The organism is Amycolatopsis sp. NPDC028719, from assembly GCF_055565395.1.
Genome location: NZ_JBVHUL010000002.1, coordinates 771,687 through 826,459, shown reverse-complemented (window position 1 = coordinate 826,459; position 54,773 = coordinate 771,687). Strand labels below are relative to the sequence as shown.

54 protein-coding genes (2 of these 54 cut by a window edge) are annotated in these 54,773 nt (G+C 71.8%); 29 read left to right on the top strand and 25 right to left on the bottom strand.

Translation table 11 applies throughout. The annotated features are described in order from the left end of the window. Window positions 1–238 carry the beginning of an AurF N-oxygenase family protein gene (locus ACZ4TR_RS11845; RefSeq protein ID WP_364525595.1) on the bottom strand. 653 nt of this gene lie to the left of the window's left edge, so the window shows 238 of its 891 coding nt (coding positions 1–238); the start codon lies at window positions 236–238; its stop codon lies off the left edge, out of view. Window positions 239–323: 85 nt separating this feature from the next. Here ACZ4TR_RS11845 and ACZ4TR_RS11840 point away from each other — a divergent pair, with 85 nt between their 5' ends. Next, on the top strand, window positions 324–983 hold the full coding sequence (locus ACZ4TR_RS11840) for a TetR/AcrR family transcriptional regulator (RefSeq protein ID WP_364525572.1): 660 nt from the start codon (window positions 324–326) through the stop codon (window positions 981–983). On the opposite strand, the gene ACZ4TR_RS11835 is transcribed toward ACZ4TR_RS11840, so the two are convergent. Then, on the bottom strand, window positions 980–2,005 hold the full coding sequence (locus tag ACZ4TR_RS11835) for a DNA polymerase IV (RefSeq protein ID WP_465287008.1): 1,026 nt from the start codon (window positions 2,003–2,005) through the stop codon (window positions 980–982). The two genes, ACZ4TR_RS11840 and ACZ4TR_RS11835, sit on opposite strands and share 4 nt — an antisense overlap. Before the next feature lie 22 nt (window positions 2,006–2,027). Next, on the bottom strand, window positions 2,028–2,291 hold the full coding sequence (locus ACZ4TR_RS11830) for a DUF3040 domain-containing protein (protein ID WP_465287007.1): 264 nt from the start codon (window positions 2,289–2,291) through the stop codon (window positions 2,028–2,030). Window positions 2,292–2,521: 230 nt separating this feature from the next. On the opposite strand from ACZ4TR_RS11830, the gene ACZ4TR_RS11825 reads away from it, so the two are divergent. Next, complete coding sequence (locus ACZ4TR_RS11825) at window positions 2,522–3,580, top strand: cobalamin-independent methionine synthase II family protein (RefSeq protein WP_465287006.1); 1,059 nt, start codon at window positions 2,522–2,524, stop codon at window positions 3,578–3,580. Between the two features lie 30 nt (window positions 3,581–3,610). Here ACZ4TR_RS11825 and ACZ4TR_RS11820 read toward each other — a convergent pair whose 3' ends face one another. After that, window positions 3,611–4,243, bottom strand: a complete 633-nt coding sequence (locus ACZ4TR_RS11820; RefSeq protein ID WP_465287005.1) for a LysE family translocator — start codon at window positions 4,241–4,243, stop codon at window positions 3,611–3,613. A gap of 169 nt (window positions 4,244–4,412) precedes the next feature. On the opposite strand from ACZ4TR_RS11820, the gene ACZ4TR_RS11815 reads away from it, so the two are divergent. Continuing rightward, on the top strand, window positions 4,413–5,018 hold the full coding sequence (locus ACZ4TR_RS11815; protein ID WP_364525562.1) for a GTP cyclohydrolase II: 606 nt from the start codon (window positions 4,413–4,415) through the stop codon (window positions 5,016–5,018). Here ACZ4TR_RS11815 and ACZ4TR_RS11810 read toward each other — a convergent pair. After that, window positions 5,015–5,548, bottom strand: a complete 534-nt coding sequence (locus ACZ4TR_RS11810) for a MarR family winged helix-turn-helix transcriptional regulator (RefSeq protein WP_364525560.1) — start codon at window positions 5,546–5,548, stop codon at window positions 5,015–5,017. The genes ACZ4TR_RS11815 and ACZ4TR_RS11810 overlap by 4 nt on opposite strands. Window positions 5,549–5,646: 98 nt before the next feature. Between ACZ4TR_RS11810 and ACZ4TR_RS11805 the strand changes: the two genes are divergently transcribed. Both ACZ4TR_RS11805 and ACZ4TR_RS11800 read left to right on the top strand, forming a co-directional pair. Then, on the top strand, window positions 5,647–6,609 hold the full coding sequence (locus ACZ4TR_RS11805) for an MBL fold metallo-hydrolase (RefSeq protein ID WP_364525558.1): 963 nt from the start codon (window positions 5,647–5,649) through the stop codon (window positions 6,607–6,609). Then, window positions 6,606–8,111 (top strand): FAD-dependent monooxygenase, encoded by a 1,506-nt coding sequence (locus ACZ4TR_RS11800; RefSeq protein WP_465287004.1) that lies wholly within the window; start codon window positions 6,606–6,608, stop codon window positions 8,109–8,111. Before ACZ4TR_RS11805 ends, ACZ4TR_RS11800 begins: the two co-directional genes overlap by 4 nt. Here the strand turns inward: ACZ4TR_RS11800 and ACZ4TR_RS11795 are convergent. Beyond that, window positions 8,102–10,315, bottom strand: coding sequence for a discoidin domain-containing protein (locus tag ACZ4TR_RS11795; RefSeq protein WP_465287003.1), 2,214 nt, complete (start codon window positions 10,313–10,315; stop codon window positions 8,102–8,104). The genes ACZ4TR_RS11800 and ACZ4TR_RS11795 overlap by 10 nt on opposite strands. 501 nt (window positions 10,316–10,816) lie before the next feature. Here ACZ4TR_RS11795 and ACZ4TR_RS11790 point away from each other — a divergent pair. Continuing rightward, complete coding sequence (locus ACZ4TR_RS11790) at window positions 10,817–12,523, top strand: discoidin domain-containing protein (RefSeq protein WP_465287002.1); 1,707 nt, start codon at window positions 10,817–10,819, stop codon at window positions 12,521–12,523. Window positions 12,524–12,720: 197 nt separating this feature from the next. Here the strand turns inward: ACZ4TR_RS11790 and ACZ4TR_RS11785 are convergent, their stop codons facing one another. Both ACZ4TR_RS11785 and ACZ4TR_RS11780 read right to left on the bottom strand, forming a co-directional pair. Continuing rightward, window positions 12,721–13,767 (bottom strand): LacI family DNA-binding transcriptional regulator, encoded by a 1,047-nt coding sequence (locus tag ACZ4TR_RS11785; protein WP_465287001.1) that lies wholly within the window; start codon window positions 13,765–13,767, stop codon window positions 12,721–12,723. Window positions 13,768–13,843: 76 nt separating this feature from the next. Continuing rightward, complete coding sequence (locus ACZ4TR_RS11780; protein WP_465287000.1) at window positions 13,844–16,900, bottom strand: discoidin domain-containing protein; 3,057 nt, start codon at window positions 16,898–16,900, stop codon at window positions 13,844–13,846. 281 nt (window positions 16,901–17,181) lie between these two features. Here ACZ4TR_RS11780 and ACZ4TR_RS11775 point away from each other — a divergent pair, with 281 nt between their 5' ends. The 5 genes from ACZ4TR_RS11775 to ACZ4TR_RS11755 all read left to right on the top strand — a co-directional run bounded on the left by ACZ4TR_RS11775 (window position 17,182) and on the right by ACZ4TR_RS11755 (window position 22,294). After that, window positions 17,182–17,934, top strand: a complete 753-nt coding sequence (locus ACZ4TR_RS11775) for a sulfite exporter TauE/SafE family protein (protein ID WP_465286999.1) — start codon at window positions 17,182–17,184, stop codon at window positions 17,932–17,934. Between the two features lie 43 nt (window positions 17,935–17,977). Next, on the top strand, window positions 17,978–20,239 hold the full coding sequence (locus ACZ4TR_RS11770) for a xanthine dehydrogenase family protein molybdopterin-binding subunit (RefSeq protein WP_465286998.1): 2,262 nt from the start codon (window positions 17,978–17,980) through the stop codon (window positions 20,237–20,239). Further along, a complete protein-coding gene (locus tag ACZ4TR_RS11765) occupies window positions 20,236–20,706 on the top strand; it encodes a (2Fe-2S)-binding protein (protein ID WP_364525542.1) in 471 nt (156 codons plus the stop codon). Before ACZ4TR_RS11770 ends, ACZ4TR_RS11765 begins: the two co-directional genes overlap by 4 nt. Beyond that, on the top strand, window positions 20,703–21,506 hold the full coding sequence (locus ACZ4TR_RS11760; protein ID WP_465286997.1) for an FAD binding domain-containing protein: 804 nt from the start codon (window positions 20,703–20,705) through the stop codon (window positions 21,504–21,506). The genes ACZ4TR_RS11765 and ACZ4TR_RS11760 overlap by 4 nt, the downstream gene beginning before the upstream one ends. A gap of 95 nt (window positions 21,507–21,601) precedes the next feature. Beyond that, a complete protein-coding gene (locus tag ACZ4TR_RS11755; protein ID WP_465286996.1) occupies window positions 21,602–22,294 on the top strand; it encodes a flavin reductase family protein in 693 nt (230 codons plus the stop codon). Window positions 22,295–22,849: 555 nt separating this feature from the next. On the opposite strand, the gene ACZ4TR_RS11750 is transcribed toward ACZ4TR_RS11755, so the two are convergent. Then, window positions 22,850–23,761, bottom strand: coding sequence for a serine hydrolase (locus ACZ4TR_RS11750; protein WP_465286995.1), 912 nt, complete (start codon window positions 23,759–23,761; stop codon window positions 22,850–22,852). A 126-nt stretch (window positions 23,762–23,887) separates the two neighbouring features. Between ACZ4TR_RS11750 and ACZ4TR_RS11745 the strand changes: the two genes are divergently transcribed. The 8 genes from ACZ4TR_RS11745 to ACZ4TR_RS11710 all read left to right on the top strand — a co-directional run bounded on the left by ACZ4TR_RS11745 (window position 23,888) and on the right by ACZ4TR_RS11710 (window position 31,100). Beyond that, on the top strand, window positions 23,888–24,811 hold the full coding sequence (locus ACZ4TR_RS11745) for a 2-dehydropantoate 2-reductase (protein WP_465286994.1): 924 nt from the start codon (window positions 23,888–23,890) through the stop codon (window positions 24,809–24,811). Between the two features lie 151 nt (window positions 24,812–24,962). Then, window positions 24,963–25,805, top strand: a complete 843-nt coding sequence (locus ACZ4TR_RS11740) for an ESX secretion-associated protein EspG (protein WP_364528704.1) — start codon at window positions 24,963–24,965, stop codon at window positions 25,803–25,805. A 20-nt stretch (window positions 25,806–25,825) separates the two neighbouring features. Continuing rightward, window positions 25,826–26,293, top strand: a complete 468-nt coding sequence (locus tag ACZ4TR_RS11735; RefSeq protein ID WP_465286993.1) for a hypothetical protein — start codon at window positions 25,826–25,828, stop codon at window positions 26,291–26,293. Between the two features lie 8 nt (window positions 26,294–26,301). Then, window positions 26,302–28,302 (top strand): hypothetical protein, encoded by a 2,001-nt coding sequence (locus ACZ4TR_RS11730; RefSeq protein ID WP_465286992.1) that lies wholly within the window; start codon window positions 26,302–26,304, stop codon window positions 28,300–28,302. 4 nt (window positions 28,303–28,306) lie between these two features. After that, window positions 28,307–28,651 (top strand): type VII secretion target, encoded by a 345-nt coding sequence (locus tag ACZ4TR_RS11725; protein WP_364528695.1) that lies wholly within the window; start codon window positions 28,307–28,309, stop codon window positions 28,649–28,651. Beyond that, entirely contained in the window at window positions 28,648–29,199 is a 552-nt protein-coding gene (locus ACZ4TR_RS11720; protein WP_465286991.1) for a YbaB/EbfC family nucleoid-associated protein, read from the top strand. Before ACZ4TR_RS11725 ends, ACZ4TR_RS11720 begins: the two co-directional genes overlap by 4 nt. An 84-nt stretch (window positions 29,200–29,283) precedes the next feature. Next, window positions 29,284–29,820 carry a GNAT family N-acetyltransferase gene (locus tag ACZ4TR_RS11715; RefSeq protein WP_364528690.1) on the top strand — a complete coding sequence of 179 codons (537 nt, stop codon included), beginning with the start codon at window positions 29,284–29,286 and terminating at the stop codon, window positions 29,818–29,820. After that, window positions 29,817–31,100 (top strand): MFS transporter, encoded by a 1,284-nt coding sequence (locus tag ACZ4TR_RS11710; protein WP_364528687.1) that lies wholly within the window; start codon window positions 29,817–29,819, stop codon window positions 31,098–31,100. The genes ACZ4TR_RS11715 and ACZ4TR_RS11710 overlap by 4 nt, the downstream gene beginning before the upstream one ends. Here the strand turns inward: ACZ4TR_RS11710 and ACZ4TR_RS11705 are convergent. Both ACZ4TR_RS11705 and ACZ4TR_RS11700 read right to left on the bottom strand, forming a co-directional pair. Continuing rightward, on the bottom strand, window positions 31,086–32,306 hold the full coding sequence (locus tag ACZ4TR_RS11705; protein WP_465286990.1) for an SGNH/GDSL hydrolase family protein: 1,221 nt from the start codon (window positions 32,304–32,306) through the stop codon (window positions 31,086–31,088). The two genes, ACZ4TR_RS11710 and ACZ4TR_RS11705, sit on opposite strands and share 15 nt — an antisense overlap. 414 nt (window positions 32,307–32,720) lie before the next feature. Then, on the bottom strand, window positions 32,721–32,990 hold the full coding sequence (locus ACZ4TR_RS11700; protein ID WP_465286989.1) for a hypothetical protein: 270 nt from the start codon (window positions 32,988–32,990) through the stop codon (window positions 32,721–32,723). A gap of 230 nt (window positions 32,991–33,220) precedes the next feature. On the opposite strand from ACZ4TR_RS11700, the gene ACZ4TR_RS11695 reads away from it, so the two are divergent. Next, entirely contained in the window at window positions 33,221–35,593 is a 2,373-nt protein-coding gene (locus tag ACZ4TR_RS11695; protein WP_465286988.1) for an alpha-L-fucosidase, read from the top strand. 9 nt (window positions 35,594–35,602) lie between these two features. Here the strand turns inward: ACZ4TR_RS11695 and ACZ4TR_RS11690 are convergent, their stop codons facing one another. Genes ACZ4TR_RS11690 through ACZ4TR_RS11680 form a run of 3 tightly spaced genes read right to left on the bottom strand, consistent with a single transcriptional unit; the run spans window position 35,603 to window position 39,695 of the window. Then, complete coding sequence (locus ACZ4TR_RS11690) at window positions 35,603–36,787, bottom strand: 4-hydroxybenzoate 3-monooxygenase (RefSeq protein WP_465286987.1); 1,185 nt, start codon at window positions 36,785–36,787, stop codon at window positions 35,603–35,605. 33 nt (window positions 36,788–36,820) lie between these two features. Continuing rightward, window positions 36,821–38,356, bottom strand: coding sequence for an ArnT family glycosyltransferase (locus ACZ4TR_RS11685; protein WP_465286986.1), 1,536 nt, complete (start codon window positions 38,354–38,356; stop codon window positions 36,821–36,823). Window positions 38,357–38,396: 40 nt separating this feature from the next. Next, entirely contained in the window at window positions 38,397–39,695 is a 1,299-nt protein-coding gene (locus ACZ4TR_RS11680; RefSeq protein ID WP_465286985.1) for a type III PLP-dependent enzyme domain-containing protein, read from the bottom strand. Window positions 39,696–39,776: 81 nt separating this feature from the next. On the opposite strand from ACZ4TR_RS11680, the gene ACZ4TR_RS11675 reads away from it, so the two are divergent. Further along, window positions 39,777–40,664: a LysR family transcriptional regulator gene (locus ACZ4TR_RS11675; RefSeq protein ID WP_465286984.1), complete on the top strand. Its 888-nt coding sequence runs from the start codon at window positions 39,777–39,779 to the stop codon at window positions 40,662–40,664. A gap of 184 nt (window positions 40,665–40,848) precedes the next feature. Then, window positions 40,849–41,043, top strand: a complete 195-nt coding sequence (locus ACZ4TR_RS11670; protein ID WP_364521724.1) for a DUF2630 family protein — start codon at window positions 40,849–40,851, stop codon at window positions 41,041–41,043. Between the two features lie 55 nt (window positions 41,044–41,098). Here ACZ4TR_RS11670 and ACZ4TR_RS11665 read toward each other — a convergent pair whose 3' ends face one another. The 3 genes from ACZ4TR_RS11665 to ACZ4TR_RS11655 form a co-directional block, all read right to left on the bottom strand. Next, complete coding sequence (locus tag ACZ4TR_RS11665) at window positions 41,099–42,190, bottom strand: Rv2629 family ribosome hibernation factor (protein WP_465286983.1); 1,092 nt, start codon at window positions 42,188–42,190, stop codon at window positions 41,099–41,101. 62 nt (window positions 42,191–42,252) lie between these two features. Then, window positions 42,253–42,807 carry a hypothetical protein gene (locus ACZ4TR_RS11660; protein WP_465286982.1) on the bottom strand — a complete coding sequence of 185 codons (555 nt, stop codon included), beginning with the start codon at window positions 42,805–42,807 and terminating at the stop codon, window positions 42,253–42,255. Between the two features lie 12 nt (window positions 42,808–42,819). Next, window positions 42,820–44,109 (bottom strand): NAD(P)/FAD-dependent oxidoreductase, encoded by a 1,290-nt coding sequence (locus tag ACZ4TR_RS11655; protein WP_465286981.1) that lies wholly within the window; start codon window positions 44,107–44,109, stop codon window positions 42,820–42,822. A 169-nt stretch (window positions 44,110–44,278) separates the two neighbouring features. Between ACZ4TR_RS11655 and ACZ4TR_RS11650 the strand changes: the two genes are divergently transcribed. Next, the gene (locus ACZ4TR_RS11650) at window positions 44,279–44,650 is read left to right on the top strand and encodes an STAS domain-containing protein (protein ID WP_364521732.1); all 372 of its coding nucleotides are present in this window, start codon (window positions 44,279–44,281) and stop codon (window positions 44,648–44,650) included. Window positions 44,651–44,706: 56 nt separating this feature from the next. Here ACZ4TR_RS11650 and ACZ4TR_RS11645 read toward each other — a convergent pair whose 3' ends face one another. From ACZ4TR_RS11645 to ACZ4TR_RS11635, 3 genes are read right to left on the bottom strand one after another with little or no spacing between them, the layout of a single operon-like run. After that, window positions 44,707–44,970, bottom strand: a complete 264-nt coding sequence (locus ACZ4TR_RS11645; protein ID WP_465286980.1) for a DUF4235 domain-containing protein — start codon at window positions 44,968–44,970, stop codon at window positions 44,707–44,709. Further along, complete coding sequence (locus tag ACZ4TR_RS11640) at window positions 44,967–45,275, bottom strand: DUF3618 domain-containing protein (protein ID WP_465286979.1); 309 nt, start codon at window positions 45,273–45,275, stop codon at window positions 44,967–44,969. Before ACZ4TR_RS11640 ends, ACZ4TR_RS11645 begins: the two co-directional genes overlap by 4 nt. Continuing rightward, entirely contained in the window at window positions 45,272–45,685 is a 414-nt protein-coding gene (locus tag ACZ4TR_RS11635) for a phage holin family protein (protein ID WP_465286978.1), read from the bottom strand. The genes ACZ4TR_RS11640 and ACZ4TR_RS11635 overlap by 4 nt, the downstream gene beginning before the upstream one ends. 117 nt (window positions 45,686–45,802) lie before the next feature. On the opposite strand from ACZ4TR_RS11635, the gene ACZ4TR_RS11630 reads away from it, so the two are divergent. From ACZ4TR_RS11630 to ACZ4TR_RS11620, 3 genes are all read left to right on the top strand, one after another. Beyond that, the gene (locus tag ACZ4TR_RS11630; protein ID WP_364521740.1) at window positions 45,803–46,264 is read left to right on the top strand and encodes an SRPBCC family protein; all 462 of its coding nucleotides are present in this window, start codon (window positions 45,803–45,805) and stop codon (window positions 46,262–46,264) included. A 92-nt stretch (window positions 46,265–46,356) separates the two neighbouring features. Beyond that, on the top strand, window positions 46,357–47,190 hold the full coding sequence (locus ACZ4TR_RS11625; RefSeq protein ID WP_465286977.1) for an aldo/keto reductase: 834 nt from the start codon (window positions 46,357–46,359) through the stop codon (window positions 47,188–47,190). Window positions 47,191–47,264: 74 nt separating this feature from the next. Further along, on the top strand, window positions 47,265–47,732 hold the full coding sequence (locus ACZ4TR_RS11620) for a hypothetical protein (protein ID WP_465286976.1): 468 nt from the start codon (window positions 47,265–47,267) through the stop codon (window positions 47,730–47,732). Between the two features lie 64 nt (window positions 47,733–47,796). Here ACZ4TR_RS11620 and ACZ4TR_RS11615 read toward each other — a convergent pair whose 3' ends face one another. Both ACZ4TR_RS11615 and ACZ4TR_RS11610 read right to left on the bottom strand, forming a co-directional pair. Beyond that, entirely contained in the window at window positions 47,797–48,594 is a 798-nt protein-coding gene (locus ACZ4TR_RS11615; RefSeq protein ID WP_465286975.1) for a GAF and ANTAR domain-containing protein, read from the bottom strand. A 32-nt stretch (window positions 48,595–48,626) separates the two neighbouring features. After that, the gene (locus ACZ4TR_RS11610; RefSeq protein ID WP_364521748.1) at window positions 48,627–49,172 is read right to left on the bottom strand and encodes a hemerythrin domain-containing protein; all 546 of its coding nucleotides are present in this window, start codon (window positions 49,170–49,172) and stop codon (window positions 48,627–48,629) included. Between the two features lie 125 nt (window positions 49,173–49,297). Here ACZ4TR_RS11610 and ACZ4TR_RS11605 point away from each other — a divergent pair, with 125 nt between their 5' ends. Beyond that, the gene (locus ACZ4TR_RS11605; protein ID WP_465286974.1) at window positions 49,298–50,815 is read left to right on the top strand and encodes a CYTH and CHAD domain-containing protein; all 1,518 of its coding nucleotides are present in this window, start codon (window positions 49,298–49,300) and stop codon (window positions 50,813–50,815) included. A gap of 109 nt (window positions 50,816–50,924) precedes the next feature. Here the strand turns inward: ACZ4TR_RS11605 and ACZ4TR_RS11600 are convergent, their stop codons facing one another. The 3 genes from ACZ4TR_RS11600 to ACZ4TR_RS11590 all read right to left on the bottom strand — a co-directional run bounded on the left by ACZ4TR_RS11600 (window position 50,925) and on the right by ACZ4TR_RS11590 (window position 52,554). After that, the gene (locus ACZ4TR_RS11600) at window positions 50,925–51,716 is read right to left on the bottom strand and encodes a SigB/SigF/SigG family RNA polymerase sigma factor (protein ID WP_465286973.1); all 792 of its coding nucleotides are present in this window, start codon (window positions 51,714–51,716) and stop codon (window positions 50,925–50,927) included. Continuing rightward, complete coding sequence (locus tag ACZ4TR_RS11595; RefSeq protein ID WP_465286972.1) at window positions 51,713–52,162, bottom strand: ATP-binding protein; 450 nt, start codon at window positions 52,160–52,162, stop codon at window positions 51,713–51,715. Before ACZ4TR_RS11595 ends, ACZ4TR_RS11600 begins: the two co-directional genes overlap by 4 nt. 62 nt (window positions 52,163–52,224) lie before the next feature. Next, window positions 52,225–52,554 carry a plasmid stabilization protein gene (locus ACZ4TR_RS11590; RefSeq protein WP_465286971.1) on the bottom strand — a complete coding sequence of 110 codons (330 nt, stop codon included), beginning with the start codon at window positions 52,552–52,554 and terminating at the stop codon, window positions 52,225–52,227. Between the two features lie 144 nt (window positions 52,555–52,698). On the opposite strand from ACZ4TR_RS11590, the gene ACZ4TR_RS11585 reads away from it, so the two are divergent. Beyond that, complete coding sequence (locus ACZ4TR_RS11585) at window positions 52,699–53,661, top strand: LLM class F420-dependent oxidoreductase (protein ID WP_465286970.1); 963 nt, start codon at window positions 52,699–52,701, stop codon at window positions 53,659–53,661. 84 nt (window positions 53,662–53,745) lie between these two features. Further along, a protein-coding gene (gene ctaD, locus ACZ4TR_RS11580; protein ID WP_465286969.1) for an aa3-type cytochrome oxidase subunit I crosses the window boundary here: on the top strand, window positions 53,746–54,773 show its 5' portion. 745 nt of this gene lie beyond the right edge of the window; only the first 1,028 of its 1,773 coding nucleotides appear in the window; its start codon is at window positions 53,746–53,748; the stop codon falls past the right edge of the window.

Below are 54,773 nucleotides of genomic sequence, written 5' to 3'. Positions count from 1 at the left end.
GGCCGACGCTCATGATGCTGGCGATCTCGTGCTTGGAGAGCTCGATCCGCTGCTCCGGCGTCAGCCGCGCCCAGAGGTCCGTGCCGTAGAGCGAGACGCGCTCCAGCGGCATGTACGCCTTGCCCTCGGCGAGCGGCGCGGTCCAGTCGATGTCGACGTACGGGTCGTAGGAGTTCTTCGCGGAGCTCTTGAGCAGGCGAGCCGCGGTCACGTCCCGGTCCTGGGCCTCGACGCCCATGGTGACCTCCGGAAGTAGGGGGTACATGCTGTACTAGCTACTTCGGAGCGTACACCGGCTCGCCGGGCTTGAGTAGGCTTCCCGGGTGACCAAGGTCGACGGACGGGCGGCGCGCTGGGCGGGCCAGCAGGAACGGCGGCGCGCGGAGTTCGTCGACGCGGCCCTGGAAGCGATCGCCGAGCACGGTCCGGACGTCTCGACCGAGCAGATCGCCGAACGCGCCGGCGTCGCCCGCACCCGCCTGTACAAGCACTTCGACGGCGCCGCCGACCTCCAGCGGGCGATCGCCGAACGGGCGGCCGAGCTGGTGACGGCCGAGCTCCAGCCGCTCTGGCACCCGTCGGGTTCGCCGACCGAGATGATCGCGGCGGCGATTTCCACCCACCTGCGCTGGCTGACCGAGCACGCCCAGCTGCACCGGTACCTCGTCCGCACGCTGCCGGGCACGCCGGAGGGCCGTACCGACGTCCGGGGCACCATCGCCCGCCACCTCAGCCGCCTGTTCACCGGCTACCTGACGGCGTTCGGCCTGGACCCGGCCCCGGCGGACACGATCGCGTTCGGCCTGGTCGGCTACGTCGAGTCGGCGACGACCCGCTGGCTCGACCACCCGGGCACGCTCACCCTCGACCAGCTGACCGCCCAGCTGAGCGGCACGATCTGGGCGATGCTCGACCACACCCTCCGGGCGGGCGGGGTGAACCTGGACCCGGACCGGCCGTTGCCGCTGCCGGAGGAGCTTTAGTCCTCTCGCAGGAACTCCGCCCGCACGCCCAGCAGCCGCACCGCGCGGGTCAGCTCGAACATCCCCAGTACCTCCTGCGCCGCGCGGTCGATCTCGGCGGCGTCCGAGGTCGGTTCGGGCAGGGTGATGCTGTGCGTGTGGGTCAGGAACGGCACGAACCGCACCTTCACCGCGATCCGCGCCGCCGGGCGGCCTTCGTCGAGGACGTCCTGCCCGACGCGCTTGGCCAGCGCCGACACCTCCGCGGCCATCTCCGCCGGGTCCGTGAGGTCGCGCTGGAACGTCGTCTCGCGGCTGCGGGAGCGGGCCACGTACGGCGTCGCGCTCACCTCCGCGTCGCTGATCCCGCCGCCGAGCAGGCGCAGCCACGGGCCGGTCTTCGGGCCGAACCGCGCGGCCAGCTCGGCGACGTCCGCGCCGGCCAGGTCCAGAACCGTGTGGATGCCCAGCTCGGCGAGTTTCCTGGTGGTCTTGCCGCCGATGCCCCACAGCGCGTCGGTGGGACGCGCGGCCATCACGTCCCACCAGTTCTCCTGCGTCAGCCGGAAGATCCCGCCCGGCTTGCCGAAGCCGGTGGCGAGCTTGGCCCGCAGCTTGTTGTCGCCGATGCCGACGGCGCACGACAGCCCGGTCTCGCGCGCCACGGCCTCCTTGATCGAGGCCGCCAGCGCTTCCGGGTCATCCGTCTCGGCCCCGACGAACGCTTCGTCCCAGCCCAGCACCTCCACGACGACCGGGAGCTCGCGCACCGCGGCCATCACGTGCTCGGACACCTCGAGGTAGGCCGGCGGGTCGCTGGGCAGGAAGACTGCGTCCGGGCAGCGCTTGGCGGCGATCCGCAGCGGCATCCCGGACTGGACCCCGAACTCGCGGGCCTCGTAGGACGCGGTCGCGACGACGGCGCGTTCGGTGGGGTCGCCGTTGCCGCCGACGACCACGGGCTTCCCGCGCAGCTCCGGCCGGCGGGCGATCTCGACCGCGGCGATGAACTGGTCGAGGTCGACGTGCAGGACCCACTTCACGGGCCCAGTGTGCCTCAGAAGTTCAGATGCGGTGGCGCGCCACGTGCGTCCAGACGGTGCCGGTGAGGGCGAGGATCCCGCAGAGCGTGACGCCGGGATCGGGCAGGACCAGCCCGAGGACCAGCAGGGTCACCGCGACGACGTCGACGGCGATCAGCAGGGCGCTGCGGAGCGCGCGCGACCTCGGGCGCCGCCCGTCGCGCAGGGCGGTGGCCAGGTCGGGGTCACTGAGCTCGAGAGTGCGCTCGATCTTCTCCAGCTCGGTGCGGTCGTGGTGACTGAGCATCGGGGTACTCCTTCGGCGCCGAACCCGCCGTGTCGCCGTAGCGAATACCCCATCGTCCTCCCGGTTAACCGCCGAACGTCTTCTCATTTCGTGCTTTTCGCTGCTCCGACCGGGTGATCCGCGCTCGGTGACCGCCCGCGAGCGGGTTAGGTTCGCCTGACACGAGGCCGGTCAGGCCGGCTTCGCGCCGGTTCGACGCCGGTCTGGACCTTCAAGCAGCGGAGGACTCCATGACCCTGCCCACCGAACCGATCGGCAGCATTCCGCGTCCCGGGTACCTCATCGAGGGGCTCGGGGCGTTCGCCGCCGGACGGATCGACGCCGCCGGGCTCGCCGAGCTGGAGAGCCGGGCGCTGGCCGACACGATCAGCCGGTTCGAAGAGACCGGGTCGCCGGTCGTCTCCGATGGCGAGCAGGGCAAGCCGAGCTTCGCGACGTACCCGCTCGCGGGGCTCAGCGCGCTGGCGCCCGACGGCGTCGTCATCCCGTTCGCCGACGGGCACACCCGGCAGCTGCCGCGGCTGACCGCGGGCCCGTTCCGCTACGCGACCCACGCCGACGAGTACCTGACGCGGGCGAAGGCGCTCACGGACAAGCCGGTCAAGCAGGCCGTCATCGCCGCGTCCGCGCTCTCGCTGATCTACCCGGCCGACGGCATCGACGGGTACTCGCAGGAGCAGTTCGTCGCCGACTTGGTGAACGAGGCCGAGGCGGACATCCGGCGCAGCCTCGACGCGGGGGCGCACAGCGTGCAGATCGACTTCACCGAGGGACGGCTGTCGCTGAAGCTCGACCCGTCCGGTGGGCTGCTGCGGCAGTTCGTCGACCTCAACAACGCGGTCCTCGACCGCTTCACGGCGGAGGAACGCGCGAAGATCGGCGTCCACACCTGCCCGGGCGGCGACCAGGACTCGGTGCACAGCCTCGACGTCGGCTACGCGGGCCTGCTGCCGGCGCTGTTCGAGCTGAAGGCCGGGAACTTCTACGTTCAGCTGGCGAGCGAGGCCGAGCCGGCCGCCGCGCTGGAGGTGATCCGGGACAACCTCGGCGCGGACCAGCGGATCTTCGTCGGGGTGATCGACCCGATCGACCCGCGGGTGGAGACGCCGGAGGAGGTCCGCGACCGCGTGCTCGCGGCGGCGAAGTACCTGCCGGCCGACCGGCTCGGCACGTGCGACGACTGCGGGTTCTCGCCGTTCGCGGACGACACGTCGACCTCGCGCGACATCGCGTTCGCGAAGATCCGGGCGCGCGTCGAGGGAACGCTCCTGGCGGCCGACCAGCTGTGACGCTGCCTGAGGGCCCGCACCGGCGGGCCCTCAGGCCGTTTCGGCGGCGACCTTCAGCCCGAGCGCGACGAGCACGCTGCCCAGCACGGCGTCGAGACCCCGCCGGACGCGTCCATCGCTGAAGAACCGCTTCAACGCGCCGACGACGAGGGCGAGGGCCGCGAACCACACGACGGTGCCGAGGGTCGCGATGGCGGCCAGTTCGAGCGTCTGCAGGGTGGCGCCGTCGGCCGGAAGGAACTGGGGCAGCAGGGCGAGGAAGTAGACGGCGACCTTGGGGTTGAGCAGGTTGGTGAAGAGCCCCTGCCGGAAGGCGGCGCCGGCCTTGAGGGCCGCTCGTTCGCGGGTTTCGCCGAGCTCCCGGTAGTCGCCGCGGCGCACGGCGAGCCAGGCCTTCACCCCGAGGAACACGAGGTAGGCCGCCCCGACGAGCTTGACGACGCTGAAGGCGACGGCCGAGGCGGTGAGCACGGCGGCCACCCCGAAGGCGATGGCGACGACCCAGGCGAAGACCCCGAGCGAGATCCCGGCCCCGGCGGCGACCCCCGCCCGCTTGCCCCCGGCGAGCGACGACCGGGTGACGACGACGAAGTCCGGCCCGGGCGACATCGCGCCGAGGATGACGACCAGCAAGAAGGACGCGGCGGTGGCACCGGGGATCATGCGCTGAGGATACGACGTGCGGGCCACCGGTTTTCCGGCCGAACCGCCGCCGGGAAGAACCGCGCGCCTCCCGGTGTTCGATCAAGCGATGACCCGGCACACAACGCCGATCGTTCGAATTTGAACTTCCGGTAGGGTCGATCACGTGGGCGATCCCAGGGGAGAAGGCATGACGGCTGAGGTGCGGACGCGGGTGCGGATCCCGCTGCGGCTGCACGGCGGCGTCGAGGTCGATGCCGAGGCCGTCACCTTCCGGGGACTCGACGACGGCGGTGAGCACCTCGCCCTCGTCCTCGGTACCCCCGGGGACGTGCCGCTGGTGCGGCCGCACTCCGAATGCCTCACCGGGGACGTCTTCGGGTCCGCGCGCTGCGATTGCGGGCCTCAGCTGGCCGAAGCCGTCGAACGGATCTCGGAAGCCGGCGGTTACCTGCTCTACCTGCGCCAGGAAGGCCGGGGGATCGGTCTCTACAACAAGCTCGACGCGTACGCGCTGCAAGACCAGGGCCTCGACACCTACGCCGCGAACGCCGCGCTCGGCCTGCCCGAAGACGCCCGTGACTACACCGTCGCCGCGCAGATGCTCGAAGCTTTGGGTGTCGCGAAAGTGGACCTGCTGTCGAACAACCCCGACAAGGTCGCGCAGCTCGAAACGGCCGGGATCGGCGTGCGCGAGCAGGTGCCGACCGGGGTCTTCGCCACCGAGAACAACGTCCGGTACCTCCGCGCGAAAGCCGAGCAGACCGGGCACACGCTGCCCGGATTGGCCAGCTAAGCCAGCCGCTGGGCCGCCGCGGCCGCCGGGCTCGTGGTGAGCTTCTCCAGGAGTCCGATGAGGACCGTCTGCTCCGACGGCGTCAGCGACGCCGCCCACGCCTGCTCGCGCGCGTTGTGCGCCTGGTAGGCGTCCGTCACCGCCGTGTGCCCCGCTTCGGTCAAGGCCAGCCGGACCGCGCGGCGATCGCTCGGGACCTGGGTGCGCGTCACCAGCCCGTCCCGCTCCAGCGTCTTGACCAGCGCCGACACCGCCGCGCGGCTCATCCCGGCCAGGCGTGCCGCGTGGCGGGACTCCAGCGGGCCGGCCAGCCACAGCACGAACAGCACCCGGAACCCGCCCCAGCTCAGGCCGCGCGGCCGGTGGACCGTCGACTCCCAGTCGTAGACCAGCGCGCCCGCCAGCCGGTGCAGCGTGAGGCCGAGGCGCATCGCGACGGGGTCGGTGTCCGGCAGCTCCGCCTTCGTCTTCCCGATCGCGTAGTCGACGAACGAGAGGTAATCCAGGTCTTCGGCCGGTCGGTCGGTCATGCGGCCCAGGTTAGGTGAAAGGGTTCCGTGCGCCGGTGCGGCGGGCTACTGTGACCGGCGAGATAGTCAAACCTTTGATGATCAAAGGAGCGCTCGCCGTGACGAAGAAAGCCTTCGCCTCTTCGGCCGACCTGGCGGAGAAAGCGCAAACCCTGGAAGTCCTCGCGGACGGCGTCTACGCGTTGACCGCCGAGGGCGACCCGAACATCGGCGCGATCGAGGGCGAGGACTTCCTCGTCTGCTTCGAGGCGCTGGCCACCCCCGTCGCGGCTCGCGAGTGGCTCGCGAAACTGCGGGAGCACACCGACAAACCGGTGCGCTACCTGGTGTTGAGCCACTACCACGCGGTGCGTGTGCTGGGCGCGTCGGCGTTCGACGCCGACGTGATCGTCGCGCACGAGAACACCCGGGCTCTGGTCGCCGAGCGGGGCAAAGAAGACTGGGCGAGCGAGTTCGGCCGGATGCCGCGGCTGGCGAAGGGCGCCGACTCGGTGCCGGGCCTGACCTGGCCGACGCTGACCTTCTCCGACCGGCTCACCCTCGACCTCGGCGGGGACCGCGGCGACCTGGTCCTGCAGTACTGCGGCCGCGGCCACACCGAAGGCGACATCGTGGCCTGGCTGCCGCGCCAGCGGATCCTCTACGCCGGCGACCTCGTCGAAGCCGAAGCCGCGCTGTACACCGGCGACGCGTTCCACCGCGACTGGGCGTCGTCCACTTTGGACCGCGTCGGTGCGTTCGGGGCCGAGACGCTGATCGGCGGCCGCGGCGGCGTGAGCCGTGGCCGCGAAGCCGTCGAGGCCGCCATCGCCCAGACCCGGCACTTCCTGGACACGATGATCCGCGAGGTCGGCGCGGCCCGCGACGCCGGCGGCACGCTGAAGGACGCCTTCGAGCGCACCCACGCGGCCCTCGTCGGGCAGTACGGCCAGTGGCCGATCTTCGAGCACTGCCTGCCTTTCGACGTCTCGAGGTTGTGGGACGAACTCGGCGGCGTCGAGCGGCCGGTGGTGTGGACGGCCGAACGCGACCGCGAGGTCTGGGACCAGCTCCAAGGATGAGCGTCGCCGTCCTGGGCAGCGGCCCGGTCGGCCAGACGGCCGCGCTGTTGCTGGCGCGCTGGGGCGTACCCGTGGTGCTCGTCGACGAGCACGAGGTGCGCGACCCCGTGGGGTCCAAGGCCATCTGCCAGCAACGGGACACGCTCGACGTCTGGGCGTCGCTCGGCGCCGGCTGCCTCGCCGAGGAAGGCCTCACCTGGACGACCGCGCGGACGTTCCACCGCGACGCCGAGCTGTTCTCGCTGAACCTGCCCGACGGCGGTTCGGCCCTGCCGCCGTTCGTCAACCTCTCGCAGGCCCGCGTCGAGGAGGTCCTGGACGGCTTGATCGCGCGGCAGCCGCTGATCGACGTCCGCCGCGGCCACCGCGTCACCGGCGTGAGCCAGCCGGGCCGCGTCGTGGTCGAGTGCGCGACGAAGGACGGGCCGCGCCGGATCGAAGCCGACTACGCGATCGCGTGCGCCGGTGCCCGGGGCGACACGGTGCGGCGGGCGCTCGGGCAGCGCCTCGACGGGGTGTCCTTCCGGGACCTGTTCCTGATCTGCGACATCCGCGCCGACCTGCCGGGCTGGGCGGCCGAGCGCCGGTTCCACTTCGACCCGCCGTGGAACCCGGGCCGCCAGGTGCTCATCCACCCGTGCCCGGGCTCGCAGTTCCGCATCGACTGGCAGGTCCCGGAGGACTACGACCTCGCGGCCGAGGAGTCGGGCGGCGCGCTGGACGCGCGGATCCGGGCGATCATCGGGCCGGTGCCGTACGAGGTCGCCTGGCGCTCGGTGTACCGGTTCCACACCCGCCTGGTCGAGCGGATGCGCGTCGGGCGGGTCCTGCTCGCGGGGGACTGCGCACACCTGGTCGCGCCGTTCGGGGCGCGCGGACTCAACTCCGGCGTCGCCGACGCCGAGAACGCGGCGTGGAAGCTCGCGTGGGTCCTGCGCGGCCACGCGGGCGACGAGCTGCTGGAGAGCTATCACGCCGAGCGGCACGCGGCGGCGGTGGAGAACGCGGCCGTCACCACGGCCACGATGGACTTCCTGGTACCCCAGGACACCGAGCGGCACCGGCGCCGCTCGGACGTCCTCGCCCGCGCGGTGCACGACCCGGCCGCGTGCGAGCAGGTCGACTCGGGCCGGCTGGCCGAACCGTTCTGGTACGCGGATTCGCCGTTGACCACGCCCGATCCGCGGCGCCCGTTCGCCGGCCGGCCGCCGCGCGGGGCGGTGCCGCCGCCCGGCGCCGGGATCCTGCTGCCCGACGTGACCGTCCCGGGTGGACGGTTGCGCGATCTGGCCCGCGAAGGCTTCCTGCTGCTGACCACGCCGGGCGTGGACCCCGCGGGGATGCGCTCGGCGGAGATTCCGGTGGGCGGAGCGCTCGGCGCGCGCCCGGGCGAAGCCTGGCTGGTCCGCCCGGACGCGTACGTCGCCGCTGTGCTGGACCGTCCCGCGCCGGACGACGTGACTGCCGCCGTCCGGCGCGCGACGGGCTTTCCTCAGGGATAGTTGTTCAGCGGGCTCACCTGGTGGGCCGTGTTGGCCGGGTCACCGGTGTCGTTGATGACGTGGGCGATCGTGCCCACGCCGCCGAGCGACACCGAGACCAGGTTGTGGAACCGGACCCCGCCGTTGTTCGGGACCTCGAAGGAGTGACCGGCCACAATGGACGGATTGGTCTGGAAGAAGCAGTAGCTGCCCAGACCCCACCCTTCGTGGCTGGTCACCGAGTCGGCCACCTTGTACGCCGCCCAGCCCTGCCGGCCGCCGCCGCTGGACCACGAGCCCTGGTCCGGCGGGTCGTACGGCATCTCGTTCTGGAAGAAGTACGTCCGCCCGCCGTTGCCGTTCCAGAGCACCTCGTACTGCTGGTAGTGCTCGACGAACAGGCCGTACATCGTCACGTTCGCGCCGTTGACCACCAGGCCGTTCGCCGCGGTGTTGACGTTCCAGCCGACGCCGTTCGAGTGGTCGCCGCGCCACAGCCACATGTGGTCACCGATGACGTTGTTCGAGTTGACGACCAGCGTCTGCGTGGCCTTCCCGACGGCCGCACCGCCGATCCGGAAGAACACGTCGTGCAGCGACGTCGGGTCGGCCGCGTGGTTGGCGTTCGACCCCGGCTGCCCGACCTGCACCAGGACCGGTGAGTTCACCGCGCCCGCGTCGATCAGCAGCCCGGCGATCTTGACGCCGTCCACATCGGACGTCGTGATCGCCGCGGTGCCGTTGGTGGGCTGCAGCGTCGCCAGCCCGAGTCCGAGCACCACGGTGTCCGGGCGCGTGACGTTCAGCGCCTGGTCGAGGTGGTACACGCCCGGCGTGACCAGCAGGTTCTTGCCCGCGGCCAGTGCGGCGTTGAGCGTCGCGGCCGAGTCGGACGGCTTGGCGACGTAGAACTCGCTGAGCGAGATCGACTGCCCGGCCGGGGCGCCGTGGCCCCAGCTGGTGCCCTGCGAGTTCTGCCGCAGCGCCGGGACGAACACGTTGTAGCTGCCCGAACCGTCGACGTAGAGGAACGGCTTCTCGCGGATCACGGGCGTCTGGCCGACGACCGTCTCCGGCGGGTTCGGGAACGACGCCGGCGGGGTGCCGGTCGAGCCGACGAACACCATGTTCCACACGCCACCCTGCCAGCCGCCGAGCTCGCTGTTGCGGGTGAGGAACTGCTGCTGCGAACCGGAAACGGCGACACCGTCGATCTTGCTGTCGGCGATCAGGCCACCGCTGGCCCAGCCGTCACCACCGTTCCACAGCTGGATCTGGCTGCCCTTGAGGTGCATCCGGCGGTAGGGCGCGGCCTGCGCGACGGCCCAGCGTTCGACCTGGCCCGCCGGCAAGGTCACCGAGAGGTTCTCGGCGGAGCGCCAGAAGTTCTGCGTCGCGTTGCCCTTGTTGGCCGGGTTGTCGCCCTGCTGCAGCCAGTCCGCCTCGACGCGGACGTGGCCGTTGAGGTTGACGTCGTCGGGGGACAGGCCGAGGCCCGCGACCTGCTCGTAGAAGCCGAGGTTGACGTCGGCGGCATAGGTGCCCGGCTTGAACAGCACGGCGTAACGCTCGGAACCGAACTGGTTGGTGTGCTGCTGGTTCGCCAGCTGCGTCAGCCGGTTCTGGATCGTCGCGGCCGGGGTCGACGGGTCGAACACCGACACGTTCGGCCCGAGGTCCGGGTTGCGCGGGTCGGTCGGCGGGATGGTCGTCCCGCCGCCGGTGCCGTGCACGGCGACCTCCCAGAGGGAGTAGCCGTAACCGGTGGCCCGCTGGGTGCCGTAGACCCGCAGGTAGCGGGCCGTGCCGGTGACGGGCACCGTCTGCGTGCCGCCGGCGCCGGTGGTGGTCGTGTACGCGTCGGTCCAGCTCGTGCCGTCGTTGGAGAGCTGTACGGAGAACGCTTTCCCGTACGCGGCTTCCCAGGTGAGGACCACGTCGCAGAGCTGCTGCGCGGAACCCAGGTCGACCTGCAGCCACTGCGGGTCGCTGAACGCGCTGGCCCAGCGCGTGCCGGTGTTGCCGTCGACCGCGGCGGACGCGGGCGTCCCGCCGTTTTCGGTCGAGGACGCGGTCGCGGCGCGGCCCTGCGCGAGGTTGGTGGATCCGCACGCGGCGGCCTGGGCCGGTGCGGAACCGACGACCGCGGCGGTCGTCACCGCGGTGACGAGGGTGGTCGCGAGCACGAGGAGGCGGTGAACCGGGGAGAACGTCGTTGATCTCATCTGCCTGCCTGATCGGGGGGAGGACGTCCGGAAGGGGCCGCGCGGCGGTGCCGGGCGGCGGCGGACCGGGCGAGCCCCACAGCTCGCGCCGGCGTCGGGTGGTGCGGCGGGTTCGCGTCCGCGGCCCCCGCCCGGCACCGTGAGCCGGTGGAGCGGTGCCGAGTGGGTGCGACGGCGCGAACCGGTCAGCCCGAAGAGGTGCGTTTCGCGGCGGAACCATCCCGGGTGGCGGTCACGGAACCGGTTCCGACCGGCGGCTCGAAGTTAACAGCGCGCGTGTCGGCGGAGTCAAGGCTCCGGCGTGGATTCGTTCTCCCGGACCAGTCCTGCCGGTGGTCCGTGACCGTCCGGCGCAGCGCCGTTGACATTTTACGGCTCTTTATTTATATCCTGAAGTAAGAGCGTGCCGACGAGCGGGACCCACACCCGCGCCGAGGACCACGTGAGCCGATCCGCGCCGGGGCAAAGCCGTCCCGGTGCCGGTTCGCCGTGGAGGTGCCCATGCAACGCCGCATGCCGAGGACCGGTGTTCTCGCCGTCCTCGCCCTGACCCTGGCCGCCCTGCTCACCGCACCGGTGGCCCAGGCCGCGCCCACCCTGCTCTCCCAAGGCCGTCCGGTGACGGCGTCCTCGACCGAAAACGGCGGAACACCCGCGTCCGCCGCGGTCGACGGCGACCCCGGCACCCGCTGGTCCAGCGCGTTCAGCGACCCGCAGACGCTGCAGGTCGACCTCGGCTCCACCCAGCAGCTGTCGCAGGTCGTGCTGAACTGGGAAGCCGCCTACGCCAAGGCCTTCACGATCCAGGCGTCCGCCGACGGCGCGACCTGGACGTCGCTGTACTCGACGACCACCGCCACCGGTGGCACGCAGACGCTGAACGTGACCGGCAGCGGCCGGTACGTCCGGCTGACCGGCACCCAGCGCGCCACGCAGTACGGCTACTCGCTGTGGGAGTTCCAGGTCTACGGCGGAGGCGGCACGACCCAGCCCGGGGACGTCCTGCTGTCCTACGGCAAGCCGGGCACGGCCTCTTCGTACCAGGACGACGGCAACTGCCCCGGCTGCCTGCCGGCGAAGGCGTTCGACCACGACCCGGCCACGCGCTGGGCGACCAGCGCGACCACCGGCTGGGTCGACCCGGGCTGGATCCAGGTCGACCTCGGCGCGGTCGCGGCCGTGCACCAGGTCGTCCTGCAGTGGGACCCGGCCTACGCGGTCGCGTACCAGCTCCAGGTGTCGAACGACGGCGCGAACTGGACGTCGCTCTACTCGACCACCACCGGCAAGGGCTTCAAGGAGACGCTGACCGTCAACGGCAGCGGCCGGTACGTCCGGATGTACGGCACCGCGCGTTCGAACGGCTACGGCTACTCGCTGTGGGGCTTCGACGTCTACGGCACCGGCGGCAACCCGACGACTCCGCCGCCCGCGCCGCCGGCCCCGCACTTCCCGGGCACGCTGGTCTGGAGCGACGAGTTCAACGGCGCTTCGGGCGCGGGCCCGGACGCGAGCAAGTGGACCGCCGAGACCGGCCCGGGCGTGAACAACGAGCTCGAGTACTACACGAACAACAACAACGCCAAGCAGGACGGCCGCGGCAACCTCGTCATCCAGCTCCGCCGCGAAGCCACTCCGGGCAGCGCCTGCCCGCCGGACCCGATCAGCGGCAGCACGACGTGCCAGTACACCTCGGGCCGGATCAACACCGCGGGCAAGTTCAGCTTCACCTACGGCCACGTCGAGGCGAACATCAAGGTGTCCGGCACGCAGGGGCTGTGGCCCGCGTTCTGGCTGCTGGGCGCGAACTTCTTCAGCGGCACGCCGTGGCCGAACTGCGGTGAGATCGACATCATGGAGCACGTCGGGAAGTCGCCGAACCTGGCCTACTCGACCATCCACGCCCCGGCCTACAACGGCGCCGGCGGCATCGGCGCGCCCCTGGACCTCGGCCAGGACGTCTCCGCCGGCTTCCACAAGTTCGGTCTCGACTGGGACGCGTCGCACATGACCTTTTACGTGGACGGCAACGCGTTCGAGACGATCAACCGCGACACCGTCGAGAGCACGCGCGGGCCGTGGGTCTACGACCACCCGTTCTTCCTGATCCTCAACAACGCCATCGGCGGCGACTTCCCCGGTCCGCCGGGAGCGGGAACCGTGCTCCCGCAGGACATGGTCGTCGACTACGTGCGGGTCTACCAGTAAGGGCCGGGTCCCGGCGGCGGCTCGCGCTCGTCGCCGGGGCCGCGGTCGCCGCCGGGCCTGGTCGCCGACCCCCAGACCCTGCAGGTCGACCTCGGCGTGCGCACCCGCTCGACCAGGTCGTTCTCCAGTGGGAGGCGGCCTACTCCAGGCGCGCACGGGACCGGGTCGGGGACGGCGAACGCGGGCCAGTACCGCGTCTACCTCGGCGATTCCTCGCGCACCGTCCCGCTTTCGGCGGCGCCGACCGTCTCCTGAGTCGACTCCCGGATCACCAGGGAGGTCGGGACGATCAGCGGCTCGTCCGGCTGGGGTGCCCCACCCAGCTGGGCGAGCAGCTGCCGGGCCGCCGTCTCGCCCATCTGCCGCAGGGGCTGGCGGATCGTCGTCAACGCGGGCTGGGTGTGCGCGGCCAGGGGGATGTCGTCGAAACCGACCACGGCGACGTCCGCCGGCACTGCCCGCCCGGCCTTCCGCAGCCCGGCCAGCACCCCGGCCGCGGTGAGGTCGTTGTGCGCGAAGACGGCGTCGAACGACGGGCCGGTGGCGAGGAGCTGCAGGATCGCCGCCTCGCCGCTTTCACTCGTGAAATCGCCTTCGATGACCAGATTCGGGTCCAGGACGAGCCCGGCTTCGCGGATCACGTCGCGGAAGCCGTTGAGCCGGTCGGTCGTGCAGCCGAAGTCGCGCGGACCGGTCACGGTGGCGAGCCGCGTGCGGCCGGTTTCGAGCAGGTGCCGGGCCGCGGCCGCGCCGCCCTGCCGGTTGTCGGTGCCCACCGACGGGAACGCGGGCCGGCGCCCGCGGTCGTCGATCACCACCACCGGCAGCCCCGAGTCGTGCAGCACGCGCAGGTGCCGCACGGCGTCGGGCGGTTCGACGAGCAGCAGCCCGTCGAACGCCTTCGCCGACACCTGCCGGGAGAACTCCCCGAGGGAGTCCGCGCCGCGGTTGGCCGTGGACAGCAGCAGCCCGTAGCCCTTGGCCTCCACGACGTCGGCGACGCCTTGGAGCACCTCGCCCATCCACGGCCAGGTCAGCCCGGGCACCAGCATCCCGACCGTCCGGGTCACGCCCCGCGCCAGCCCGACCGCGCCGGCGCTCGGGATGTACCCGGTCGCCGCGATCACCTCGCGCACCCGGATCGCGGTCGCCGCGTCCACATCGGCCTTGTTGTTGAGCACTCTCGACACGGTCGTCTTGCTCACCCGGGCGCGGCGGGCGACCTCGGCGATCGTGACGCGCATCCGTCCTCCCGGGCAGGCGTGACCTGTGGTGCCAAGGTACTCGCCCCGGGGCCCGCCGCGAGCGCTGCGAGATCGATCAAGTGCGGACGGAAATCCGCACGAGGCTCGCGTCGCCGTCCCGCCAGCCCGTCCGGACCGCCACGTACCGGGCCGGGCCGGTGCCCGCCGTCCGGTACGTGACGCCGTCGGTGCTGGTTTCGATGCTGGCCGAGGGCCGGCGGCCGGGTGTCCAGGCCAGTTCGACCGCGGAAACCGCCGCCACCGCCCCGAGATCTACGACCAGCCGGCCGTTCGGGCCGGGCCGCCACGCCGTCGCCGGGTCGTCGTCGACGGCCGCCGCGGGGCTCGACATCCCGGGCGGCAGGGGAGCCGCGGGGAAGGTGGTCCGGCCGAGCGCGAGGTCGGCCAGGGGGTACGGGCGGACGTCGCCGAACACGACCGGGACGCTCCGGCGCGGCGGCAGCACCACCGGCCGCGGCCGGCCGCCCTCCGGCGTCACCGCGACGACCACCGGGAGGGACCCCGGTGCGGTGAGGTCGACCCGGCTCGCGTCGCGCACGACCGCCTTGAGCCCGGCCGGGCCCCGGACGGTGAACCGCGGCGGTTCGATGCGGCCTTCCGCCGCGGCCAGGGCGTAGGAGACTTCGGTGCCGGTCCGGGTGACGGTCTGCTCGCCGCGGTACAGCCGGTACGCGCCGCCGTCCTGGGGGAGGGTCGCCGTGCCGCTCGCCGCGGCGCCGGAAAGGTTGACCAGCACGAGGAAGCCGTCGGTGACGGTCGCGCGGACCGCCGGCGTGCCGGTGGTGGCGCGGGGGCGGCCGGCGAGCTCCGGCGCGTTCGCCGGGTCCGGGTACAGCTCCGCGAGCAGCGGTGCGGCGGGGCCGTCGGAGAGGGTGACGCGGTCGCCGGTGACCGTCACCGGGTTCGGGCCGTCGACGACGATCCCGGCCCGGCCGTCGACGTCCAGCCAGCCCTTCGAGCTGCGCAGCGCGGGTACCGGGTAGGTCGCCACGGCCGTCCAGGTCGCGCCGTCCGGCGAGGTCTCGACGCGGTACTTGCGCCCGGCGGCCGCTTCCCAGCTCAGCCGGACCCGGTCGATGACCTGCGGGGTGCCGAGGTCGATCGCGAGCCAGCTGTCCGCCCGCGGCCGGTCCGATGTGGACACTGCCCAGCGCGTGGCGGGGTCGCCGTCGTTCGCGTACCTGGCTTCTTTGCCGGAGCTGGCCGAAGACGCCGACGCGGTGCCCGCTCGCGCGAGGTCCGGGCCGACGCCGTCGCGGACTTCCAGGGCCCAGAGGGAATAGCCGTACGTCGGGTCCGGCTGGACGCCGAGCATCCGGACGTGCCGGGCGGTCACCGGTGCGAAGGTCAGGTCGTCGGTGCGGGCACCGGTCGGTGCGGCCTGCGCTTTGAGCGTGACCTTGCCTTCGGCCGCGGTGTAGGTGCGGTCGCCGTCGAGGCCGGGAACGCCCGGCATGGTGAGGTTGTAGACGTTCAGGACGCCTTCGCTCTCGGCGACGCCGGTGCTGGCGTACACGGCGGCCCCGGTGGGAAGGGTGGCGAGCGCGGCGTACCCGGCGTCGAAGCGCAGGACGCCGATCGTGCCGTCGAAGCCGTCGCGAACCTTCTCGTAGGTCGTGGCGTGGCGTTCCCTGACCGCGACGTTCGTGGCGGGAAGCAGCATCGGGTTGGCGCCGCCGAGCACGAACAGCCAGTCGTCGTGGTGCGGCTGCCAAGCGAACTTCACGAAGCCGGGCTTGGTCACCGTCGCCGCCCAGGCGGCGGGGGAGCGGTGGGCCAGCAGGCCGGGCCCGGCCCCGAAGTCGGCGACCCCGGCGGCGTGCGTGTCGAACTCGTTCTTGGTCGCCGGCGCGAGGGGGCCTTGATGCTGGGCGCGCCACTCGTGGAGCAGGTAGCTGATGGCGAGTTCGGCGCGGGCCTCCGGCTCGTACTTCGGTTCGCCGGAGAACTTCGTGATCCGGTCGGCGGGCGCGTAGGCCTGGTAGGGCTCGAGGCGCGCGGCGAGGTCGGCTTCGGCGCGGGCGGCGTGGCGGTCGCCGAGCACCTGGGCGCGGAAGGCGAGCGGGATGACGTCCCGGCCGTAGAGGTGTTCGCGGTCGGCGACCATCGGCATCAGCGGCTCGCCGGCGTCGCTGGTCATCAGCAGCATGGTGCGCCAGAGGAGCTCGCCGTTCGGCTGGGCGGTGAGGACTTCGGGCAGCGGCGTGCCGGCCGCCAGGAAGTGCATCGCGTTGCGGCCCGAGGTGCGCCACAGTTCTTCCTGGTAGTGCGGGCCGAACGAGCCGTGGTTCTCGACGAGGAAGGTGTCGTAGAGGTTGGTGGCGGTGTTGGCGGAGACGGGGACGCCGTCGACGAGCCGCGGGTTCGCCAGGTCGGCGGCCGGCAGCCCGCCTTCGTTGCGGCTCCAGGTACCGAAGGCGTCCCGCCACGCCTGGGCCCGTGCGTCCTTCGGCGCCCACGCGAGTGCGGGGGCGAGGGACTGCGCGTAGACACCCATCTCTTCGAGCTTGGTGTCGCCGACGAAGCCGCCCTTCCGTCCGTTCGGCGTCCAGCTGCCGGACGTGGGGTCGTCCCGGTCGCCGAGGGCGGTCGTGTAAGCGGCCTGTTCGGTCGTGATGCGCTCGACGTTCGCCCTGGTGGCGTCGTCGAGGTCCGTCCACAGGAGACGGGCGGCGAGCACGAAGTACGACTGGAAAGTGGTGTCGAAGAACAGCTTCCGGCCCCACTCGGTACCGCCGGTGAGCAGGTTCGACGCGGCGAAGTGCTCGATGGTGGCGAGGGTGTGGGCCTTGAGGGTCGCTTGGCTGACGCCGGCCGCGGTTTCGTCGTAGCCGGGGCGGGTGAGGAGGAGCGCGTTGCCGAGGACGACGGCGAAGGTGAAGTCCTTCGCGGGGTAGATCCCGGCCGCGGCGTCGAACTGCTGCTCGGCCCAGCGGGTGTGCCGGAGCAGGACGCGCAGGTAGGTGGCGGCCACCGGGTCCGGCGGTCCGCCGGGTGCCCGGCCGCTCGCCGTCCCCGCTGCCGCCGCCACTCCCGGCAGCAGTCCCGAGGCCAGGAAGGCCGCGACGCCGCCCGCGCCCAGGAGGGCTTTCCGCCGGTTCAACTCACCCATGGTCCGGTCTCCGCTCGATGACAACCTTGTCAGCGCGGATTCTGTGACGGCTTCCCGTGGCGAGGCAAGCCCGGTGGCTGATCCCGTCCGCTTTCGGACAAGGTCAGGGTAATTCGTATAACGGCCTATACCACCAGGGTTGGTCGCGCCGGCTTCGCAGTGTCTTGAATGAGTCGTTCAGGACCTCCGAAGACCTGAATGACTCATTCAAGACCTTGGGGCCGGGCTGATGGGAGCAATCTCACCGGGGCCGGGCGTCCCCGCCGTGTTGAGATGACAACGTGATCACCGGCCCCGGCGTCTTCCTTCTGCTCGTCCTGGCCGGCGTGGGGGCCGGGCTGACCGGGTCCATCGCCGGGCTGGCCTCGCTCGTCTCGTACCCTGCCCTCCTCGCCGCGGGTCTCCCGCCCGTCACCGCCAACATCACCAACACCGTCGCCATGCTCGGCACCACCGCCGGAGGCGCCGCCGGCGCGCGGCCGGAACTGGCCGGCCAACGGCGGAAGATCATCCCGCTCTGCGTCATCACCACGGTCGGCGGCGCGTGCGGCGGACTGGTCCTGCTCTTGACCCCGGCCGACGCGTTCACCGCGATCGTCCCGTGGCTGATCGGCGGGGCCTCGATCGTCCTGATGGCCGGGCCGCGGCTGCGCCGGCTGGCGGAAGGCGCCGAGCACCACGGCCTGCGCCCGGCCACCGGCGTCGCGGCCTTCGGCATCGGCATCTACGGCGGCTACTTCGGCGCGGCCGCGGGCGTGCTCATGCTCGCGTTGCTCGTTTCCGTCTGGACTCAGCCGCTCGCCCGGACGAACGCCGCGAAGAACCTGGTCACCGGCTCGGCGAACCTGCTCGCCGCGATCGTCTTCGCCGTCACCGGCAAGGTCGTCTGGCCGGCCGCCCTCGCCGTCTGCCTCGGCTCCCTCGGCGGCGGGTGGCTGGGCGCGACGCTCGTGCGCCACCTGCCCGCGACGCCGTTGCGCATCGGGATCGGCATCGCCGGCCTCGGCTTGGCCGTGGTGCTGGCGTTCTCCTGAAAAAAGGGCATGATCGGCGGGGTATCGGCGAGCAGGAGACCAGATGAGCATTGTCGGGACCCGGGTGGTCCGCCAGGAGGATCAGAACCTGATCACCGCGGGCGGCACCTACGTGGACGATCTGCGGGAGGAAGCGCTTTCCGGAGCCGCGCATGCGGTGTTCGTGCGCAGTCCTGTCGCGCACGCGCGGATCGAAAGCATCGATGTCAGCGAGGCGAAGGCGGCGCCGGGGGTGCTCGGCGTGTTCACCGCCGCCGACCTCGGCCTCGACCCGCACGACGCGGGGCCGGTGAAGGAGCCGTGGCTGGCGGGCGAGGTGGTGCGCTACGTCGGCGAGCCCGTCGCGCTCGTCCTCACGGAGGAGCGCTACCAGCTGGCCGACGCGGCCGAGCTGGTCGACATCGACTACGACCCCCTCGGCGCCGTCGCGAGCATTGACGCGGCGCTGGCGGACGAGACGCTGCTGTACCCCGAGACCGGCAGCAACGTCATGCAGGTCAACGGCACGAAGGAGTTCGACGACGGGATCTTCGCGGACTGCGACGTGGTCGTCACGACGACCATCGTCAACCAGCGCGTCGCACCCGCGCCGCTGGAAGTCCGGGGCGCGTCCTGCGCGTGGGGCGAAGACGGCAGGCTGACGGTCTGGCTTTCCACGCAGAACGCCCAGATCGCCCGCACGCAGCTGGCCATGAGCCTCGGCGTCGGCGAGGACAAGGTGCGCGTCATCGCGCCGGACGTCGGCGGCGGGTTCGGCGCGAAGATCGGCGCGGACCCCGAAGCGACCGTCCTCGGCTGGGCCGCGAAGGAGATCGGCCGGCCGGTCCGCTGGGTCGAGTCGCGCAGCGAGAACCTCACCTCGATGACGCACGGCCGCGCGCAGCAGAACACCGTGACCATCGGGGGCAAGCGCGACGGCACCGTCCTCGCGTACCGCCTCGACGTCATCCAGGACGCCGGCGCGTACCCGCGGACGTTGTTCCTGCCGACGCTGACGGAGCTCATGGCGGTCGGCGTGTACCGGTTCCCGAAGGTCGAGACGCGCAGCCGCGGGGTCGTCACGAACACGACGCCGATCGCGGCCTACCGCGGCGCGGGCCGCCCGGAGGCGACGGCCGCGCTCGAGCGGGCGATGGACCGCTTCGCCGGCGAGCTCGGCTTGGACCCGGCCGAGGTCCGCCGGGTCAACTTCATCCGGCCCGAGGAGTTCCCGTACCAGACGCCGACGGGCGCGTCCTACGACACGGGCGAGTACGCGGCGGCACTGGACAAGGCGCTCGAAACCGCCGGCTACGCCGAACTGCGCGCCGAACAGAAGCGGCGGCGCGAGGCCGGCGACCCGATCGAGCTCGGCCTCGGGATCGCGGCCTACGTCGAGATCACCGGCGGCGACTCCGGTGGCGAGAGCGGCCGCGTCGACATCCACCCGGACGGCTCGGTCGTCGCGTGGACCGGCAGCTCGCCGCACGGCCAGGGGCTCGGCACGTCGCTGGCGATGCTGCTGTCCGACCAGCTCGGCGTGCCGCTGGAGAAGATCACCGTCCGCCACGGCGACACCGACGAGGTGCCCAAGGCCGTCGGCACGTTCGGCTCCCGGTCGCTGCAGCTGGGCGGCTCGGCGATCCGGCAGGCGGCCGACGAGGTGATCGCGCAGGCCCGGGACCTGGCGGCGGACCTGCTGGAAGCGGCGCCGGACGACCTCGAGCTGGACGCCGAGCGCGGCGTCTGGCAGGTCCGCGGCGCGCCGTCGAGCTCCGTGCTGAGCTGGGCGCAGGTGGCCTCCGCCGCCGAGGGCAAGCTCTCGGCCGACGTCTGGTTCGGCGGCGGCAAGCCGACGTTCCCGTTCGGCGCGCACCTCGCTGTGGTCGAGGTCGACACCGAGACCGGCAAGGTCGACCTGCGGCGGATCGTCGCCGTCGACGACGCCGGCCCGATCGTCAACCCGCTCACCTTCCGCGGGCAGCGCCACGGCGGGCTCGGGCAGGGCGCGGCGCAGGCGCTGATGGAAGTCGTCACCTACGACGAAGACGGCAACCCGACCACCGCGACACTGGCGGACTACTCGTTCATCACGGCCGTCGAGCTGCCGGACTTCGAGCTGGTCGACATGGCCACCCCGACCGACCGGAACCTGCTGGGCGTCAAGGGGATCGGGGAAGCGGCGACGATCGGCTCGACGCCTGCCGTGCACAACGCGGTGGTGGACGCGCTGAGCGAGCGCGGCGTCAAGCACCTGGACATGCCCACGACCCCGATCCGGGTCTGGGCCGCACTGGAAGCAGCCGGCAAGGAGAACGAGCAGTGAAGGTTTCGATCGAGGTCAACGGGCGGCCGGTGGCCGAGGAGGTGCCGGACCGGACGCTGCTGGTGCACTTCCTGCGCGACACCGCCGGGCTGACCGGCACGAACATCGGCTGCGACACGACGTCCTGCGGCGCCTGCACGGTGCTGCTCGACGGCGAGTCGGTCAAGTCCTGCACGGTGCTGGCCGCGCAGGCCGACGGCCACGCCGTCACGACGGTCGAGGGGCTGTCCTCTTCGGACGGTGAGCTGCACCCCGTGCAGCGGGCGTTCCGCGAGCAGCACGGCCTGCAGTGCGGGTTCTGCACACCGGGGATGATCATGGCGTCGGTGTCGCTGCTGGCCGACAACCCGAAGCCGTCCCGCGACGAGGTGCGCGCCGGGCTCGAGGGGAACCTCTGCCGCTGCACCGGATACCACAACATCGTGAGCGCCGTGATCGACGCTTCGGGACAGGAGGTGGGCGAGTGATCCCCGCCGAGTTCCGCTACGAGCGCGCGTCCACAGTGGACGAAGCACTGGCCCGGCTCGCGTCGCTGGGGGACGAGGCGAAGGTCCTCGCCGGCGGGCATTCCCTGCTGCCGCTGATGAAGCTGCGGCTGGCGGCGCCGGAGTACCTGATCGACATCGGGCCGGTCGACGAGCTCCGCTACGTCCGGCTCGAAGGCGACGAGGTCGTGATCGGCGCGTTGTCGCGGTACAGCGATCTCGTGCAGGATCCGGTGCTGCGGCAGCACGCGCCGCTGCTGGCCCACGTCTCCGGTGAGGTCGGCGACCGCCAGGTCCGCCACCGCGGCACGATCGGCGGTTCGCTGGTGCACGCGGACTCCGCGGCGGACCTGCCCGCGGCGGTGCTGGCGTCGGACGCGGTGCTGGTGGCGCGCGGCCCGGCGGGGGAGCGGCGGATCCCGGCGGCGGAGTTCTTCCTCGGCCCGTTCACGACGCCGCTGGAGCCGGACGAGCTGCTGACGGAGATCCGCCTGCCGGCGCAGACGGGACAGGACTGGGCGTTCCAGAAGTTCACCCGCCGCGCGATCGACTGGGCGATGGTGGGAGTGGCCGTCGCCGGCGGCCGCGTCGGCCTGGTGAACATGGGCGGAGTCCCGCTGCGGGCGTCGGCGACCGAAGCGGCGCTGGCCGCGGGGGCGTCTGCTGCCGACGCGGCCGAGTTGGCGGCCGAGGGGACATCCCCACCGGACGAGCCCCACGCGACGGCCGAGTACCGCCGTCATTTGGCGCGGGTCCTCACCCGGCGGGCACTGACCCGCTGAGCCTTGTCGCGATCACCGGCGCCCGTGGTGGCGCCGGTGATCGCGACGGCCGTTTTCCGCGAGTCTTCGTCGTTCGGCCGCGGCAAGATTTCGGTGTGAAGATCCCTGCGCACACGGCCATCGAGCCCGGCATCCTGTACTTCGGCACCCCGGTCGTCCTGATCTCCAGTTCCAACGAGGACGGTTCGCCGAACCTGGCCCCGATGTCCTCGGCGTTCTGGCTCGGCTGGCGCGCCATGCTCGGGCTCGGCGCCCGGTCCAAGACGGCGCAGAACCTGGTGCGCACTCGGGAATGCGTGCTGAATCTGCCTTCCGACGCGATGGCTCCGGCTGTCGACCGGCTGGCGTTGACCACGGGTTCGGATCCGGTTCCTGCCGGTAAGGCTTCTCGTGGGTACTTCCATGTTGCGGACAAGTTCTCGCGTGCGGGGCTGACTCCTGTTGCTTCTTCTACTGTTTCTCCGCCTCGAGTTGCCGAGTGTCCTGTTGCGATGGAGGCCGTGGTCGAGGCTGTGCATCCTGTTGCCGATGAGGATCCTTCGCAGCGTGGGGGGATCGTTGCCGTCGAGGTTCGGGTTCAGCGGGTTTTCGTGCACTCGGAGATCTTGGTTGATGGGAGCCCGGATCATGTCGATCCTGATGCCTGGCGGCCTTTGATCATGAGTTTTCAAAAGCTTTATGGGCTGGGGTCGCAGGTTCATCCTTCTACCTTGGCTCGGATTCCCGAGCGGATGTACCGTGGGCCGGATATTGAGCGGGCTCGTTCTGTTTCTGGGTCTCGTGGTTGATTTCTACTGATACAGCTTCGCCGGAACGTGGGAAATCGGTACTTCCTGGACAAACGCCGAAAACCCAGGCGCAACAACCTCCACGAACCCTTGCCGTTCGCAGCCTGAACAACCGAACACGGGAAAGGCCCGCAGCCCACCGGCGACGGGCCTACACCCACGCCTGGGAGCTCGCCTGTCCGACAAACAAGGTCGAGCGCCGCCAGTGCCGGCTGTTGACTGTCACCGGGTTCACGGTCCCGCCTACCGCGCGGGCTCACCGCGCCCCGAGCGGCTACCTGCGTGCTCGGCGATAGTGCGCTCCCCGCACCGGGTCTCGAGCTTCTCCGAGGTCAAGATTTCACTTGCCATGCGGGCTCGCCGCGCTCCGAGCGGCCACTTGCTTGCTCGGCGATCGGGCGTCGCCGGTGCGGGCCCTGAGCGTCTCCGCGGTCAAGATCCGGCCTGCCGGGCGGGCTCACCTCATTCGAGCACCAGCCCTGCGCTTCTTGGCGCTCGTCAGCCGCGCCTCGGCAAAGAAGGCCGGACCCAAGCAATGCTCCGCAGCCCCACACCTCAAGTCGCGTCGAGTTGGCCGAGCAGAGGTGCCAACGTCTCGATCCCCGCCGTCACCGCTTCCCGGCCCTTCGCCGAACTCACCGATGGCTGCTGCGTCATCAGCACCACGACGTACCGCCCACCCACCACTCCGGTCGTGTTCAGCACCAACGCATCCCGCAGGATCATCCACCCCTGCTTGATCTGCCACGGTCGCCCCGGCAAGCCGTCCGGGATGCCGAAGTACTGGTCCCAGCCGTCGTCCGCCGGGTCGCGGGCGTTGCCCAATGCCGCCAGCAACGGGGCCGATACCTCGTCCGGGATGACGTCCAGCAAGTACTCGTACGTCGCCACCACGTCGCTTGCGCTCGTCTTCGCCATTCCCCACTCGGTCGGGTCGGCCGGGGGCGTTGTGTGCCGCAGCCCGATCAGCGCCGCCGTGCGGGTCACGATCGCGGTGCCGCCGTTCTGCTCCCAGAATGCCGACGCGATCGCGTCGTTGCTGCCCTCCAGCATGTCCGTCAGGTCCTCGACCGCGCCCGCGTCCGGGAGCGCCCAGCCGTCGTTCGAACGGACCTCGTCGATCGCGATCAGCAGCTTGACCACCGAAGCCGTGTAGTACGGGCGGTCCGCGTCGAGTGCTGCCAGCTCCTTGCCCGACTCGCGGTCGTACAGGGCGAACCCGACACTCGTGCCGCGCGATGCCGCCGTCACCGCGTCGCTCACCTCGCCCGCCACCGACGACAAATCCGGGTACGGGACCGAGGACGTCGAGGCCACCGGGCTCACCGCCGTGTCCTCCGCCAACGCCGGGGGAGGAGCCGTGGTCGGGGTCACCCGGTGCCCGTCCACCACGACCACCGTCCCGGCCGTCAACGCGGCCGCCGCCAGCCCGGCGGCCACCAGTGTCCGGCGGATCCGTCTTCCCATGCCTGGTCAACGCCCGGCGACGGCGGATCGACCTGTCGTTTCGCTGTGCATCGCTGTGAAAACGCTGTGGCCCGGAAACGTGGTCCGAACACTGGGACGGCGACCCGGAAGGCGTAGCGTCACGTCGTGAGCGACTTGAAGATTCTGGTGGTGGGCGCCGGCGCGACCGGCGGGTACTTCGGCGGCCGGCTGCTGCAGGCGGGCCGCGACGTCACCTTCCTGGTGCGGCCGGGCCGGGCGAAGCTGCTGCGGGACCGCGGCCTGCGCATCACCGGCCTCGGTGAAGACACCGTTCTCGAACCGCCGCTCGTCGAGACCGGCACCCTCGACCGGACCTACGACCTCGTGCTGCTGGCCGTCAAGGCGACCGGCCTGAGCTCGGCCATCGACGATTTCGCCCCCGCGGTCGGCCCCGGCACGCTGATCCTGCCGTTCCTCAACGGGCTCGCGCACATCGACGTCCTCGACGCGCGGTTCGGCAAGGGTGCCGTGCTCGGCGGGGTCGCCAAAGTCCAGACCACCCTCGACGACGACGGCGCCATCCGGCGGCTCGGCCCGCTGCAGAGCCTGGCCTACGGCGCCCGCACGGAGCCCGCGCCCGAAAAGCTGCCTGACGTCGACGAAGCCCTCACGAACGCCGGGTTCGACGCCGCCCTGGACGAGCGGATCACCGAGTCGATGTGGGCGAAATGGGTGTTCATTGCCGCGATCGGCGCGGTGAACAGCCTGATGCGCGCCACGATCGGCGACGTCGTCGCGGTCCCCGGCGGCACGGAGTTCGCCGAAGCCGTCGTGGCCGAAGCGGCCGCCGTGGCCGAGGCCACCGGGTACCCGGTGCCCGCCGCCGACCTCGCGGTCACCCGCAAGACCGTCACCGACCCCGGGACGGGTGGATCTTCGCTCTACCGCGACTTGCTCGGCGGTCACCCCGTCGAGGGGGAGCAGATCTTCGGCGATCTCACCGCGCGTGCCCGTGAGCTGGGCATTGCGACCCCGCTACTCGATCTTGTCACCCTGCAGCTGCGGGTGCACCAGCACCGCATCGGGTGACCTGGTCACCGACCGCGCTTTGCCCGCGCAGTCCAGTGATCGTGGTCTTTCGGGCACCCGCGTGGCGGCGCCGACGCGGGGTACCCGGGCACTGATAACCTTCGGCAGGAAAGTTGCTTGAGGGTTTGACGAAAGAACACAGCGAGGGGAAATGGCGGACAGGTTCGAGTTCGTCCTCGAGGTCGTCGAAGCCCTCGTCGTGGGCCAAGCCACCGGCGGTGACGTGCGGCGCTACCCGCTGCGCGCGGGCAACCTCCCCGCGGACCCGCTGCGGTTCGTGCGGGTCGCGCGCCAGGTCTACGACGCGCTCGAGGAGCGACGGCTTTCGGTTTCGGGCGAGCTGCACCCCGGGGTGCGGACGGCGTTCGAGCTGCTGGCCGAACCGCGCGTTTCGGTTGCGGTGAGCGGGATCGACGGCCTCGGCGCCGACGTCGCCGTGCTGGTGGTCACCGACGGCGCCCAGGCGCTCGGCATCACCCAGGCCCCGGACACCGACGATCTGCTGTTCTCGCTGTTCGCCGACGAAGACCTGGTCGAGGTCGTCACCGGCGTGCTGCCGCCCGCCCCCGCCGCGACCACCGGCAAGCACGTCGTGCACCGCGCAGCCGGGCGCGAGGTTTCGGCCATGACGGCGAAGCGGATCGCGGACGCCGAGTTCGACGAGGAAGAGACCGACGCTTTCGGCATGATCGAGGTCAAGGCCGTGGTGCGGCCGGGCCGCCGGCCGCCGGCGCCGAAGCCGTCGGACGTCGCCGTGCTCGAGCGGGTCCTGGCCGAGCCGCGGCTGGGCGGTGGCCACATCGCCGTCACGGCGCAGAGCAGGCGCGGCGAGCGGCTCGCGGGCGAACCGCTGAGCTGGCTCGACACCGCCGACGGCCGCTACCTGGTGCACACCAAGACCGGCGAGGCCGGCGAACTCACGGCGGAGTACGTACCGGCCGGCCGCGCCGACCTCGCGCGCGCGATCCGCGAAGCGATCGCCGCCGTCTACTGACCGGGAAGGAACAGCTTCTGATGACGGAAGAGACCGAGGCGGCGGCCCAGGCTCTCCAGGCGACGATGCAGCTGCAGTCCGCCACGACGCCCGAGACCAAGACCATGGCGGCGCTCAGCGTCGGTCTCGCCGGCGCCCGGCTGAAGCAGCTCGCCAAGTCCGGTGGTTTCGCCATCGACGACACCACGGGCAACCAGCTGATCGAGGCCCTCGAAGGCGTGCTCGAGTCCCTGGAGCAGCGCTGGGCGAACCTCCAGCGGCTGCACGACGCGCCCGCGATGAGCCGGACCGCGACCGGCCAGTGGGTCTCCGCGCACATGGTCAGCACCGCGGCCGACGAGCACGGCCTGGTGACCCAGCTGCAGGCGGCGCGCCAGGAGTTCCCGACCTACATCGAGGCCATCAAGCTGGCCAAGCAGAACTACAAGTCCCGGGAAGAGACCACGCGCACGACGCTGACCTCGCTCCCGACCGCCGACCAGAGCTGAGGGAGACCGTGGCACCCACCGCCGAGTCCGTCTCGGACCCGTCGTCCCCGGACTACAACCCGCGCAGTCCGCTTTACGACGTGACTGCCGATTCGTCGTCGAAGTACTACGTCGGGCCGATCAAAACGGACAACACGCCCTCGGGCGACGAGATCCGCGAGATGGCGACCCAGCAGATCGACGACGAGATCCGGGCCGGCTGGCTCGGCCCGGCCGTCGACCCGGTGCTGCGCGACAAGAAGATCCAGGAGCTGTACCAGCAGCACCTCGACAACGCCAAGCACGGCCTCGACGAGGGTCTCGCCATGCGCGAGAACGGCGGGGCGCCGCGCACGCTGTGGGGCAACGCCAGCCACGAGCAGATGAACGACGCCATCACGCAGGACGCCAACCCGGCGACCGTCGCGGAGACGTCGGAGGAGTGGGTCGCGGTCGGCAACGACCTGGGCACGCACCAGAAGACCCTCGGCGACGCGATCAACGCGAGCACCAGCAACTGGCAGGGCGACGCCGGGGACGCCGTCCGCGAGCACCTCGCGGGCGTCGGCAAGTGGCTGGGCGCGACCGCGCAGGGCGCGACGCTCGCCGGCCGGCAGCAGGAGATCCACTCGCAGGCGCTCAACGAGACCCAGCGGCAGATGGCGGCCAACCCGCCGGTGCAGTTCGACCTGCAGAGCACCAACCAGCGCCTGATGTCGATGACCGACCCGGTGCAGTACGCGGCGGCGGCCGGCGAGGCCATGCAGACCTACCGGGCGCAGATGGCGGCCCGGGACCACGCGGCGCAGATCATGACCCAGTACGACGACACCATCGGCGGCGCGGTCGCGACGCCGAGGTTCCCGGCTCCGCCGAAGCTCCCGTCGGCCACCGCGACTCCGTACAGCGTCGGTACCCGGGCTTCGGGTGGCGCCGCCGCGAGCGCCGACCAGCCGCTGCTGGCGCGCTCGGCGATGGACCCGGCGCTGGACCCGGACGCGGCGGCCCGGCAGCGGGCGGGTCTCGACCCGGCCGCGCTCGACGGCTCGGGCGGTGCCGGTGGCAGCGGGGCCGGTGGCAGCGGTGCCTACGGCGGCGCGGGCATCCCCGGCGGCGGCTCGGGGGCCGGCGGTGCCGGGTTCTCCGGCAGCGGCATCCCCGGCGGCGGCGCGGGCGCGGGCGGCAGTGGCTTTTCGGGGAGTGGCATCCCCGGCGGCGGAATCGGCGCGGGTGGCAGTGGCGCCGGCGGCGCCGGCGGCGCGGGCTTCACCCCGCCGAACTTCGACGCCCCCGGCGGTCCCGGCGGCGGCAGCTTCTCCGGCGCCGGCATCCCCGGCTCGTCGATCCCGATCAGCGGCGACTCGACCACGTCGTCCGGCTTCTCGCCGTCCGGTATCGGCGGCGGGGGCACCGGCGGCAGCGGCTACACGCCGCCGTCGATCCCGAACATCCCGGACATCTCGGGCGGGGGCGGCGGCGGTATCCGCGGCGGCAGCCCGATCCCCGGGTTCAGCGGTCCCGGCATCGACCCGATCACCGGCCTGCCCACCGGCACCGGCCCGGGCGGGATCCCCGGCGGCGGCACCGGCACCGGCAAGATGCCGACCATCGGCCGCGGTGGCGGGATCAACGGCGAGAGCATCGCGAGCCGGCTCGGCGGCATCGGCGGTGGCGGCGCCGGCGGCGGGTCCCTCGGCGGGATCGGCGGCGGTGGCGCGGGTGCCGGTGGTGCCGGCGGCGGTGTGCGCGGCACGGGTGCGGGCAGCCTGAGCGGTGGTGCCGCGTCCGGCGCGGCCGCGGAGGCCGAAGCGGCCGCCGCGCGGAACGCGGGCATGGGCGGCAAGGCCGGTGCGGCGGGCAGCCCGGGCATGGGCGGCATGGGTGCCGGTGCCCGTGGCGGCAAGAAGGAAGACGACAAGGAACACAAGGCGGCCGACTACCTCGAGAGCGACGACCCGAACTTCTTCGCGGGCGAAGAAGCGGTGGCGCCTCCGGTGATCGGCGACTGGAAGAACCAGGATTGGAAGTGAGCGCATGACGGCCGGCGGCTTCGAGGTCGAGCCCGACGAGCTGGTCGCGCACGCGAGCCACGTCGAGAGCTTGGTGGACCGGCTCTCCACCGCGGCCGCGGCGGCGGACTCGGCGATGTCGGACCACGCGTACGGGCTGCTGTGCGCGTTCCTCCCGCCGATCATCCGGCCGACGGGTGAGAAGGCGAAGGAAGCGCTGGACGCGGCGAGCGAAGGCGTGCGCGGCCTGGCCGACAACGTCAAGACGGCCGCGCAGTCGTACCGGGACGGCGAAGAGGGCAACGCCCAGCCGTTCGAGCGGCAGCTCGCGGCCGCGCCGCGCACGGCGGAAGCGAAGGTGCAGGCATGACGAGCCCGAACAACGGCCTCGGGGACCTGATGCGGGACCCCGAGGAGACGATCCGCCGGATGGACGACTGGGCGGCGGGGTTCGCGGCGAAGGCGGAGCGTTACCAGGCCGCGCAGGAGCAGACCGAACGGCTGCGGCTGACCGCCAGCAGCGGCGACGGCGCGGTGAGCGTGACCGTCGGCGCCGACGGCACGGTCACCGACCTGACGTTCAGCAACAAGATCAAGTCGTTCCCGCTGGACGAGCTGTCCCGGACGATCCTGACCACCATGCGCCGGGCCCAGGCGGGCATCGCCGAACGCGTGGCGGGCGTGATGACCGAGCAGCTCGGCGACGAGGACCCCGAGACCCGGACGCTGCTGCTGGACAACCTCCGCGGCCGGTTCCCCGACCCGGACGAGCCGGAGGACGCGCCGCCGGCCGCCGAGCCGCCGCCCACGCCGCCCTCGCCCACGCCGCCGGCCGGTGCCGCCGGGGCGCCTCCGGCGTCGCCGCCGCGTCGCGCGGGTGCCACCGACCCGGACGAGCAGGACAACAACCCGTGGTGACCGGGGGCTGAGACCCGGCGATCGGCTTGGCCCGGCCGGGCGGCTTTGCTCGACAGACGGCGTCCGGGGGTCGACACTGAGCCGATGACCGGCCTGATCACCGGCAGCCGTGTCCGCCTGCGCCCCGCCGCAGCAGCGGACGCCGCCCGGTTCGAGGAGATCCTGTCGCACCCGGACGTCGCCCGGTGGTGGGCGGACGCCGAAGAACCGGTGGCCGCCCAGGTCGCGTACCTGCTGGACCCCGACGACGGCACCACGACGTACGCCATCGAGCACGAAGGCGTCGTCGTGGGCATCGAACTGGCCTTCGAGGAGGCCGATCCGCAGTACCGGCACGCCGGGATCGACATCGCCGTCCACCCGGACTGGCAGGGCCGTGGCCTCGGCTCGGACGCGATCCGGGCGCTGGCCGGGCACTTGTTCACCGTGCGCGGGCACCACCGGGTGGTGATCGACCCCGCGGCGGACAACAAGTCCGCGATCCAGCTCTACCAGTCGCTCGGCTTCCAGCCGGTCGGCACGATGCGCTCCTACGAGCGCGGTCCGGACGGCAGCTGGCACGACGGGCTGCTGATGGACCTGCTGGCCGAAGACCTCCTGCCGGACCTCGTCGGCTCGTGACGACGCCGGCTCCGGCCCAAGCGGCCAAGCAGCTGCGGCGGGTCGCCGTGGCGAGCGCGATCGGGACCACGATCGAGTGGTACGACTACTTCATCTACAGCACGGCGACGGCGCTCGTGTTCGGCAAGCTCTTCTTCACGACGCTCTCGCCCGCGTCCGGCACCCTCGCCGCGTTCGCGACGCTCGGCGTCGGGTTCCTGGCCCGCCCGGTCGGCGGGATCCTGTGGGGTCACTTCGGCGACCGCGTGGGCCGCAAGGCGATGCTCGTGCTGTCCCTGCTCCTGATGGGCGTGGCCACGGTCGGTGTCGGCCTGCTGCCCACCTACTCCGCGATCGGCGTCTGGGCCCCGATCCTGCTGCTGGTCCTGCGGCTGCTGCAGGGGTTGAGCGCGGGCGGCGAGTGGGGCGGCGCGGCGCTGATGGCGGTCGAACACGCGCCGGAGGGGCGTCGCGGCCGGTACGGCGCGTTCTCGCAGATCGGCGTCCCCGCCGGGCTGATCCTGGCGCAGCTGTTCTTCTTCGTCCTCGGCCGCACCCTGACCGACGCGCAGTTCGCGGCCTGGGGCTGGCGGGTGCCGTTCCTGGCGAGCATCGTGCTCGTCGGTGTCGGCCTGGTGATCCGCCTGCGGATCGAGGAGACGCCGGTGTTCGCGCGGCTACGCGAGACCGAGGCGCGCAGCAGCCGGCCGATGGTCGACGTCTTCCGCGAACGGCCGCGCTCGGTGCTTGTCGCGTCGGGCAGCTTCATCGCGAACACCGCGATCGGGTACATCTTCCTGGCGTATCTGCTCTCCTACGGGACTTCGGTGCTGAAGATCAACCGCACCACCCTGCTGGTGGTGGTCATCGTCGGCAGCCTGACGTGGCTGGTGAGCATCCTCGTCACGGCGGCGTGGTCGGACCAGGTCGGCCGCAAGCCGGTGTACCTGGCCGGGTCGATCCTGCTGGTGGTCTGGCCGATCCCGTTCTTCCTGCTGGTGGACACGCGGGCCACGGTCTGGCTCATCGTGGCCGTCGTGGTGCTGAACATCGGCCTCGGCGCGACGTACGGGCCGCAGTCGGCGTTGTTCGCGGAGCTGTTCGAGCCGCGGTACCGCTACAGCGGCGCGTCGTTCTCCTACGCCGTGGGCGCGGTGCTGGGCGGCGGCTTCGCGCCGCTGATCGCGACGGCGTTGCAGACCTCGACCGGGACTTCGTTCTCGGTGTCGCTCTACCTGGTGGGGGTGGCGCTGCTCAGCCTGGTGGCGGTGCTGTTCATCCCGCGCTCACAACCGGTCTAGCCGGACCGCGGCGGCCATCCGCTCGTAGCCCGCGTCGCCCGGGTGGAGGTGGTCGCCGGAGTCGTAGGCCGGGAGCATCCGGAGCGGGTCGGCCGGGTCGCGGACGGCGGCGTCGAAGTCGACGACGCCGTCGAACACCCCGCTGGTGCGGATGAAGGTGTTCACCGCGGTGCGGGTCGCTTCGAGCGTTTCGTCGTAGACGCGCCAGCCCTTGAACGGCGTGAGCGTGCCGCCGAGGACGCGGATGCCGCGGGCGTGCGCCTGGGTCACGAGCTGGCGGTAGGCCGAGGTGATCGCGGCCGGGTCGGTCTGGTGCGGGTCCTGCTGGATGTCGTTGATGCCTTCCAGCACGATCAGCGTCCGGACGCCGCCGACGCTGAGCACGTCGCGGTCGAAGCGGGACAACGCGTTCTGACCGGCGCCGGACCCGGGCACGTCGAGCAGCAGCCGGTTGGCGCTGATCCCCGCGTTGAGCACGCCGAACCGGCCGTGCAGCCGGTCGGCGAGGTAGTCCGGCCAGCGGTGGTTGGCCCCGGCGGCCGAGCCGACGCCGTCGGTGATCGAGTCGCCGAGCGTCACGATCGAAGCCTCGGCGCCGCCTTGGACGTCGACGCCGGAAACGTAGTGCCACACCGATGTCTGCTCGGTGTAGGGCGCGCCCGACTCGCTGCCGGCGAAGTCGCCCGCCCGGGTGAAGTACGACGTCTGCGACGCGGCCGGGTGGTAGGTGACGGGCCCGGACTTCGTGGGCACGTAGGTCGTGACGAGCAGGTTGGCGTCGGCCGGCACCCGCAGGCCCACCGGATCGCTGAGGGCTTCGGCGCCCGCTGGGACGACGACGCTCGGCGCACCGCCGAAGGTGAGCGAGCGCAGTGTGCCGGGCACGGCGTCCGGACCGGTGCCCTGGACCGCGACGGTGACGTGGCCGAAGGTCAAGGGAGTGGCGCCGAAGGCGTTCGACAGGTGGACGCGGGCCCGGCCGCCACCGGCGCTGGTGTGCACGACGTTGCGGATCGAAAAGCCGGGGTAGCCGTCCGGGGTGTTCGCGACGGCCGCCGCGGGCGAGGCGGCCCAGGTACCGACCCAGCCGCCGACGGCGTGCTCGGCGACCACCGGGACAGCGCTTTCTGGGTTCGCGCTGCCGGACGTCGTGAGGATGCCGAACCCTGCCAGAAGTGCCGCGCTCACGGCCAGGAAGCGTCGCATGCACTCACAGTGGCGTGACTGCTCCGGGCCAGCGACCGCTGATCAGGTGACCGAATCGGACAAGATCCCGGACAGTGCGGGGCGGGCCCGTCCGGGATTCTGGGGATGCCGGACGGGCCCGCGCGAGGTGGCCGTTGCCGCGACGGCCGCTCGCCGGAGTGCCCGGTCCCGATCGAGGCGGAGGCTGGCCCGGATCGTTTACTTCGTGGCGACTCCGGAGGGCGTGTGCGAGACGCCCTCACCCCAAAGCACGGTCTCCGGCCCGGGGCGGTTCAGCCCGTTCGAGAGGTTTCTCGCCACCGCCGCCGGCTCGGGACAGCGAAAGGCCGTGAATGTCGCATCGAGAGACTTCAAGTCCCTCAATGCGACATTCACGGCCTTCGAGCGCGAGCTGTGTGGTCGGGCTGGGCGTGGTCAGGCCGCGGCGGCGGGAAGACCCGTGCCGAGCGCGCGGTGCCCGGCGTCGGTCAGTTCGGCCGGCGCCCACTGGCCCCGCGCCGGTGTGCCGATCGCGCGGATCAGCCCGGCGCGGGCGAGGTCGTGGGCGGTGTTCTGGTCGCAGCACGGCAACCCGTCCACGCGGAGGTCGGGTTCACAGCTGCAGCGGAGCTCGGCGCGCCCGTCGCCGACCGCCTTGAGCATGGCGATCGCGCGACGGCTCAGCGCGTTCTGGGAGTAGGACATCGGTCTGACCTTTCGGTGCGCGGCTGGTTTCTGACGGCGAGTTGCTGCAGCTCGTACCGAGGACCACGGGCCGAAGCCGAGCGAGGTTCACTTCGATCGCCTCTTGACAGCGGCAGGCACAGCGAGCAGGGTCATTCATCGGATGAATCAGCTCTGCCAGCGACAGATCGGCCAGCCAGGGGCGAACTCTGTCGTCATTCCGCCGTAGTCATCCGATCGCTGGAGGTTCAATGACGACCTTCCCCCGCCGTCAAGCTCTCGGCATCGCCCTGGGTGGCGCCGTGGCGCTCAGCGCGGCCGGCCGCACCCCGGCCGGCGCCGGTGCCGATACCCACGGCGCGGCCCTGCCCGTGGACGCCGCCCCGGACGGGCCCGGCACCCCGATCGTCCCGCCCCCGCCACCCGTGCCGGTCGCGCTCGACGCCTGGTTTTCCCACGACGGCATCGACAGCGCCTCGGCCACCGGCGGCGACTTCGACGGCTCCGGCTACACCTTCCCGGCCGAGCGGCTGCCGGTCGGGCAGACCGCCACCGTCGGCGGTGTCCCGTTCAAGCTCGGCTCCGCGGCCGCCGGCGCGAAGAACAACATCGCCGCCACCGGCCAGACGATCGACCTGCCGAAGGGGCGGTACTTCGTCGCCTACTTCCTGGTCGCCGCCAGCTACGGCGCATGCGGTGGCACGGCGACCGTGCACTACGCCGACGGCAGCACGAGCACCGGCTCGCTGTCCGGCCCGGACTGGTACACCGGCACCGGCGCGCTGGTCTCGCCGTTCCGCTACGCGCCCGGCGGCGTCGTCGACGCCAACCCGGTTTCCCTGGCCACCGGCCAGGTCTGGGTCGACCCGGCCCGCGACGCCGTCGCCCTGACCCTGCCGGTCACGGCCACGCCGGCGCCGAACGTCTCCAGCCTGCACGTCTTCGCGCTCACCCTGCAGCCGGTGGCCGTCGGCCGCTCGGCACTGATCCTCGACGGCCGCTCGACGGCCAACCTGCTGACCGACGGCGGTCCGCAGGCCGCCGAAGCGACCGTCGTCAACGCCGGAACGGTGTGGCTCGGGGCCGGCGACCGGGTCAGCGTCACCGTCGACGTCCCGGGCGGCCGGACGACCGTGCCGGCGAGCATCCGCGCGCTGGCGCCGGGGGAGCAGGCGACGGTCCGGCTCGGGCTCGCGCCGAACGCGTCGGTGCCGCCCGGGACCACCACGAACGGCCAGGTCCGCGTCACGGCCGGGGGCGGCACCCTCGCCACCCAGCAGGTCCCGATCACCCTCGGCGTCCCGGACTTCCGGCCGACGGACGCGTCGCTCTCGACGCACCGCGCGCCGTACTGGTTCACCGACAGCAAGTTCGGCATCTTCATCCACTGGGGCGTGTACGCCGTGCCCGCGTGGGCGCCGGTCGGGCAGCAGTACGCTGAGTGGTACTGGCAGAACCAGCAGGACCCGAACGGAGCGACCTACGCCTACCACAAGGAGAAGTACGGCGAGGACTTCACCTACGACGACTTCATCCCGATGTTCACCGCGGCGAAGTTCGACCCGCGCACCTGGCTGAAGCTGATCGCGGACGCGGGCGCCGAATACTACGTCCTCACGTCCAAGCACCACGACGGCTTCGCGTTGTGGGACACGAAGGTCAGCGACCGCAACTCCATGAAGCTCGGCCCGAAGCGGAACATCATCGCCGAACTGTTCGCGGCGTCCCGCAAGTACACGCCCCAGCTGCGCAACGGCCTGTACTTCTCCCTGCCCGAGTGGTTCAACCCCGACAACCCGTGGATGGGGCACGCGCCGCGCAACCCGTACACCGGCGCGCCGTTGCCCTACACCGGCTACACCGCCGGGAAGGACTTCGTCCGCGACTACCAGGCGCCGCAGGTGCTCGAGCTGATTTCGGGCTTCGACCCGGACGTCCTGTGGTTCGACATCGGCGGCGTCAACGACAGCCGGACCGTGCTCACGGAGTACTTCAACCACGCGAAGAACCGCAAGCGCCCCAAGGACGTCACCTACAACGACCGCGGCGGCATCCCCGACCACGACTTCACGACGCCGGAGTACACGACGTACCCGAACACCGTCGTGGCGAAGTGGGAGGCGAGCCGCGGCCTCGACCCGTTCTCCTACGGCTACAACCGCGCGACCCCCGACGACCGGTACATGACGGCGGAGGAGGTCGTCCGGACGCTCGTCGACATCGTGTCGAAGAACGGCAACTTCCTGCTCGACATCGGCCCCGACTTCGACGGCACGATCCCGGACGTCATGCAGAAGCACCTGCGGGACGCGGGGGCGTGGCTGAAGGTCAACGGCGAAGCCATCTACGGCACGACGTACTGGTCGCGGATGGCCCAGCTCGGCGACCTGCGGTTCACGGTGAAGCAGAACGAGGCGTTCTACGTCCATTCACTGGCGGCGCCGGGCAGCAGGCTGGTGGTCGACGCGCCGGTCCCGATCCGCGCGGGCGACCGGGTGACGATGCTCGGGTACCGCGGGAACCTGCACTGGGCGGCGGAGAACGGCTCGCTGGTGGTCGACGTCCCGCCCGCGGCCCGGCAGGCGGGCCGCTACGCCTGGGTGTTCAAGATCGCCTGGAGCTGAGCCGGGTCTTCAGAAATCCGCGTTCTTGCCGATGTACAGCTCCGCGAACGCCGCCGCGGCCGCGGGCGAACCCAGCAGGCGCCGCATCCGGGCCTCCGCGATGCGCGCCGCGAACGGGTTGTCGTCCGCGGCCGCGGTGTGGTGGAAGATGTCGGACAGCCACAGCGAAAACTCCTGGTACTGCCACACCAGCGGCAGGCACGCGGCGGAGTACCCGGCCAGCCGCGTGGCATCGCCCGCGTAGTACGCCTGGTAGGCCTCGGCGAGCAGGAACGCGTCGTGCAGGGCGAGGTTCATGCCCTTCGCCGCGATCGGCGCGACCAGGTGCGCCGACTCGCCCGCCAGGTGCAGGCGGCCGTGGGACATCGGCTCCACGACGTAGTTGTGCATGTCGAGGATCCGCTTCTCGATCAGCTTTCCTTCGGTGATCGGACCGTCCGGCACCGAGAGCCGGGCCTGCAGCTCCGTCCAGACGCGCTCGTCGGGCCAGTCCGCTTCGGTTTCGCCCGCCGCGGTCTGCAGGTAGAACCGCGTCACGGTGGGTGTGCGGGCCATGTGGGCGCCGAACCCGCGCGGGTGGATGCCGAACAGCACCCCGTCGGCGGACGGCGGTGCTTCCGCGAGCAGGGCCAGCCAGCCGATTCCGTAGTCGTGGTGGGACTTCACGGTGGTTTCCGGCGGCAGGTACCCCTGCGTGACGCCGCGGGCGCCGTCGCAGCCGGCGACGAAATTGCAGTCGATCCGGTGTTCGCCCTCGGCGGTCCGGAACGTGACGGCGGGGGAGTCCGACGTCAGGTCGTGCAGCCGGACGTCGGAGACCTCGAAGACGGCCTCGCCGCCCGCGTCGGTGTACTGCGCGACCAGGTCGGTCACCAGAAGCTGTTGCGGGTAAACGAAATGGCGTTGCCCGGTGACGTCGCCGTAGCGGAAGGGGTGCCGCTGCCCGGCGAACCGGAACTCGAACTGCTCGTGCCGCGGTGCCTTCGCGACGAGCTGCTCGCCCAGACCGCGTTGTTCGAGCCCGCGGACAGCCCACTCCTCGATGAACCCGGCCCGCGGCCGCTGTTCGATGAACGCCCGGCTCTCCTGTTCCAGCAGCACGCAGCCGATCCCCGCGCGCCGCAGGAGGTTCGCCACCGTGAGCCCGGCCGGGCCCGCCCCCACCACGGCCACCGCCGTGCGCCTCGCCACCATGCGCCCGAGAGTAGCGCGAACCGGGCAAATCGTTCAGTAGAACTGACGCAAGACGGGCCACGCCGTCGACCACGGCTCGGTCAGCGTGCACAGCGAGAGCATGACGCCTTCTTCGTCGTTGTCGACGCCTTCGGCGTTGTGGTGCTTGGCCAGCACCCGGCAGCCGGTGATCAGCCGCGACGCGGGCGAGCCGCGCTCGAAGCTCCCGACGAGCAGCACCGGGCCGACCTGCCGGTCCGGCGGCGGGCCCCAGTCGGCGTAGGACATGTGCGGCGAGTACGGCTGGGGCAGCCCGCGCTCGGGACCGTAGCGCTCGAGTGCGCCCGCTTCCCCGTAGTTCCCGGCGAGGAGCACCGCGGTGTCCCGCTCGGTGGCCGGGATCCGCGCCCACGCGCCGGCGACGGTGTCGGCGAACCCGGGCCAGCCGACCTGCTCGCCGGGTTCCTTGTTGACCGCCAGCAGCGGACCGTTCAGGGCCGCCGCCGGCACCACCGGGAGTCCGGTGAGGACGGACACGGCCGCGCACACCACGGCCGCCGCGCCGGTGAGTACCCGCCGCGCGGTCCCGCCCCGGTCCAGCCACCGCAGCGCCGGTTCCGCGCCGAGCGCCACGAGCGGCAGCAGCAACGGCACCGAGTAGTACGGCTTCCCGCCGAGAACCAGGAGTTCGACACACACCACCGGGTACGCGATCGCGAGAGCGCGGGCCCACCGCAGGGCGGGGTCACGCCACGGCCGCAGGAGCCCGGCGATCCACACGGGCACCAGCACGGGGGAGAGGTAGACCAGCTGCATCGGCACGAACAGGGCGCGGTTCTCGCCGCCGTCGTCGTCGCTGATCCCGCCGGCGACGGTGAGCATCGGCCAGCCGTGCGACGCCTGCCAGAGCACGACCGGCGCGGCGAGCACAGTGGCGATCCCGACGCCGGCCGCGAGCCACCACGTCCGCAGCACCCGGCGCGGGCCGGCTACGGCCACGCCGATGCCGAGCCCGGACAGCAGGAGCAGGACTAGCCACTTGTTCGCCATGCCGAGCCCCGCGGCGGCCCCGACGGCGAGCCACCACCGGCCGTCCCCCGTGCGCAGGAGCTTCAACCCGGACAGCGCGATCAGCGACCACAGCAGCACGTCGGCGGAGTTGGTGGCCAGCATGTGCGACACCACGAGGACGTACGCCGAGAGCGCCGTCGCGATCGCGGTGCACAGCTGCGCGCCGCGGCCGCCGCCGAACTCGCGGGCGATCAGTGCGACGACCACCACCGTCGCCATGCCGAGCAGGGTCGCGACCACGCGCAGCCCGGACGGCGTCTCGCCGAACACCGCCGTCGACGCGCGGGCGAGCCACGGCGTGATCGGCGGGTTGTCGACGTAGCCCCAGTCCGGCCGGTGGCCCGCCGCGACGAAGTACAGCTCGTCGCGGTGGAAGCCGTAGCGGCCGGACAACACGGTGAGGACCACCGCCTGCGCGGCGACGACGAGGCCCACCGGCAGCGCGGCGAACCGCGGCAGCTGTGCCGCCCGGGCGGTTGGCTCGGACTCTCGAAAATCTCGCGCACGACCGGCCCCCATGGCAGTCTCCCCTCGGCGTGCCCGGATGGTACGCCGGTGATCATGCTTCCGGGAGCGCTCCGACGTATTCGCCGCCCGCGTCCGCGACGAGCTCGGCCACGGACTGCGCCCGGCGGATCGGGGTGAACCGGACGTCGCCGCGCTCGGTCACCGTGAAGCCGTGCACGGCCGGGCGCGGCAGGGTGTTGTAGGCGTAGTGCGCGCCGAAGTAGTAGGCCCCGGTGTCGTGGGCGACGACCAGGTCGCCGGGCTCGAGCAGCGGCAGCGGCCGCTCTTTCGCCAGGAGGTCACCGGCGAAGCACAGCGGACCGGCGATGTCCTGCGGTACCTCGGGTCCGGTCTTCGGGTGGCCCCGGCCGTCGAGGGCGGTCAGCCGCAGCGGCCAGTGCTCCGGCTGGAGCACCGTGCGGGCCGCGACCTGCGCGCCCGCGTGCGTCACGGCGATGGGCCGGCCGCCCGCGACCTTCGTGTACTCGACGGCGCTGACGAGGAAGCCGTTCTTCGCCAGCAGGGACCGGCCGAACTCGGTGACGAACGTGTAGCGCCCGTCGGCGAGTGCGGGGACTTTCGCCAGGAGTGTGGTGACGTAGTCGGCGTAGGTCGGGCCCGGGGCCTCGGAAGCGAAGTTCACCGGCAGGCCGCCGCCGAGGTCGAGGCTGGTGACCTGCCGGTACCCGGCCTCGGCGTTGATCTCCTCGGCGAGGGCGTGCACCGCGGCGACGCCGCCGGCCATCAGCTCCGGCGGGCAGCCCTGCGAGCCGACGTGGACGTGCAGCCGGGTCAGCCACGGCCGTCGCCGGAAGGCTTCGATGAGGAGAGTCCGGTTGTCCTGCAAGGGAATGCCGAACTTCGACGTCGCGGTCGCGGTGCTGGTGCCGCCGATCCGGCCCGCGCCGACCTGGGGGTTGATCCGCAGGCCGAGGACCGAGCGCGGGTGGTCGCCGGCCAGCGCGTCGAGCCGGGCCAGCTCCTGGAAGTTGTCGGCGTTGATCGCGGTGCCTTCGGCCAGGGCGTGCGCGAGCTCGGCGGTCGTCTTGGCGGGGGAGTCGAGGACGAGCCGCGGGCCGCGGATCCCAGCGGCCTCGGCGACCGCGGTCTCGCCCGGGCTCGCGACCTCGGCGTCGACCCCGAGGTCGGCGAGGTACCGCAGGACGGGCGCCAGGCCGCACGCCTTGGCGGCGACGGTGTGCTGGACGCGCCCGAGCGGCGCGAACGCCTTGGTCAGGTCTTCGACGGCTTCGCGGATCCCGGCGAGGTCGACGAAGCCGGCCATCGGGTCGAGGAGGTTCCGGTCCGCGGCGGCGGCCAGGGCGAGGAGCTTGCGGTCGGTGCGGTTCACGTCTCCAGTCTTGGACCGCTTCGCGCGGGCGGTCCAAGACTTCGTCCCTCTCGATCTATAGGCCCGGCCTATAGTGGCTGGGTGGACCTGCGCCGATGGCACTACTTCGCCGTGCTCGCCGAGGAGATGCACTTCACGCGGGCGGCCGCGCGGCTGTTCGTGTCGCAGCCTTCCCTGAGCCAGCAGATCCGGGCGTTCGAAGCGGAACTGGGGGTGGCGCTGCTCGACCGGTCGGGCCCGCGGTTCGCGTTGACGGAGGCGGGGCGCGTGGCGGCGGCGGAGGCGCGGGAACTGCTTTCGCGTTTGGACCGGGCGCGCGGCGTGATCGCGGCGGCCGGCCGGGGTGACGCGGGGCGACTGCGGATCGCGTACACGCGGTCGGCACCGGGTCCGCTGGCCGGCGACCTGGTGGCGGCGTACCGGGCGGCCTTCCCGGAGGTGGAGCTGGCGTTGGAGACGGGCTGGACGAGCTTGAACCTGGCGCGGCTGGCGGCGGGGGAGATCGACGTGGGGTTCGTGCGGCCGCCGGTGGTCTCGCCGGGCATCGAGGTGGCGGTGGTCGGTTCGGAGGAGGTGCTGCTCGCGGTGCCGTCGGGACACGCGCTGGCCCGGCGCCGCGGCCGGGTTCGGCGGGCGTGGATCGCTACCGAACCGGTGGTGTTCTGGCCTCGGGAGAACGGCCCGGGCCAGTACGACGCGATCAGCGCGCAGGTCTGGCCGGGCGGGCTGCCGCGGATCGTCCGCGAGGAGCCGGAGGACGAGCAGCTGATGCGCGCGGTCGCGGAGGGCGCCGGGATCGCGGCGGTGCCGGAACACCGGGCGCGGGGGTTGAAGCGCCGGGGGGTGGTGCTGCGACGGCTGGAGGAGCCGGTACCGGTGATCGACCTGGGGCTGGCCTGGCGCGCCGGGGTGGTCACGCCGGTGGTGCGGGCGTTCGTGGCTTCGGCTCGCGGCGGCGCGGAGGCGTAGGCAGGGCTTACGCACCGAATGCCACTTTGGGTGCGTGGGGCGCGCCGGACGCCACATTGGGGCGCTCGGAGCCGACCGCCACTCGCGGCCGGACCCGCGCGGGGCCCGCGACCGGGCGACGTGGATCACCCGGGCGCGGACCCCGCGCGGGCGTATGCTCGCGAGCGGACAGGAGGGGATTTCCATGGCAGGCCACGAAATCACCGACCGCATCGCCGACCTGATCGACGAGGAGCACCGGCTGCGCAAGGGCGCCCTCCACCACGGCGGGCTGACCGCCGACGAGCGGCTCCGCCTCAAGGACCTCGAACGTCAGCTCGACGCGGCTGTCGACCTGCTGCACCGCCGCCAAGCCCTGTCGGTCTTCGACGACGACTGACGACGACTGACGACGACTGACGACGACTGACGCCCAGCTGTCCCCGCCGGTGCGATCAGGAGTGCCGCAGCAGGGCGCCGAAGCCTTCCCAAAGGTCGACGCGCTCGTCCAGCACCACGACCTCCGCGCCCGTGGCGACCGCCGCGAACGGGATCGCCTCGTCCGCCCGGCGCTGTTCCGGCTGCGACACGCCGAGCGCCTGCAAGCCGGCCTTGCCCACGGCGACCTGCGCCGGGTCCGGGCCGCCGAAGACCGACGTCTCGCCGGGCGAGCCCACCAGCAGCGTCTCGACGTTCGCCTCGGCGAGCGCGCTCGTCACCGCCTCCAGGCCGCTCACCGCCAGGCCGCCTTCGCGGCCCGTGCCCGCGCGGAACCGGTCGGCCAGGTCGTCCAGCTCCGCGAGGTGGCGGCCGGCCAGCAGTTCGTGGACCTGCCGGTCCAGCTCCTCGCGCGCCGAGCCGTCGGCCCGGCTGCCCGCGTCGACCTCCGCGGCGATCCGGCGGACCGGCTCCGGCAACGTCTGATGGAGCGCCGTGCGGGCCTGCTTCTCGCCGGCCAGGACGACCAGCCGCGCGCCGCACCGCTCGACCGCCTTCCCCACGTGGTCGGCGATGGTCACCAGGTTGCGGCGGGCCGTCTCCTCGGCGGCGTTCTGGAGGTTGTGGTGCGCCGTGCCGCCGCCACGCACCTTGTGCACCGGGTGATCTTCGCCCTCGACCGTCGTGGTGCGCGGTTCGCCGCCGGCGTACTCGGTGATCTCGGCGCCGATCCGGTCGGCCACGACGAGCACGTACCTCGGGTTCTCCTCGGTGTGCGTCGCGAGCGGAAGCAGGTAGGGCAGCGGTGAGAACCGGACGACCTGCTGCGGCGGCGGTGCGGCCAGGCGCCGGTCGAGCAGCACCGAGCCGTGCGCGGCGACGATGCTGCGGCCGGCCTTGCCGACGGGCGGCTCGCTCTCGCGGATCGCCCGCAGGACGGCGTCCACCGTCTCGGCGTCGGCGCGCTGATCGCTCAGTGCGGCCTCGATCTCCTTCAGCCGGAGCTCGAGCTGCTTGGCGGCGTCTTCGGTGTCGTGCGAAAAGTCGAAGTGCACGGAGGCGAACGGCCCGGAAGCCGTGGTGAGATCGCGCAACGCGGACGTGTCCACAGTGGACTCCTTTCGGCGCTCGGTGGACGGGAGCAGGCGGCGGTTACCGCGCGTGCCGGGGGCTAAACGTCGCCGAGCGCGGACCGGACCCCCGCCACCACGTCCGGGTGACCCAGCGGCAGCGGCGGGGGCACGCGGTCCTCCGGCCCCTCGGTGGTCGAGGCGATCAGCCGCACGTCCGTGCCCGCTTCGCGCACCTTGGCCACGACCTCGTCGTGCTCGGCCAGCCACTTTTCGTTCGCCTCCGCGGCGTCGCCGGACGGGAGGAAGGCGTCCGAAGCCGGATCCACCAGCAGCAGGTGCGCGGCCGCGCCCAGGTGCCGCTCGACGAGCTGCAGGGCATCGGCCGCGAACGGGCCGCTCGCCACGACGGCGATCTCGGGGTCGCCCGGCCCGTGGTCGCCCACCAGGTCGTCGGCCTCGGTCAGCGCACCCCCGGCGGGGACCCGGCACCAGAAGATCCCGCGCTGCTCGGCCAGCGGCCGCCAGGTCGCCGGCAGCTCGTCGTGGCGGGCGGCACCGGCCGGGTCGAGCACGATGATCTTGGGCCCGGCCAGGTCGCCGGCGGTGACCACCGACGGGCCCTCGGAGCGCGCGGGCTGGGGTTCGACGGACATGGGTGGTTCCCTTCAGCGTCGGGGGAGTTCGGGGGAATCGGTGTCGAGCGGCACCGCGCCGGAACGGACGAGTCCCAGCTGGACGGTCTGACGGCCGGTCAGCCGGTCCAGGATCCAGTCGACGGCCGTGCGCACGCGGTTCCCGGGCATCGCCATGAGGTGGTACGCGCGGGTCACGACCTTCGCCGGCAGCCCGGAAAGCGGGATGTGCAACGGGTTCGCCGCGGCGGCGCCGGCACCGAGGTCGACGACGAAGCCGAGGTCGTGGTGGCGGTAGGTGCCGGGGCGGCCGTACCCCAGCGACGCCGCGACGTTGCGCCCGGCGAGCTTCCCCTGCCGCTCGGCGTGCTGCGCGGTCATCGCCGTGTACTGACCGGGGCGGGTGAGGTCGGGCACCGCGGCCGCGTCCCCGCACGCGAAGACGTCGTCACGGCCGGGCACGTTCAGCTGCTCGGTGACGCAGAGCCGGCCCTTGGCCGTCTCGAGCCCGAGGTCGGCCACCAGCGGGTCCGGCCGCACGCCGACGCACCAGACGAGGGTGTGGGTCGGCACCGGTTCGCCGTTCGTCAGCGTGACGCCCTTGGCGTCGGCGTGGTCGACCGAGGTCTTCATCAGCACCTCGACCCCGCGGGCGCGCAGCACTTCGTCGGCGGTCTTGCCCAGGCGCTTGCCGAGCTCGGGCAGCACCCGCTCGGCGACGTCGAGCAGCAGCCAGCGGATCTTCTGCCCGGCCAGTTCGGGATGGCGCGCGGCGAGGGCACCGGTGAACGCGGGGCCCTGCGCGGCGACCTCGGTCCCGGTGTAGCCGGCACCGACGACGACGAACGTGCAGCGCGCGTCGCGTTCGGCGGGGTCCTCGGCCGCGGCGGCCAGCTCGATCTGGCGGGTGATGTGGTCGCGCAGGTACAGCGCTTCGGGCACCCCGCGGAACCCGTGCGCGTACTCCGGGACACCGGGGATGGGCAGGAGCTTGTTGACGCTGCCCGCGGCGAGCACCAGCCGGTCGTACCCGATCCGGTGTTCCCGGTCCTCCGGGTCCGTGTAGGTGACGTGCCGGGTGTCGAAGTCGACTCCGGTCGCGACGCCGAGCACGAGGCGGACGCCGGGCAGCGTCTCGGGGATCGAGACCGTCACGCGGCGCGGGTCGAGGATGCCGGCCGCCACTTCGGGCAGCAGGGGCAGGTAGAGGAAGTAGTCGGTGGGGTTGAGCACGACCACTTCGACGTCCTCACCGGCACTCTTCCGCAGGCTCTTGGCCGCGTGGTAACCGGCGAAACCACCGCCGACGATCACGACTCGCATGGATCTCCTTCCGGGCCGGATTTCCGTCTCCGGCGATTACCCGAGGTCGGAGCGGGGAAACCCCGCAGGCTTGACCTGGTGGCCCAGTGGCGTACGGTCAGAGGGGTTGGCTGTTGTTCAGAATCAAGTGCTCCGGTCAGCGCCCCTGCACGCTGCGATAGGGAGCGCCATGTACTGCTTTCGCACGATCGACGAACCGTCCGGCCTGACCTTCACCACCACCGAGCGACCGGGCGGGATCCGCGTGGTCACCCTGGTCGGGGACATCGACGCGGCCACTGTCGAAATTCTCGACGAAGCCCTCGCTGCGGGCGAGCGGCTGGTCGTCGACCTCACCCGGGTCGCCTTCCTCAGCTGCGCCGGTGTCCGGTCGCTGCTCGAGGCGAACACCCGGGCCGAGCTCGCCGTCGTCCCCGGCGGTCACGCCGTCACCCGCTCGCTGGAGGCCACCGGCGCGGACGTCCTGCTGGAGATCCACCCCCGGGTCGGTGCCGCGCTCGCCGAGCTGACCCCGGTGCCCGAGCCCGGCCGGGAGGCGTGACCGCCCGGCGGTCCCGCCTCCCGCCGTCCACTACGGGGACTCGGTGAGTACGGCGATCAGTCGTCCGGCCAGTCGCCGGTGGCCTTCTCGTACCCGACGGCCCCCGCGCGCTCGGTCGCGGCCTTGACCGCGGCGAAGATCGCGCCCTGCACCGCCGCCGCGATGATCACCTGCCGCCAGGTGTAGTCGCGGTCGGTGGCGTCGGGCACGTCTTCTTCGCCGGCCACGCGCTTCCAGACCTGCTTGAACGCCTGGCCGGCGAGAATGCCCCCGAGGGCGCCGACGACCCAGCTCAGCGGCTTGTACAAGACCTTGTTCACGAGTCGTTCCTCCGTCGCAGGATCAGCCGGATCACGATCAGCAGGCCCAGCACGCCGGCGAAGATCGGCACCGGGTTGCTCCGCACGATCTCGGCGCCCTGGCGGAACTTGACCGCGGTCGGCTCGTTCGTCACGTCGGCGACCTTCGCGGTCGCCTGGTCGAGCTTCTCGTCGACGTTCTCCTTGACCCGGCTCTTCACGTCGAGCTTCTGCCCGAGCGCTTCCAGGGTCTCGCTCAGTTCCTCCCGCGTGGTGTCCCGGTCGAGCCGCGCCTCTTCGGCGTTCTTCGGGAAGTCCCCGCTCATGAGTGCACTCCCTGCTTCACGGTGTCCACGTCCTGCCGGACGCCGCTGATGGCTTCTTCGGGCACCGGTGGCACGCCTTGGGTGACTTCCTTCTTGCCGACCAGCGCGGCGACGCCGGCGACCAGGAACAGCGCGACCGCGACGATCACCGCGGCCAGCCAGCCGGGCACCACCAGCGCGAGCGCGAGCACGGCGGCCGCGACCAGCGTGCCGGCGCCGAACAGCGCGAACAAGCCCGCCGCACCGAACAGCCCGGCGCCGACGCCCATCTTCTTGCCCTTGCGCTGCAGTTCGAAGACGGCCAGCCGCATCTCGTCCCGGACGAGCCGCTTGACTTCGTCGGTCAGGTCCGTCACCAGCTCGCCGACCGAGCGGTCGGCCGCCGGTTTCTTGTTCACTTCTTCGATCACGGAACACCTCCTTGTCTGTCCGCCGTGTACCCGATCCGCCCAGCGTCAACCGCGCCGGGTTTGACCGGTGCGGCACCGGGTAGCCGGATCACCCGACCCCGAAGAGGAGGAGAGTGCATGAGCACGATCACCGAAATCGTGGACGTGGAAGTCCCCGTTTCGACCGCCTACAACCAGTGGACGCAGTTCGAGGAGTTCCCGCGGTTCATGGAGGGCGTCGAAGAGATCCGCCAGGTCGACGCCACCCACACCCACTGGGTGACCCGGTTCGGTGGCGTGACGCGCGAGTTCGACGCGACGATCACCGAGCAGCACCCCGACGAGCGGGTCGCCTGGACGTCCGACTCCGGTCCGGACCACGCCGGCGTGATCACCTTCCACCGGCTCGACGACGCGCACACCCGGGTGACCGCCCAGATGGACATCGACCCCGAGGGCTTCGCCGAAAACGTGGCGGACAAGCTCGGTGTCCTCGACCGCCGCGTGAAGGGCGACCTGAAGCGGTTCAAGGAGTTCATCGAGCAGCGCGGCGGCGAGACCGGCGCGTGGCGCGGTGACGTGGACCGCCCGGGGAGCTAGCGATACACCAGCGTCACACGATCGGGTGACACGGCGGGGCGGACACCGCCCCGCCGTGTTTCGCGTCCGGGGGCCTCGGGTAGGCCGCACGCATGACGACCAACCCAGTCCCGGCCGTGGAGCTGAACAACGGCGTGCGGATCCCGCAGTTCGGGTTCGGTGTGTTCCAGATCCCGCCCGAGGAGACTGCCCGGACCGTGCGGACCGCGCTGGAGGCCGGCTACCGCCACCTCGACACGGCGCAGATGTACCGGAACGAAGAGGGTGTCGGCGCCGGCATCGCGGAGTCGGGCGTCGCGCGGGAAGACGTGTTCGTCACGACCAAGCTGGCCAACGACGCGCACGGCCACGACAACGCGATCACGGCGCTGGAGGGCAGCCTGCGGCGCCTGGGCTTCGAGTACGTCGACCTGTACCTGATCCACTGGCCGTTGCCGCACAAGGACAACTACGTCCGGACCTGGCTGGGCTTCGAAGACATCCTGCGCGCGGGCAAGGCCCGTGCCGTCGGCGTCTCGAACTTCCAGCCCGCTCACCTCGACCGCCTCGCCGAAGAGACCTCCGTGGCGCCCGCGGTCAACCAGATCGAGCTGCACCCGGCGTTGCAGCAGACGGAGCTGCGCGCCTACCACCAGGAGCACGGCATCGCCACCGAGGCGTGGAGTCCCTTGGCCCAGGCGGAGGTCCTCGACGACCCCGTGCTGACGGACTTGGCCGAGAAACACGGTCGGACGGCCGCGCAGGTGGTGCTGAGGTGGCACATCCAGCTCGGCACCATCGTCTTCCCCAAGTCGTCTTCGCCGGAGCGGATCAAGCAGAACATCGACGTGTTCGGCTTCGAGCTCGACGACGAGGACATGACGGCGATCGGCAAGCTGGACGCCGGCCGCCGCACCGGGCCGGACCCGGACACCTTCACGGGGTGACCGCGGCGTTTCCCTCCGCGACCGGCCGGGTACTTCACCCGAAGAGGTCCCCCCAGGAGAAGGAGCGTCCCGGCATGACCACGAACGCGTACCTGTCGTTCCTCGCGATCGGCGTGGTGCTGGTCCTGATCGACGGGCAGATCATCTACCGCAGCGGCCGCCGCTACCTGGAGAACTCCTACGGCGACCCGGCGGCCGGCGCGTCGATGACCCGGCTGGTCACAGTGTTGTTCCACCTGGCGACGCTGGGCGTGCTGGCGCTCATCTCGACCATCAACATGGGCGACAGCGACCTGCCGGGCGTCGTCGGGCGGCTCGGCGTGCTGCTGCTGATCCTCGCCGTGGCGCACGCGATCACGCTCGCGGCCCTGTCCCGCATCCGTGGTGAGCAGGAGGTGGAGGCGGTCGTGCAGCGCGGCGGCCGGCAGCGGCGGGAACCCGAGCTGCAGGGCCCGACGGTGAACCCGGTGCCGGGTCAGCCGGGCGCGTACCCGGACGTCAGCCCGTCGCTGGAGAACCGGTCCCCGTACTCGGCTTCGTAAGCGGATTCCGGTTCGAGGGCGGCACTTCCCGGTCGGAGGTGCCGCCCTCGTCCGTGCCGCGGGGTCAGCGGTCCGCCGGCAGGTCGACTTCGGTGTGCCGGGTGGCGAGCGTCCGCGCCAGGTCGGCCAGCTTGATGTTGAGATCCTGGGACGCGCCGCGCAGCACGTCGAACGCTTCGTCGGCGGTGATGCCCCGGCGTTGCATGAGGATGCCCTTCGCCTGGCCGATCACGTCCCGGCTCTCGACCGCGCGGCGCAGGTGCGCCGTCTCCAGTTCGGTCGTCGCCACGGCCTCCGTGTGTGCCAGCGCCAGGGACGCGTGCGTCGCCAGCAGGAGCGCCAGGTCGATCGCGTGGCTGTCGAACGCGCCCGGCCGGCTCGAGTAGATGTTGAGCGCACCCGAATGCCGGGGCGGGCGGGCGTCGGGGAGCAGGGCCGTCGCCAGCACCGAGCGGTAGCCGTGGGCGGCCGCGGCCGGGCCGAACGACGGCCAGCGCGGGTCGTTCGCGACGTCCTGGGACCAGGCGATGGCCGGGCCGTCGGGGCGGGCCGACTCGACGCACGGACCTTCGCCGTGGTCGTACTGCACCTGGTCGAGCAGCACCGCGACCGGATCGGTCTCGACCGGCGTGTGGTAGCTGCCGTCGGGTCCCCGCAGGGTGACGCTGACCAGGTCGGCGTCCGGCACGAGCGCGCTCGCGGCGCCGACGACCAGCCGGAGCACTCCGCCGACGGTCGGGGTCACGTCCAGGAGCGCACGCGTGAGCTCGGCGAACTGGCCGGCCAGCGGACCGGCCGGCGGTGTGCCGTCCCGGCCGAACCCGGCCCGCTCCCGGGCCCACTCGTCCTCGCCGATGCTCATGCGTCTCCGTCGTCTCGGGGGTGGGCCCCCATTCAACCCGATGCCGGTGCTCCACCGCGCGAGCCGGCCGCCTCGCGCAGCGCGGCGCGCGCCCGGTCGACGAAACCCGGACCCGGCCACAGCTGGTCGGCCTGCGGCATCCGGTCGGACAGGTCCGGGTGGGGCAGCGTCGCCGCGGCGTCCCGCACCGCCAGGACCTCCTTGCCCAGCTCGGCCCGCCGCTCGGGTGAGCAGGTGAGCCGGACCTGGCGCACCGCCGCCGGGCCTTCGTCGTGGACGTGGCGGCGCACGGTGCGGATCAGCCCGCCCAGCAGGCGCTCGAACCGCGTCTCCTGCGGTCCCACGCCCTCCAGTTCGCGCATCAGGCCCTCCGCCTCCGCGAGATCGCCTTCGCCGTCGATGAACGATTCCTCGGCGACGGCGTGGCGGACGAGCTCCGCGGTCAGGTGGTCGGCGAGGTCCTTGCGGTTCTCGGGACTGCCCTGGCCGAGCTCGATCTCGGTGCACAGCCGGTCCAGCTCGCGGTGGTCGCCGGCGAGCACGGTGGTCAGGTCGGTTGCGGGCTGGCTGCCGTTCATGCACGCTCCTGGTCCGGACTCGGATTTTCCCGTAGGGGATACCCGCTGCCCGGCCGTCGAATCCCGTGTCGGGCCGGCGCGGGGAGGGTATTCGTCAGGACAACCGGCCCCCGAGGAGGATGACCATGGCAGCGCCGTCGTCGGTGATCGAGCGCGAGCGCAAGTACGAGATCGTGGCCGGCAGCGGGGTGCCGCGGCTCGTCGGCGTCGCGGGCGTCGAGACCCAGGACGACCCCGTCGAGCAGGTCCTCGATGCGTCCTATTACGACACCGGGACCTACCGCCTGGCCAGGAGCGGCATCACGTTGCGGCGCCGCGTCGGCGGGCACGACGCCGGCTGGCACCTCAAGCTGCCGGTCTCCGCCGACGAGCGGCAGGAGATCCAGCTGCCGCTCGGCGGCGACCCGAACAAGGTCCCCGGCCGGCTGCGCCGGCTCGTGCGCGCCTACACGCTGGGGGAGAAGCTGGTGCCGATCGCGCACCTGCGCACCGACCGGTTCGCCCACCGGCTGGCCGACGGCGACGGCCGGACCGTCGCGACCCTCACCGACGACCACGTGACGGGGGAAGCCGGCGGCGAGAGCGCGCGGCTCGACGAGTGGCGCGAGCTGGAGCTGGAACTCGACCCCGCGACCGAACCGGGCCGGCTCGAGGAGTTCGACCGGGCTCTGGCCGAAGCCGGCGCCTCGGCCTCGCCGTGGCCGTCGAAGCTGCGGCGCCTGATCGGCGACCGCGTTCCGGCGCCGGCGCGCGGCCGCAAGAAGCCGACGGCGGGTGACGTCGTGCTGGCGTCGCTGCGCGAGCACTACGCCCGGCTGCGCCGAGCGGACGTCGGGGTGCGCCTGGACGTCGAGGACTCCGTGCACCAAATGCGCGTCGCGACCCGGAAGCTGCGCAGCGCGCTGCGCACGTTCGGGTCCATTGTGGACGAGGACGCCACCGCGCCACTGGCGGCCGAGCTGAAGTGGCTCGGGCAGCAGCTGGCGCCGGCCCGCGACGCGGAGGTGACCGAGCAGCGGCTGCGCGAGCAGCTCGACGACGTTCCGTCCGAGCTGGTGTTCGGGCCGCTGCGCCAGTACCTCACCCGCTACTTCGCCCGTGAATCCGAGGAAGGCCGCACCCGGGCGATGACGGCGCTGGACGGCAAGCGGTACCGGAACCTGCTGCGCGCGCTGGACGCCGTGGTGGAGGAGCCGTCGCTGACCGGCCGGGCGCGCAAGCCCGCGAAGGCCGCCCTGCGCAAGCCGGTGCGCGAGGCCGAGAAGAAGCTGCGCCGGGCCGAAGCGGCGGCGCGCGGTCTGGACGGCCATGAACTCGAGAAGGCCCTGCACGAGGTCCGCAAGAAGGCGAAGCGGGCCCGGTACGCCGCCGACACCGTCAAGCCGGTCTACGGCAAGAAGCTGCGGCAGTGGCGCAAGAACGTCAAGGCCGTCCAGAGCACGCTGGGGGAGCACCAGGACACCGCGGTCGGCCGCGACGTCCTGCACCACCTCACCATCGCCGGGCACGGCGAGGGGCAGAACACGTTCACGTTCGGGATGCTGTACGAGCGCGACGCCGAGCGGGCGGAGCGGCTGCGCGAGCGCTTCGCGGGCGAGTGGCGGCGGCTCCGCAAGGGCGGGCGGCCGGGCTGGCTCCGCTGACCCGCGCTACCGGCCCACGCTGAAACGTCTTGAATGAGTCGTCCGGGACCTCTCGAGACCTGGATGACTCATTCAAGACGTCGGCGAGGGGACGGGAACCGGGCGGGACTCAGCCTTCGCCGGTGAGCTTCCCGCGGAGCTGCTCCAGCGTCTGCGACAGCAGCCGGGAGACGTGCATCTGGGAGATGCCGACGCGGTCGGCGATCTGGGTCTGGGTCAGCCCGCCGAAGAACCGCATCACGAGGATCGCGCGCTCCCGCTTCGGCAGCTCTTGGAGCAGCGGCTGGAGGGCCTCGTGGTTCTCGACCATCGCCATCTCGTGGTCGGGTTCGCCCATGGTGTCCGCCAGCGACAGCGCCTCGGCGTCGTCGTGCACCGGCTTGTCGACGGAAAGGGCCTGGTAGGCGTTGCCGGCCAGCAGCCCTTCGCGGACTTCGTCGACGTCCAGGTTCAGGTGCTCCGCGAGCTCGGTCGGGGTGGGCGCGCGGCCCAGGCGCTGGGACAGCACCGCCGAACCCTGGCTCAGGGACAGGTGCAGCTCCTTGAGCCGCCGCGGGACCCGCACCGACCAGCCGGTGTCCCGGAAGTGGCGCCGCACCTCGCCCATGATCGTCGGCACCGCGAAGGACAGGAAGTCGTGGCCGCGGTCGGGGTCGAACCGGTCGACCGCGTTGATCAGGCCGATCCGGGCCACCTGGACCAGGTCCTCGCGCGGCTCGCCACGACCCGAGAAGCGGGTGGCGATGTGCTCGGCGAGCGGCAGCAGCTCGGTCACCAGCTTGCTGCGGACGACGTCGCGCCGCGGGTCGTCGGGGCCGAGGGTGCCCAGTTCCTCGAACAGCGGCTCGCAGTGGGCATATTCGTCCGGGCGGTGCAGGAGGGTTTTTCGCTCGCCGCTCACGCGCTCGTTCCCGGGTTGAGCACCAGTTCGATCGTGACGATGCCCGCGCCTCCTCCGGGCAGCACGTCACAGTGCGCGGTCACCGAGCGGCTGAGCGTGGTCAGCACGTGCCAGCCGAAGGTGCGGTCACTCGGGGGCCGCGGGTCGTTCGACCGCGTCGAGATGGTCACGTGCAGGCCGTCGCCGCCCTGCCGGAACCGGCAGTGCAGCTGAGTGCCCAGCTCGGCCAGCTGGACGAGCTGCGCACAGGCCTCGTCGACGGCCATCTTGGCGTCGGCGATGGCGTCCAGCCCGAAGTCCGCGCGTGAGACCACGCCGTGGGTGAGCATGCGGACGAGGGGGATCTGCTCAGCCATGGCGGGCAGGCGCAGCTCCACCAGTTCCTCGAGCAGCTCTTCCAGCGTCGGCTTGGCGCCGTGCGAGCCACCGGTTCGTGTTTCTTCCATACGGGAGGTACTACCCATCTGGGCTAATGACGACACTTCGTGGTCAGGGGTTTCCGGTTCGGTCACCGGCCGAGCGCCCGTTCGAGCTCTTTCTTGCTCATTGTCGAGCGCCCGTTGATGTTCCGCTTCTTCGCCTCGTTGTAGAGCTGGTCCTTCGTCGGGCCGCCGGGGCCCTTGCGGTTGCCGGAACGCTCGCCGCCGCGCTGCTGGGGCGACTTGTCCTTCAGGGACGTCTTGCTGGCCTGCCGGGACTCGCCCGACTGCGCGCGGTTCTTGTTCACCGTGCGGGCGGCGATCTCCTTCGCCCGTTTGGTGCCGGCTCCGCGGTCCTCGGCCGAGTCCTTGACGTGCTCGTACTGGCGTTCGCGCTTCTCGCTCCACGACTGAGGCATGACAGCTCCCTTCGTACTACACGGGTCGAATACCCGGTCGATCATCGGGTAAACGTCCCTCGCGGGCGATGAGCCAGCAGTATCGGACACCGGTTACCCACGCCGCGGAGCGGGTACGCGAGGCGAAACCGAGAGGAGGCGCCGATGCGGATCGGCTACACGCTGATGACCGAGCAGACCGGGCCGAACGAACTGGTCCGGTTCGCCGCCGGTGCGGAACACGCCGGCTTCGACTTCGAGGTCATGAGCGACCACTATTCGCCGTGGCTGGCCGAACAGGGCCACGCCCCGTACGCCTGGAGCGTGCTGGGCGCGGTCACGCAGAGCACCGAACGGGTCGAGCTGATGACCTACGTGACGTGCCCGACCATGCGCTACCACCCGGCGGTGGTCGCGCAGAAGGCGGCGACCGTGCAGGCGCTGTCGGGCGGCCGGTTCACCCTGGGCCTCGGAGCGGGCGAGAACCTCAACGAACACGTCGTCGGCCGCGGCTGGCCACCGGCGAACGTCCGGCACGACATGCTCGCCGAGGCCATCCAGATCATCGGCGGCCTGTTCGACGGCGGGTACTTCGACTACGAAGGCAAGCACTTCCGCGTCGACTCGGCGAAGCTGTGGGACCTGCCGGAGAAGCGGACGCCGGTCGGGGTCGCGGTGTCCGGTTCACAGTCGATCAAGCGGTTCGCCCCGGTCGCGGACGCGATGATCGCCGTCGAGCCGAAGGCGGAGCTCTCGAGCGAGTGGGACGCGACGAAGCTCGGCCCGCCGACCCGCAAGATCGGCCAGATGCCGGTGTCGTGGGGCACCGACCGCGAGGCCGCGGTGAAGCGCGCCCACGAGCAGTTCCGCTGGTTCGCCGGGGGCTGGAAGGTCAACTCCGAGCTGCCGGGGCCGGCCGGGTTCGCCGGTGCGACGCAGTTCGTCCGCGAGGACGACGTCGCCGGGTCGATCCCGTGCGGCCCGGACGTCGAAGCGATCGTCGAGGGCGTGCGCGAGTTCGAGAAGGCGGGCTTCACCGACGTGGCGCTCGTCCAGATCGGCGGGGACCAGCAGGAAGGCTTCCTGGACTTCGCCGAAAAGGAGCTGCTCCCGGCGTTGCGAGCGTAGCTCCACCCGTTCGGGGTAGCGCGAATCTCGGTCGTCAGGAGTAGGACGCGGAGTACGGGACTTTCCCAGCGGCGGGAGGTGCGCATGACCGAGGTGAAGCCGGCACCGAGCCTGCGGGCGGTGCCTCTGGCGGTGGCGCGGCGCGGGCCGAAGGGCGGCACGCTGCTCGCGCTGCTGCGCACCACCGACCCGAAGCAGATCGGGCTGCTGTACCTGACGACGTCGTTCGCCTTCTTCATGGCGGGCGGCGCGATGGCGCTGCTGATGCGCGGGGAGCTGGCCCGGCCCGGGCTGCAGTTCCTGTCGCCGGAGCAGTACAACCAGATGTTCACCATGCACGGCACGATCATGCTGCTGCTGTACGCGACCCCGAACCTCTTCGGGTTCGCGAACTACATCCTGCCGCTGCAGATCGGCGCGCCGGACGTCGCGTTCCCGCGGCTCAACGGGTTCGCCTACTGGCTCTACCTGTTCGGCGGGCTGATCGTGATCAGCTCGTTCCTGACCCCGGGCGGGGCGCCCGACTTCGGCTGGACGGCCTACACGCCGCTGTCCAACGCCATCCACTCGCCCGGCGTCGGCGGCGACCTGTGGATCATGGGCCTGATCGTGTCGGGTCTCGGGACCATCCTCGGCGCGGTCAACATGGTCACCACGATCGTGTGCCTGCGCTGTCCCGGGATGACGCTGTGGCGGATGCCGATCTTCACCTGGAACATCCTGTTCACCGCCGTCCTGATCCTGCTGGCGTTCCCGATCCTCACGGCCGCGCTGTTCGGCCTGGAGGCGGATCGCCGGCTCGGGGCGCACGTGTTCGACCCCGAGAACGGCGGGGCGATCATGTTCCAGCACCTGTTCTGGTTCTTCGGCCACCCCGAGGTCTACATCGTGGCGCTGCCGTACTTCGGGATCGTCACCGAGATCGTGCCGGTGTTCAGCCGGAAGCCGCTGTACGGCTACCGGCTGATGGTGTTCGCGACCGTCGGGATCACCGGTCTGTCGGCGGTGGTGTGGGCGCACCACATGTTCGCCACCGGCGCGGTGCTGCTGCCGTTCTTCTCGATCATGACCTTCCTGATCGCCGTGCCGACCGGGATCAAGTTCTTCAACTG

Coding starts and splice junctions, on each gene's coding strand:
- ACZ4TR_RS11830 (WP_465287007.1), bottom strand. CDS start 2,291: ATGCTCAGTCACCACGACCGCACCGAGCTGGAGAAGATCGAGCGCACT.
- ACZ4TR_RS11825 (WP_465287006.1), top strand. CDS start 2,522: ATGACCCTGCCCACCGAACCGATCGGCAGCATTCCGCGTCCCGGGTAC.
- ACZ4TR_RS11820 (WP_465287005.1), bottom strand. CDS start 4,243: ATGATCCCCGGTGCCACCGCCGCGTCCTTCTTGCTGGTCGTCATCCTC.
- ACZ4TR_RS11815 (WP_364525562.1), top strand. CDS start 4,413: ATGACGGCTGAGGTGCGGACGCGGGTGCGGATCCCGCTGCGGCTGCAC.
- ACZ4TR_RS11810 (WP_364525560.1), bottom strand. CDS start 5,548: ATGACCGACCGACCGGCCGAAGACCTGGATTACCTCTCGTTCGTCGAC.
- ACZ4TR_RS11800 (WP_465287004.1), top strand. CDS start 6,606: ATGAGCGTCGCCGTCCTGGGCAGCGGCCCGGTCGGCCAGACGGCCGCG.
- ACZ4TR_RS11795 (WP_465287003.1), bottom strand. CDS start 10,315: ATGAGATCAACGACGTTCTCCCCGGTTCACCGCCTCCTCGTGCTCGCG.
- ACZ4TR_RS11790 (WP_465287002.1), top strand. CDS start 10,817: ATGCAACGCCGCATGCCGAGGACCGGTGTTCTCGCCGTCCTCGCCCTG.
- ACZ4TR_RS11785 (WP_465287001.1), bottom strand. CDS start 13,767: ATGCGCGTCACGATCGCCGAGGTCGCCCGCCGCGCCCGGGTGAGCAAG.
- ACZ4TR_RS11780 (WP_465287000.1), bottom strand. CDS start 16,900: ATGGGTGAGTTGAACCGGCGGAAAGCCCTCCTGGGCGCGGGCGGCGTC.
- ACZ4TR_RS11770 (WP_465286998.1), top strand. CDS start 17,978: ATGAGCATTGTCGGGACCCGGGTGGTCCGCCAGGAGGATCAGAACCTG.
- ACZ4TR_RS11750 (WP_465286995.1), bottom strand. CDS start 23,761: ATGGGAAGACGGATCCGCCGGACACTGGTGGCCGCCGGGCTGGCGGCG.
- ACZ4TR_RS11740 (WP_364528704.1), top strand. CDS start 24,963: ATGGCGGACAGGTTCGAGTTCGTCCTCGAGGTCGTCGAAGCCCTCGTC.
- ACZ4TR_RS11735 (WP_465286993.1), top strand. CDS start 25,826: ATGACGGAAGAGACCGAGGCGGCGGCCCAGGCTCTCCAGGCGACGATG.
- ACZ4TR_RS11725 (WP_364528695.1), top strand. CDS start 28,307: ATGACGGCCGGCGGCTTCGAGGTCGAGCCCGACGAGCTGGTCGCGCAC.
- ACZ4TR_RS11720 (WP_465286991.1), top strand. CDS start 28,648: ATGACGAGCCCGAACAACGGCCTCGGGGACCTGATGCGGGACCCCGAG.
- ACZ4TR_RS11715 (WP_364528690.1), top strand. CDS start 29,284: ATGACCGGCCTGATCACCGGCAGCCGTGTCCGCCTGCGCCCCGCCGCA.
- ACZ4TR_RS11705 (WP_465286990.1), bottom strand. CDS start 32,306: ATGCGACGCTTCCTGGCCGTGAGCGCGGCACTTCTGGCAGGGTTCGGC.
- ACZ4TR_RS11700 (WP_465286989.1), bottom strand. CDS start 32,990: ATGTCCTACTCCCAGAACGCGCTGAGCCGTCGCGCGATCGCCATGCTC.
- ACZ4TR_RS11695 (WP_465286988.1), top strand. CDS start 33,221: ATGACGACCTTCCCCCGCCGTCAAGCTCTCGGCATCGCCCTGGGTGGC.
- ACZ4TR_RS11690 (WP_465286987.1), bottom strand. CDS start 36,787: ATGGTGGCGAGGCGCACGGCGGTGGCCGTGGTGGGGGCGGGCCCGGCC.
- ACZ4TR_RS11685 (WP_465286986.1), bottom strand. CDS start 38,356: ATGGGGGCCGGTCGTGCGCGAGATTTTCGAGAGTCCGAGCCAACCGCC.
- ACZ4TR_RS11670 (WP_364521724.1), top strand. CDS start 40,849: ATGGCAGGCCACGAAATCACCGACCGCATCGCCGACCTGATCGACGAG.
- ACZ4TR_RS11660 (WP_465286982.1), bottom strand. CDS start 42,807: ATGTCCGTCGAACCCCAGCCCGCGCGCTCCGAGGGCCCGTCGGTGGTC.
- ACZ4TR_RS11655 (WP_465286981.1), bottom strand. CDS start 44,109: ATGCGAGTCGTGATCGTCGGCGGTGGTTTCGCCGGTTACCACGCGGCC.
- ACZ4TR_RS11650 (WP_364521732.1), top strand. CDS start 44,279: ATGTACTGCTTTCGCACGATCGACGAACCGTCCGGCCTGACCTTCACC.
- ACZ4TR_RS11640 (WP_465286979.1), bottom strand. CDS start 45,275: ATGAGCGGGGACTTCCCGAAGAACGCCGAAGAGGCGCGGCTCGACCGG.
- ACZ4TR_RS11630 (WP_364521740.1), top strand. CDS start 45,803: ATGAGCACGATCACCGAAATCGTGGACGTGGAAGTCCCCGTTTCGACC.
- ACZ4TR_RS11625 (WP_465286977.1), top strand. CDS start 46,357: ATGACGACCAACCCAGTCCCGGCCGTGGAGCTGAACAACGGCGTGCGG.
- ACZ4TR_RS11620 (WP_465286976.1), top strand. CDS start 47,265: ATGACCACGAACGCGTACCTGTCGTTCCTCGCGATCGGCGTGGTGCTG.
- ACZ4TR_RS11615 (WP_465286975.1), bottom strand. CDS start 48,594: ATGAGCATCGGCGAGGACGAGTGGGCCCGGGAGCGGGCCGGGTTCGGC.
- ACZ4TR_RS11610 (WP_364521748.1), bottom strand. CDS start 49,172: ATGAACGGCAGCCAGCCCGCAACCGACCTGACCACCGTGCTCGCCGGC.
- ACZ4TR_RS11605 (WP_465286974.1), top strand. CDS start 49,298: ATGGCAGCGCCGTCGTCGGTGATCGAGCGCGAGCGCAAGTACGAGATC.
- ACZ4TR_RS11595 (WP_465286972.1), bottom strand. CDS start 52,162: ATGGAAGAAACACGAACCGGTGGCTCGCACGGCGCCAAGCCGACGCTG.
- ACZ4TR_RS11590 (WP_465286971.1), bottom strand. CDS start 52,554: ATGCCTCAGTCGTGGAGCGAGAAGCGCGAACGCCAGTACGAGCACGTC.
- ACZ4TR_RS11585 (WP_465286970.1), top strand. CDS start 52,699: ATGCGGATCGGCTACACGCTGATGACCGAGCAGACCGGGCCGAACGAA.